Consider the following 57,671-nt stretch of genomic DNA (forward strand, 5'->3'; position numbering starts at 1 on the left):
GCCATGAGTGTCGCCCTTCACACTGGCAGAACAGACTACTTCATTGCCAATTCTTGCCATGGTAATCCTGCTCTCCGACGACCCCACGGTGTCTTCGCCGGGATGGCAGTCGGGCATGCAGGACGACCCCTCTCAGCGCTCAACAACTCCAGACTTCTACGGCCTCTCAAATGACACGATGCTATTTCGACAGCCCGCTTCACACGCTTTACCCGATGACACGGACACTCGCGCGAGCTGCTTCGTACCTCATCCTCCTGATCGCACTTACCATCCCGTCGCGGGCTCAGACCGGTGACATAAGTGTTCGCGGAACGGTGACCGAGTCCTCGTCGAGTAGCCCGCTCGCTCGTACAAGCGTCACGATCACACGTCTTGTCAACGGGACTCCGAGATCGACGCTAGTACTTACCAACGACCTTGGCCAGTACGTCCTGAATGCGACGACGCCCGTCGCGATTGAGGACGCTGAGGCAACGCTGCGGGACGAGTATTGGGTCGAGCCAGCATACCCAAACCCGTTTCCAGCTGGAAGTGGCACGCTCCGGCTTCGGTACGGGACTCCGGGTGGTGACAGGTCAGACGCGAGATTCGAGATGTTCGACGTCCTGGGTCGTCGCGTGGACTCCGACGCCGGATTGTCAGCAGGCATATACTTCTACCGCGTCCGAGTCGGGAAGGATGTGTCGATGGCCCGCAGTCTCATAGTCGTCGGGTCCGGACCGATCAAGGTCGATCTTGCTCATGAGCTCGGGCCGAATGCGGACGCCGCAGCCCTGGACAGATGGCAGGGGAAGACCGCTGCAGACGCGGAGTTCGTGGTCGCGAAGGATGGGTTTGTCGGCGTTGAGTCGTCAGTGACACTGACGGACGGGCAAACGAACACGGTCGATTTCGAACTCGACGCGGCTCCCATACCGACAGCCAGTTTCGAGTTTTCGGGAACTCTCAAGGCCGGTGAACCGACGCTTTTTGATGCATCCACGTCCGCCGGCGCACCTGGCGAAACACTAACGTATATCTGGGATTTCGGTGACGGAATCCATGGCGGCAATTCCGCAATCGCCCATGTCTACGGAAGGGCAACCAACTACACGGCCACGCTAACGGTCCGGAGCCCCTTCGGCGCGACAGCTTCGGTCTCGAAGACTGTTTCCATCGCGCAGGGAAGTGCAGCGGTCCGGACGGACGGGGTTCTAGAGGCCTTCGTTAGCGAGCCCGACGGTGCGCCGATCCAGGGCGTCACGGTACGGTCCGAAGATCCGGTGCGTACTGCTACGACCGACGCGTTTGGGAAGGCGTCGTTTACAAACCTCGCCGTGGGTATTCCTGTTCGTCTGAGTTTTGCGAAGGCCGGTTTCACGGATCAGTTCGCGCGCGTGGACATCCCGGTTACGGCAACGAATCCCACAAGAGTAGAAGCCGTGATGAGGCCGCGACTGTCTGTGTTCGAGATCCCGGACGCCGAAGACGGATTTGACAGATTCGCGCGAGACGGAGTGCGAATCGTGATGCCCGTGGATGGCCTCGTGCGGGCTGACGGAACGCCCGCGACAGGTCCCGTGACCGCCAACCTCACACCACTGAACGTGGTGAGGTCGGGAGAGATCGAAGCGTTTCCAGGAGTGTTCGAAGGACTCCAGCCAGACGGAAACGAAGTCCTTCTCCTGACATACGGTGTAAGCGAGTATGTCTTTGAGCAGAATGGCCAGGAGCTGCAGCTGGCACCTGGCAAGGTTGCCACCATTGAGATTCCGATTTACACCGCGGGCGCAACTGTGGGACAGACGATCCCACTCTGGTCGATGGACGAGAAGCTGGGCCGCTGGGTGCAGGAGGGCGAAGGCACGGTCGTAGAGTCTGTGAGCTCGCCTACCGGACATGCGCTTCGTGCCGTAGTGTCCCACTTTTCATGGTGGAACTGCGACGACTTTGTGGACGAGGGTACGATCCTCCGAACTATCCGATGCGAAGCCGACGACCCCCTACGCCCGATCGATTGTTGGGTTGCCAGCAACGACAGAGTCGATCAGGTTGATCCGAATGACGGAACGCTGTACGAGGTCCGTGAATTTGTCGAAGCCGCCGGCTGGGACCTCATCTTCCCGGCGGACCGGACGACCCCTGTCTCCGGCATCGCACTGCTGGACAATGGCGAAATCTGGCGGGGGGTGTCGGTGGTTGATCCGTCGGACAACGTGTCCGAGACCGTGATTCGGTTGACCCGAACCGAGGGTGGCGGAGACAGTCAGCAGATCGCCATTCCCGCCGACATCGATGCCGAGATTTCGGTACCCGACGAAATCGACGAGTACACGTTCGATGCAACGGCCGGACAGCGAATCTTCATCTCGGCAATCGGAATACTAGACGCGTCCTTCACGCTTCTTGACCCGTCGGGAACCACGCTGGTGGGAAGTGGCTTTGGCCGGAGCAACCGGCAGATGCGGGTCGCCGAGTTGACGGAAGACGGAACGTATACTCTGCGCGTTGCCGGCGCCAGCTTCGCGGTTGGACGATACATCATTTCTGTCAAGCCGCTTGGAGACCCGCTGAGCCTACCCTTCAGGGACCCCAGCGAGTCACTGGATCGTGACGCAGCCGACGCCTTCCCAATTCGGGTCGCTGCAGGAAGTGTGCTGGGAGTGTATCACGAGTCCCCGACCGGGGCACGTATGCAAATCGATATCTGCACATTTGACGGTCAGTGCATCCTGGAACGGAGAGAGACGATTGCTCTTACCGTCATTCCGACGGACGAGGAGTATCTGGTCGTCATTCGGAGCGTCGGGTCAGGACCCTACGCCATTCGAATTACTCAGCCAACGACACACTGGGACAGGGGTGCCAATCACTCTGTCACGATCGGTTCGCGGGATATGATGCTGGTGTCTATAGACGCAAATCCCCAGGACATAGTTACCGTCGAGGAGTCACCAGAGGTACCGTCCGGGCTGAGTGCAAGCCCGTACGGACTGTATCCAGCGAACAGTCGACTGATTCAGGCCAGTCCGGATATCCTGGGATGGAAATACTCTCAACTGAATCTCGAACCGCCCTATTTCATCGCCATCACCGCGTCGCGCAGCGCGCCCATATCGGGCACCTATGAATTTGGGTACTCCGAGCCGGAGATCATTCCACTTACGCTCGATCCAAATGGTAGTGTGAGTACGGTGGGTCAGTTCGACGTATATGGTCAACGGCTGCTCTACTCGTTTCCCGCGGTGACGGGCGACGGACTAGAAATCGTGAGCCGTTCATCTGACCCCGACTTTGTATCGAATCTTTCACTTGGTCTTGTCGACCTGGCGGCGTTCGAGGTTTCGGAAGATGGCAACTACGACTTCTTTGGTGGTGAATTCGGTCCAAGTATGGCCATTCGTGTTGACGCGAGCGCTCAGGTGGCCGCCGGACTCTGGAGTAACTCCAACCAACTCGGCTCCTTTGAGGTGGAGGTCACGCGAGTCACCGGATCCGCATCCATCAAGGTGGAGGGCGATCAAGCGTGTGCAGGATCGAACGCCACCTCACTGCCAGCAGCGCTAGCGGCGGTAAGCGACGGCGGTACGGTCACGCTGTGCTCTGGTAATCATCAGCCCCGTGCAAGGGCACCGATGACGAGCTCGGGGGTCACTGTCGAGGGTGAATCGGGAGGTCAGGCCACGATCGTGGCCGACACGGATCGGGGCGTGATCATGACCATCGGTGGGGACGCAACCATAAGGTCGCTCTCGGTTCGCACGTCAGGTGCGTTCGCGTTCATCGATCCTGTATCGTTCCAAGATCCAGTTCCATCGGTCACACTGGAAGACCTTGACTTTGCATTCGGAGCACCGAGGCCTGGTTCAACCGGGGGCTTTGTTGTTGGAGGCACCGTTCGAGACGCGACGGTCCGTCGGATAACGGTGACTGGGGGAGGGAAGCTGGACTTTAGTCTCTCCGGGTCCGGAGCCTCCGCGCTGATTGAGGACGTTGAAACCGCGGGCTTGGTCGACACGGACGGCCACGTAGAGGTGCAGTGTCGGAGTGACTCACAGTCCATGACCGTCCGGTCTAGCACGTTCCACGGACTGACGACGAAGGGGTGCGAGACTGTCGTGATCGAGGACAACGAGATAGTCATGGACGCTGGTGTCAGGATCGAGCGATACGGGAATCTAAGTCTGGCGCGCAATACTCTCGCCGGCGTAGAAAACCCTCGAAGCATCATTATGTCCAGCAGTGGCGACGCGACGATTACGGAGAATACAATCAGCGGCGCATTTTTTCTGGGAATATCCGACGGCACGTTCCTCGTCGCTCGTAACCGCATCGATCTGGCACAGCCGAACAGGGATCTTCTCTTGCGGATCAATCACTTGACCACGGGGGCACCTGCCAGCATCACAGTCCAGAACAACATTATGGAGAACGCTGGTGTCGGAAGCGGCGACGCCATCATCGATGTGCAGAATGCGGATCTGTTTGAGTCGGTGGAGTTCTACAATAACTCCGTTAGAACGAGTGCTCTCACGACGGCGGGAAAACCGGCGCTTCGGTTTACTCTCAGAAACACCGGATTCACGGGACCGCTACCGGTCACATTCGTGAACAACATCTTGCAGGGAGTCGGTGGCACGGCGATGTCACTTCCGGCAGGAACGACCGTGGATAGTGACTACAACCTCTTCTTCGGATACGACACCGAATACGAGGGCGGACTAACGTCGACCGGTACCAACGACTTGTTCGAACCGTCGGATCCGGAGAATCCGCCGCCGCTGTTCGTGAACAATCTGCTTGAGCTCGAGGCCGGAAGTCCGGCTATCAACGCAGGTGCCGGATCAAACATATATCCGGGCGTGCCGGTGATCGATTTCGACGGAACGTCACGGCCGCAAGGCGGATCGTACGACATGGGAGCTCACGAGCAGTAGTTGAGAAGTTGCCGACCTGGGTGCGCGGTGTTCTGGAGTGTTCGCCACCGGAGACCGCGCACCAGCCTGACGTCAAATCCCATCGCATTTCGGGACCTGCGGCCATATCAAAGTGGTCGCGCCTTGCAGACCGTTCTTCCCCGGTTTCGTGGGACACCGCAAATGAACTCCGCCTCCAGCGCTGTTTAGTCGCTGACGAATACGTGTAGCCCTTGCGCGAGGCTGGCACTCCTGCGAAGACTCACGTTCCGGTCAAGAGTCGTGGTGAGGTGGCGGAAGTGGAGTTGTCAGAGCAAACATGCACTCAACGGCTATGTGGACGTGGCCAAACGCTCGCCCTACCCAATTGCGTGTGATTTCCTCAATCGAGCGAAACATCGGCTCACGAAGGACTTAAGACGCGCGGTTTCAACACTGACACTCACGCCGCATCCGCGATTTTCAATATGAAGCGATTTGCTCCCCTAGCCCGCCTTGCCGGGTTGTTGTGCCTCGTCATCGACTCAATGTCGTACTCCGCCCTCGCACAGACTTCGGAAGGCGACGAACCGGCCTTCGATCGACTGCGCCAGGCGGTGAAGAGCGACTACTTCAACATCGGCGTCGTCGTACAGACCGTCGGCGATCTCGTGTGGGATCGTAACGGACTTCCCGGCAACAACGGCTTCAGCATCGCGACTTCCCGTCTGAAGGTCAGCGGTGACCTCGATTTCGGTCTGGGATATTTTGTGCAGACGGACTTCGCCCGAAGCCCCGCCCTGCTGGACGCTCGCCTTTCATACAAGATCGCCGAGCATCTTTCAGTCGACGCCGGCCTTTTCAAGGCTCCGTTCAGTGCGGAGTTCTTGATCGGCGCCCCGTCCATCGATTTTGTCAACCGATCCCAGACCGTCAGCACGCTTGCGCCCGGCCGTCAGGTGGGTGTCGGGCTCAGGGGCGGCACATCGGACGGCATGTTCGGATACAATGTCGGCGTCTTCAACGGGAACGGCCGAACTCTCTCCGGCAACGACAATAATCGTCTGATGTACACGGCCCGCGTGACAACCCGGCCCAACGTCTCCAACGGATCGCTCGAGATCGGTGCGAACCTCGCCTTCAGCGAGGACAACAGCGGAGGCTTCAGTGGAGATCGGCTGCTTTTCGGCGGCGACTTCCGCTGGACAATGGAGCGCCTGCTCGTCAGCGCCGAGGCCATCTATGCCGATCTCGATCCGGTGGCAGGCATTAGCCGGCAACCGTTCGGCTATCAGGCCACCGTGGGTTACATGCTCGATCCGGATCGTCATCAGATCCTGGGTCGCTTTGACTCATTCGATCTCGATACGATCGGCGGCAGCTCGGACTTCATCGTCCTCGGCTACAACTTCTGGCCGTCGCAGGCTTTCGAGTTTCAGGTCAATTATCTAATCCCGGTGCACGACGGCTCCCAGGTCGGCGACCAGCAGATCCTGCTGAACTTCCAGGTCGCCTTCTAGGCATGACCAGAACCCTCACGAAATCGAGTCGACTCGCTCTCGTGCTCTTCGTACTGGCCGGCTGCGCTCGTACTGCGAGTGCCCAGAGCCTGGACGACGGCGTAGGACTGGAGGTCGTCTATACGGCTGACCTGGCGGCCAATGTGGCGGGCGGAGTGGACCAGGGCGTTCGATACCTCGACAACATCGACCTGGCGCTTACGCTTGAGACGGACCCTCTAGTCGGGTGGCCGGGGGCGACCATCTTCCTGTATGGTCTTGGAAACCAGGGAGGAAGCATCTCCGAGATTGCGGGTGACGCACAGGGCGTCAGTAACATCGAAGCTCCGACGAGCTGGCGGCTGTACGAGGCATGGATCGAGCAGGTGCTGCCGGGAGATCGTGTGTCGATTCTGGCCGGACTTTACGACGTGAATACCGAATTCGACGTCATATGGACCGGCTCCCTGTTCATGAACAGTTCGCACGGCATCGGGCCCGACTTCAGTCAGAGCGGAATGAATGGCCCGTCCATCTTCCCTGTCACGTCGCTGGCGATTCGGGCCAGAGGCTCTATCAGCAACCGGCTGATTTTCAAGGCCGCGATTCTGGATGGCGTTCCGGGAGATCCGGAGAAGCCAACCGGCACTCACATCAAGTTCGGTGATGATGACGGAATACTGATGGCGGGTGAGGTGGTCCTGCTGCTGGGTGGCGACGACGAATGGAAGACGGAACCATCGAGGTTTCGGCTAGTGAGCCGGACCGACGTTGAGTTCTTCGATGCCCGTTTTGCGATTGGGGCCTGGAAATACACGGGCAAATTTGTCGAGCTGCGCGATCCTCGCATCCTCGCCCTTACGGCTCCATCCACGGATAATCGCGGAGTGTATGCGCTGGCCGAATGGAACGTACTGCGTGAGCCCGGTGATGCGGCGCAGGGTCTGTCGGCTTTCGGCCGATACGGAATCGCGAACGACCGGATCAATCGTTTTGCGTCTTACGCGGGACTGGGCCTGGTCTACACAGGTCTGTTGCCGGGGCGCGATCACGACCAGGCAGGATTGGCGGTGGCGAGTGCAAGGAATGGCGATCCGTATCTCGAGTCTCAGGTAGTATTCGGAGAGCTCGATCGAACCGAAACGGTGATCGAGGCCACCTACCTGGCGAGTGTTACGTCATGGCTTTCTGTCCAGGCCGATCTGCAACACGTCATCAATCCGGGCACGAACCCGGCCGTCTCCAACGCGCTGGTGCCCGCAGTGCGGCTGCAGATAATACCGTAGTCACAATCTGACTGCCCTCGCGATCAAGCATTGATGGTAGATGAATCGCAGTGAATGACCCTGACCTTCCGGGCACCTACCGTATCCCAGATCCGTAGACTTGGGACGGCCAAACCCCCACCGTCGCGACGGTCGTGATTGTCAGCCCGCCACCGCTATCACCATATCATACGCGTGCTTCGGATTGTTGCTGCGGTCGAACAGCAGCGGGTAACTGGTGCGACCCTCGACAGGCCAGCTGTTCAGCCAGGAGGCTTGATCGGTAACTCCCCAGAACGTTACACGCGTCACCACGTCCGCATTCTTCTGGAAGACACCAAACAACTCGGCATAACGTGTTGCAAGTACGTGCTGCATGGAGTCCGGAAGTGCCTCGGTGTACGGATTCAACGCATCGTGAAGCTCTACGTCAAGCGACAGATCGGCTCCTCGATGCTCCCATGCCGCCGGTAGCACGTCGATGTCCAGCTCCGTGATCATCACATCCACGCCCATCGCGGCAAAAGCTGCGATCGACGAATCGAGCTGCGCAACACCGGGCGACGTAAGCTTGTAGTGTCCCTGCAATCCGACACCGGCCACGTCAATTCCCCTCTCCTGCAGATTCGTGATCAAGGCGACTGTGCCGTCGCGCTTTGGACGATCCGGCAACGAGTAGTCGTTGTAGTAGAGTTGAACGTCGGGATCTGCTTCGCGGGCATACTCGAACGCCTTCGCGATATAGTCGTCACCGATGATACGCAGCCAGGCCGTCTCTCTTAGCGTGCCGTCGTCGTTGAGCGCCTCGTTGACCACGTCCCAACCGTCGATCCGCCCTTTGTAACGTCCCACGACCGTCAGGATGTGATTTTGCATGGTGTTCAAGAGCGTCTCACGATCGACGTCTTCACCGTTCTCGTCCTGAAAGACCCACTGCGGAGTCTGGTGGTGCCACACGAGCGCATGCCCGACGATGAACATCCCGTTCTCCTCACCGAACGAGACGTACGCGTCTGCCGGACCGAAGTTGAACGAATCGGGCTCCGGATGTACCGACTCCCACTTCAGGGTGTTCTCGGGCGTGATCGTGTTGAAGTGCTTCATGACGATCGCGGCTTCGTCGACGGCCTGTCCAGAGAACTGCGCCTCGTTCAGAGCCGCCCCGACCATAAAACTCTCTGCAAAGGCCGACTTCAGCGTGGCTTCCGGAGACTCCGGAGCCGTGCACGCCGAGAGGGTCAGCCCAATCAGAAGCAGAACGGACAACAGTTGATCTCGATGACATGGCTGACGTTTCATGATGTCGCTTCTTGAGGATTGTTGAACTCGTGCCTGCGTTCCGCCAACTCGTCCGCAATCTTCAACTCAAATGGAAGATCGATCTTATAGAAAAACAGGCAAATGATTCCGATGAGAAACGTGATGGCAGGGTAGACGCTGGCTGTCATCCGGATTCCCCAGAGCGATTCGGCTGTCTGAGCTGCGTTGGGCACGTAGCCGTACAGAGCCAGCAGCCAACCGCCGATCGCACCACCAAAGCCTAGCCCGGCCTTGAGACCGAACACAACGGCCGAAAAGACGATTCCGGTCGCGCGTCTGTGGTTTTTCCACTCCGAGTAGTCGGCAACATCGGCCATCATCGCCCACAACAGCGGGACGGTAACGCCATACGCAAGTTGTCGGATGAACTCGAGGGTGAATATGCCCATGATGGCATCGGCCGGAAAGAAGATCAAAACCGCCGTGAGTACGATGGTCCCGGCCAGGCCGGCGATGAACACGTTCCGCTTGCCGAAGCGTACGGCGAACGCCTTTGAAAACACGATGCCGATCACCGTAGCCGTCAGCCCGCATACGTTGAACAGACTGAACACCTCGTCGACGTTAAGCTGCCGGACCATTCCGAATATGCTGAGATCCAATCCTTGACCCAGATCCAGATAGTATCGGAAGTAATACAGCATCACGCCGCCTCGCAGCGCCAACGTGATGAAAGTGAACAGGGTCAGGAAGAAGATCGCGATCCAGGGCCCGTTCTTTGTCAGGTCCAGCAGATCCTGTTTGATCGAGGTCTTCTGTGCGGGATCAGGAAGGATGCGCTCCTTCGTTGAGAAGAACGTGATGATGAAGAAGATGACCGCAAGGAATGCGAAGATTCCCATCGTGATCTTGTAGCCCTGCGCGTCGTTTCCCTGACCGAAGTAGTTAACCATCGGCAGCGCGAGACCCTGGATGGCGAACGCCGCCAGCATCGCAAAAACGAACCGGTAGGACGACAGGCTTGTGCGTTCACCCATGTCTCCCGTCATCACGCCGCTGAGCGCGGAGTACGGCAGATTGTTGACGGTGTATACGGCCATCAACAGCGTGTATGTGATGTACGCATAGATGAGCTTGCCTGTCGGACCGAAATCGGGAGTCGAGAACGTGAGAAAGGCGAGAACGCCGAACGGCACGGCACTCCAGAGAATCCACGGCCGGAATCTGCCCCACTTCGTCTTCGTGCGGTCCGCAATGATGCCCATCAACGGGTCCGTGAAGGCGTCCGAAATGCGTACGATCAGAAAGAGGGTTCCGGCAGCGGCTGCACTGATGCCGAACGTATCGGTGTAGAAGGCAAGCTGGAATACAAGGATCGTCTGGAAGATGAAGTTGGCCGCGGTATCGCCCAGGCCATAGCCGACCTTCTCCCTGATCGAAAGCTTCTGATGAAAGTGACTCATGTGCTGTTGGTTGTGCGAGAGCGACTAGACGACTTTCAGGGTCACCTTCGTGAGGTCTTCGTTCCGAGACGAGCTACCGACCATGATTTCGAAATCCCCGGGCTCCACGACGTATTTCATGTCGATGTTGTGGAACGCGAGCCGATCCGGCGTGATGTCGAGTGCGACGGTGACGGTTTGACGCGGCTTCACCAACACCCGCTTGAATCCCTTCAATTCCTTGATGGGCCGCGTCACCGAGCTCACCAGATCCCGCACATACATCTGCACGACTTCGCTGCCTTCGCGATCGCCCGTGTTCGTCACATCGGCGTACACCTGCGTTGAGCCGTCGCGTGGTATCGTGCCATCCTTGAGTCTGACGTCCGAGATCGTGAACGTGGTATAGCTCAATCCGTAGCCGAACGCATACAACGGCGACACGTCATCGAACAGATAACCGCGTCGTGCCGACGGCTTGTGATTATAGAACACGGGCAGGTGCCCGACGGATCGAGGGAACGAAATGGGCAATTTGCCTCCCGGGTTGTGGTCTCCGAACAGAACATCCGCAACCGCATGCCCGGTTTCCTGTCCCAGATACCAGCATTCGATGATGGCGGGGGCCTTCTGGCTCAGCTCCGTAATCGAGAGGGGCCGGCCGTTGAACAGGAGCACCACGACCGGTTTCCCTGTTTCGAGCATCGCATCGGCTAGTTCGTCCTGCAGGCCGATCAGATTCAGATTCGTCCTGTCCCCCATGTGGCTGCGCGACCACGCTTCGCGCGACGTCTGCTCGTTGCCCCCGAGGGCAAGCACAATGGCGTCTGCCTTCCGAGCAACGGCGACGGCCTCCGCGATCAAGCGGCGGTCTTCTTCGAGACTGCTGCGAACGACGTCATCTTCATTCCACGTCCCACCGACGGTGATCTTGCAGCCCTCGCTGTGCAACACGTCGATTCCGTCACCGACTTTCGCTTTGATTCCGTCCAGTACGGTTACGTCGTGCTTCGGAACCCCGCTGTAGCCGCCAAGCAGACTCCGGTTTGCATTGGGCCCGATTACCGCGATCGACTGGATGCTGCCGAGTTCGAACGGGAGCACGTTACCGTCGTTCTTCAGCAGTGTAACTGACTCCCGGGCTCCCTGCAGAGCGAGCTTTCGATGGGCATCCGAACCGACGATGCGCTCGGCGACGTCGACATCCACATATGGGTCGTCGAACAGACCCATCCTGAATTTCCACTGGAGCATCGGAGCAACGAGTTCATCCAGTTCGGATTCATCGATCGAGCTCTCATGAACGAGTTCAGCGAGATGAAGATAGCAGTCGGGTTCGGGCAACTCGATGTTCACACCGGCTCTGACGCCAAGTTTGCATGCCTCTTTTTTGTCGCCGGCCACAAAGTGTCCGTGCGTGTCGGGCCGATCGTGCAGCTCCCACAGGGCGTAGTAGTCGGATACGATGAAACCGTCGAAACCCCACTCCTTTCGCAGGACATCTCGCAGGAGCCAGCGGTTGGCGTGCGACGGGACACCGTCAATCTCGTTGTAGGACGCCATCAGGCTGATCGCTCCACCCTCATCGATGGCGGCCCGAAACGGAAACAGAAAGGTCTCGCGAAGCTCGCGCTCCGAAACATTGACCGGTGCACAGTTCATGCCCGATTCAGGTTGACCATGTGCCGCGAAGTGCTTGAGAGTTGCGATGACCCGCTTCTTGTCTTTGAATGTCGCATCGCCCTGAAAGCCGCGCACAGCAGCGATACCCATGCGCGAAATGAGGTAGGGATCTTCGCCGAAGGTCTCCTCTACCCTGCCCCACCGTGGGTCGCGAGCAACATCGACCACCGGTGTCAACGCCTGATGCGCTCCACGTGCGGCCGACTCCTCGGCCGTCATCGTGTACAGCGACTCTACGAGCTCCGGATTGAACGTCGCCCCGAGAGCGATGGGCTGAGGAAAGCTCGTGCCGTCGACCGCCGCCTGGCCGTGCAGGCATTCTTCGTGAAAGATCACCGGGATGCCAAGTCGACTGTTCTCCACGAAGAACTTCTGGATCGCGTTGGTGAGTTCGGCCGTTTCGCGCGCACTGAGGCCGCCACCGGCATCGCTCGGGCGACCCACTTGACCAAGACCGTAGCCAGATCGAAAGGCCTCCTCAGCTTTCTTCCGATCGAAGTGTCCGTCAGTATCGACAAGCATGTCCGCCTTCTCATTCCAGATACCCATCATCTGTGCGGCCTTCTCCTCGAGCGTCATTCGCGAGAGGAGATCCTTGACACGCGCGGCGACTGACAGCTCTGGATTCAGGTAGGGCACGTCGGACGAGTCGTGGGCTCGATTCTCAGGAGGCGACTGTTTCATTCGTTCGCTGTCGATCTTGCAAGGATTACTTGGTTACTGGATCACGAGCTTCGTCGTGGTCTCTGACTCGACTATTCCGTGCGCAACACACTTGCGAGACAGCGCCTCGCAACGGCTACGAGGATACGAACGAGTGTCCGAAAGCCCGACGCTGTTACCGGAATCTTCGACTTCCCCGGTGTCTTTTCGAAGGGAGGTCTCAGGACAATGGATACCGCATGGATCGTCAAGTCTGTGGAAGGCAGATGTGTGAATTCGTGCCGATTGACGCCTGGGCAGCGCAATCTCGCGGCGGGGCAAGTCCGATATCACCATTCCCCGGAGTGATGTTCACCTTGCGACCAGGCGGAGAAGTTTCGGATATTGCCGATAGAGAGCATCGCGGTCGAGACCACCGCCAGCGTGTCGCTGGCGCCAGGGCCTCGCTTCCTGTTACGATGGTTCGGAGACCAACACGGTGGCAGCTGACAATAACGCGCGGATACTCAAAGGCCCCGACGGCGTTTCTCGATGCTGGTGGAGCCAGTCCGCACCGGAGTTCCTTCCCTACCACGACAATGAGTGGGGCTACCCCGTCGCCGATGATATTCGCCTGTTCGAGAAGATGTCGCTAGAGTCGTTCCAGTCGGGGCTGAGCTGGCGAACCATTCTGAATAAACGCGAGTCGTTTCGAGACGCATTCATGGGATTCGATTTTCACCGGGTCGCCGAGTTCGGATCGAAGGATGTCGAACGCCTTCTCGGCAATGCGGGTATCGTTCGCCACGGGGGCAAGATCGAGGCGACCATCAACAACGCCCGCGTCACTCAAGAGATTGTGGCGCGATACGGATCCCTAGCGGCGTACGTGTGGAAGTTCGAGCCTGACCCGTCAGAACGACCTCTGAGAATGACATGGGAGGAGCTCTCCAGGCTTTCGAAGACACGTGCTTCGACTGCCTTGTCGAAAGACCTGAAGAAGCATGGCTGGAAGTTCTTTGGGCCGACGACGGCCTACGCATTCATGCAGGCGATGGGCCTCGTCAACGACCATCAAGACGTGTGTTACTGCCGCGCAAAGGCCGAGGACGCTCGGGCTTTGTTTGTGCGACCGGGCTAAGCGATGGGCGCCGCCAAAAACGAGTGACCCGAGGAAGTCGCGACTGAGCCAGATTTCTTTCTGAATCCAAAGACCGATGTGTCGACGGCTCTCCTGCCGCGGACTGTACGACGGTAGAGACTATCCCGCCGTGATAGACACTCTGCACGACGTATTCGTGTTCTGGCCATCTGCAGCCACTCTTCATGTAACCTGTCAGCCGTACCAACGTCTAGGCTCTGAGTACCAGTGAGGAGGAAGCATATCATGACGAAGTCCACGCCACTGTCGTTGCTGATCGCCGGGATCCTGTTCGCCACCATGGGTTCGCCTGTACTTGCTCAGGGTTACACACTGGGCACGCGTGAGAGTGGGTTGAGCATTGGCAATACGCCGCGTACGAACGGCGTGCGCATCAATTTCCGTGATCGCGGACTCGAGTTTGTCAATGGCGTCAACGTGACCATCTGGAAGCCCCACAAACCCGTGAGCGGAACCGTATCGGGAGCCTCGGTGGGCATCCTGATGTCGGGCGCGAATAGAATCCAGGGACTCTCATTTGGGACTCTCGGCATCGAGGCGGAAGAGTCAATCACCGGGATTGGCATCGGGGGACTTGGAGTGGGCGCCGGTCGCAAGATGACGGGTGTGTTCTTTGGTGGCCTCGGAGCAGGTGCCGGTGAGGATCTTGCCGGGATCGTGTTCGGAGGGCTTGGCGCCGGTGCCGGCCGGAACGCTCGTGGGCTGATGTTCGGCGGTCTGGGAGCAGGTGCCGGAGAAGATCTCGAAGGGCTCGTTGTCGGCGGACTCGGGGCCGGAGCAGGGCGTGACCTTGTCGGCGTGGTGTTCGCCGGACTCGGCGCCGGAGCAGGCCGCGATCTTGTGGGCATCGTATTTGCCGGTCTCGGAGCCGGCGCGGGGCAGGACTTCAAGGGGGTAGCGATTGGAGGTCTTGGCGTCGGCGCGGGCCGCGATGCCACGGGATTGTTCGTCGGTGGAATCGGTGCGGGTGCAGGAAGTACCCTGGCGGGGTTGGCAATTTCCGGCGTGGGAGCGGGAGCGCCGACCGTGCGGGGAGTGCTTATCGCCCCGGCCGTCGGAGGTCAGTTCGTGACGGGAATTCTGCTCGCTCCCGGGTACGCCCGCCTCGAACCGGACGGGGTGATGCGAGGCTTTTCAATCAGCGCGTTCAATCACATGCGCGGCGATGTTCACGGCCTTACGATCGGGATCCTCAACTATGCGCGTTCCCTTCACGGCGTACAGATCGGCCTGCTCAACTTCGCCGGAAACAATCGGCGCGGCCTCAGGTGGCTTCCGGTTGCGAATGTGCATTTCGACTAGCGTTCGCCGATTGCCGGAAGGAGTTTTTCACGCACCCCTTGCGCCCTGTAATCTTGCCTCCAGCGCCGACTGTAGCTGAGCATCCAGACCTTCGCGAAGCGGCTGCCATTCGTCATCCGGTACCTGCAGCGGCAGACTCGGCGCTGCACTCTCAGGAGTCGGTGTCTGTGCTCGAACCGACAACGTCCCGAAGACCACTAACGCAGCAGCAACTACCGCTGCTATTGTGCATCGATTCCCGCACCAGATGAATAGTCTCATATTGACCTCATTCACTCAAGATGACCGCTTCCCCGAACGGCGCATCGAAGTCTGCATCCTAGACGATGTTCCGCTTGGAGGACGTGAGCTGTGCGAATTCACGGGCCTACACGACCCGGGTTAATAGTGGGTGAGTACGAGGATCTCGTCCTGCTTCCTGAGCGTCCAGGTTTCACCAGGTGCCGGGTTCAATAAAACCCCCGCTCCGACACCCTCTTCTTCTATGTCGATTCTTACACCCAACGCGATCTCGCCGTGCTCAAACGCCGACTTACGAATCTCGCGGAAGGAGATCGTGCGTCCGTCAAGCCCGAAATCGGCGGCAGGTCGGAAGAAGATCTCCGCTCCTCCTGGCCCGAACAGCTCATTGAAAACCGAGGTCAGTTCGCGACGGAGTGCTGCGTGAGCCAGCATATGGCTGAGGATCACAGGACTGATGATGACCTCACCCGGGCGTCGAGCAAAAAGATGCGCGTTTTCGGAATCGATGAGTTCGACAAGGATGTCGGTTCGGCCATCGTCTTTGCCGAGCGTCGCACGAACCGCCGAATACCCGAGGATCGTACGCGCATCCGTCTCGACCGACGAATCCAGCCAGTCACTGCCCAGGAATACGACGTTGTCATACGAGTCCCAGTCAATGCGCTGTAGATCAGACGGACGCGTGTAGTCGCCTAAGGTGTGCGTGACCAGTACGCGGTCCGGAGGTATGTCCAGATGATTCAACTCCTGCTCGCGCCGTGCGATATCAACGAGCGAAAAGATCTCCAGTGCAAACCGCTCGTTTGGATAACCGACGAGCTCGTGCAGCAGAGCACTGACCTTGTGACTCCAGCCAAGTACGAGCAGTCGCCGTAGTGGCTGAAGTTCAATCGATGCCGGCGTACGACTCGCATGTTCGGCCGACATCGGTGATGATCTCGAGATCGAATCGGGCAGCGTTCGCTCGTACGAGTCCGCAATGAGTACGATGCTGTCATCCTTCTCGATTGCGAAGTTTGCCGGAGGATTGAGAATCGGCTCGAAGCCTCGTCCTTCGGGTCGAACCACCCCCAGCACCACGGCTTCGGAAAAGCACTCTATGACATCTGCAAAGCACAGACCATCAAACTCCTCGACGTAGCGGACATACACCTCGTTTCCGTGTTCATGCGACAGTAGTTCGCCATAGACGTGTGAGAGGCCGCGGTGGCGAACAGTCTGCGCTATGAGCCTGCTGATGAATGCATCACCCGCGATGATATTGATCGGGCCGTCGTACACCTGCATTGCAATCGGCACCTTCTGTGCGTCGAAGATCTCGGCGACCACGGCGGGCAACGTTTCACCCGGTATCTCGTCGACCCCGTGTCGTGATATCGACATCAGCGTCTTGACAACGCGCGTGTCGGTGGCTTCCGGACCACCAAGCTCGAAGTCAGCTCCGGGAATGATGATGGCACTCGCACGGGCGAAGTCGACTCGTTGAAGATGCTCGATCCGCATCGACGAACCGGATCGCAGGACGAGAGATACCCTCCCGACGCGTCCACCAAGCACGTTCAGAATCTCCTGACGTAGACCACTGCCGACTTCGTCCGCGAGAATCACGATCTTCAGTCGGCGCACGCCTCGCCGTCGAAGATATCGACGAACCCTGCCTTCCGATAATACCAGTTCGCGCAGGATGGACGGCGTGCGATTCGTCCAACCCAGGATGAGGAAATGATCCTGAATCGAGATCGGTGTGAGCCCGCTCTCCAGATTTCGTATCTCCTTGTTCAGCCACGCCGTCATGATCGCGATCAGGGACCCCATGAAAAGCACGTAGCCGGCGACCGTGACGGCCGTCGAAATCGACCTGAGTACCGTGCCTTCATCGTCCCCCAGATACCCGGGATCCGTGAGGCGGAGAAAGGCCCACCAGGCTGCTTCGCCAAAGCCGCCGAAGACGTTTGTAGCAATGAACGCCAGAAGCCCGCCCAGAAGGGCCACGAGTACCACCAGCGTCATCATCAGAAGCAACTGGTGAAGTGCGCCCCGCTGGATCCAGTGCTCCAGGAAGAAGCGAAAGCGTCTTCGAATTCGGCCTGACATCGATCTACCTGAAATGTAGAATCATCGTGCGATAGGAAGCGACGGGCTCGTTAGCATGCGAATCCAGCAGCAGGTTCGACCTGCTTTGCATCTCGTCGATGCCAGGCTGCAATTTCGGCCCGGCAGTCGGCAACTCAATAGGACGCCCACACCTTGGTAATGATAACAAGTCCGAGGAACATGCGAGCACTCATACGGCCCATGGATAACGTCGGACCATCGGGCGGCCAAGGGCATTGTGGCCGCGGTTCCGATTGCAGGTCCGCGAGCAATCCGCGGGAATTCCACACCATCCGGCGTTCCTTTGCGTTCCGGATCACAACGTCGGCCGATGGCCTCCTCGTGACGACGAGTTGTAGTGTCTCCGCCTGAATGCAAAGCAGCGCCCAGTTTCGAGACGTCCGTGATGGTTGCTGGCCCGCCCGGCCGGCCGCCTGACACCACATGATGACAAGCTGTGTGTGCGCTTGAGCGCGAAGCAGCTGCGGTAATCCCGAGGTCCTCAGAACGCGACGTCGCCGCCATTTTTCGCTACACCAAGAACGATGGGCACGACCTAAGTCCGAGTCCGCCCGCGAACGGGTCGTGTCGAGATCGACACGTCCTTCTCAGCGTCGAGCAGTGCCTCGTTCATACGACCCCGACCCTCCTCCACCGGAGGTTCGCGCTCAGGATCCAGAACGAATTGCTCAATACTTTCAGTGAGTTTTGCCGCACGGCGAATCTCTTTGCGGTTGACGTTTGCCAGTATTCCTCGCATTACGAGGTAGTACAGGATCAGCCACAGGCCAATCGCGAGCGACACAACACCACCACTCGCCGCCACCGCCTCGATCATCAGGGCCGCAACAATTGCTGTGGACGCGGCAATGCTTGGAAAGAAAAAAGCGAGCCAATTTGAGTAATCCGAGCGCGCGCTGACTTTCGTACGGCCTTTTCTGGACGTAACCGTCACCTGTTTCTCGGGATCCGGAAACCCCGTGTGGCCCCAGCTCAGTTGGTTTCCAACCTGTCCGACGGTGCCGAATTGACCGAACAGCGACCGGATCTCACCCACAACGTCCTCCCACCGATCCGGGTCGATCTCACCTCGCACAAGATGCGTTTCGTCGGACGTGAGAGGCAACAATAAGGACGCCACCGAGTCGTCCCGTTCCGCAACACCGTGCTCAAGATCGAACGAGGCTTTGTCGACATGAGCCGGATCAATGCCTACTTCGCTGGCTATGTGCTTGAGCTCGCGAAGCGTAAGACCTGTCGTCCCGGATGTGTCGGTCTCCGTCTGAAGTTTCGCGCTTCGACGCAGAATGGACGCGATCTCTTCTTCAGAGTAGAGCCTTTCGTCGTCGGAATGGCTGGTCATGCGATCGCTTCAAGAAGTGGGATGCTTGAGGAATCTGTTACGAGAGTGCCCCGGTGAGGTTGCCGACTCCTTGACCTTGTCACCCACCGCCCGTTGATTGCAGCCGCCCGAACGCGGAGTCCGATTCGCTAACGTCGCTATTCGTGTCCCTGCTGAATTGTAAACAGCAAGTATGTCTTCTGTCGTACAAATACGAAACCTCAGTCGTCGATTTGGCCATGTCAAGGCCGTAGACGACCTGACGCTGAACATCGAGCAGGGTGAAGTCTTCGGGCTGCTCGGTCACAATGGCGCGGGCAAAACCACCACCATCAGAATCCTGAATGGCATTCTGGCTCCGACGGAGGGTCATGTAAGCGTGATGGGGCTGGATCCACTTGCGGATGGCTCCGAGTTACGGCGGCGAACCGGCGTCCTTACCGAAACGCATGCGCTCGACGAGCGCCTGACGGGTCGGGAGAACCTGGAAATCTTCGCCGAACTCTATGACGTGCCGAAAGGGACGGCGCCCGAACGAATCGACCAGTTGCTCGAGGCGTTCGGGCTCGCAGACCGGGCCGCGGACCGGGTTCACGGCTACAGCAAGGGCATGAAACAACGGCTGGCCCTCGCCCGGACCATCCTGAACGACCCGCTGCTCTTGTACCTCGACGAGCCGACATCCGGGCTGGACCCCGTGGCTGCTTATGAGGTTCGCGAGATGATCCAACTCTGGGGCGATGCGCCGGACCGGACCGTGTTTCTTTGCACTCACAACCTCGTCGAGGCACAGGAACTGTGCGACCGCGTAGGTGTGCTTGAGGGAGGCCGACTTCGACTCATCGGCACGCCGGAGGAACTCACCAATCAGCACAACGGCTCCGTGCCGGTCGACATCCTGCTCGACCCCCTCGACACAGGTGAAGCGCGTCGACTGCTTCATGGAAAAGCAGAGCTCCTCGAGACAACGGAAGCCGACCGGCTCACGGTGAAGGTCGAGAGCCGCGAGGCGATCCCCGAGCTCGTGAATCTGACACGCGAACTGGGTCTGCGAATCTACGGCATCGTTCCGCACCAACGAACCCTGCGCGACGTTTATCTGTCCATGTATCTGGATGATGTTCATGAATAGCCGCGCCACGCGAGCCATAATCAGGAAGGACCTCATGGTCGTGCTGCGCACAAAATCTGTGGCGCTGCCCATGCTCCTTGTCCCGCTCATGGTGCTGATCGTGCTGCCGATCCTGTTGGCGATCCTTGCACAATATGCATCGGATCCGGCCCTGCGGGCGGATGTGGACATCAGAATGCTGCTTGAAAATCTGCCCGCCCCGGCGCGGTCCGCTCTCGCCGGTCTCACCGTGGAGCAGCAGTTCGTCTACGTGTCGCTGGTCTACATCATGGCGCCGCTGTTCCTGCTGATTCCGTGTGTCGTTGCGGTCGTCGTGGCGGCCGACAGTTTTGCCGGTGAGAAAGAGCGGCGGACACTCGAAGCGTTGCTCTATACGCCGCTGACCGATCTTCACCTGTTCCTGGCGAAGGTGCTGTCCGCGTGCGTACCGGCTATCGTCCTCGGGGTGGGGTCGTTCCTCATCTACTGCGTTGTTGCGAACGCTGCGGCGTGGCCGATCATGCAGCGCCTGTTCTTTCCGACGACCATGTGGCTCGTACTGGTCTTCTGGCTCGCACCCGCCGTAGCAATGCTTGCACTCGGCACAACCGTGCTCGTATCCGCCAGGGCAGGAACGTTTCAGGCGGCATACCAGCTCGGCTCACTCGTCGTGCTTCCGATTGTGTTTCTGATCGTAGGCCAGGCGAAGGGTCTTCTATTCTTCCAGGTATGGGTCGTTTTTCTGCTCGGCCTCGCATTCTGGGCCGTGGGTGGAGGGCTCGTGTATCTCGGGGCACGATCGTTCCGGCGGACGATCGTCGCTACGAGAATGTAGCGGTAGCGGCAGGTGTAGACATCGTCATCGACGACGTTTGACTTGTGACTTGTATCAGATTCCAACCAGGCACATCACATGCGCACGAATCCCTTCGACACCGGGATCGATCTCTCGGCGCTGGATAGCCCCTATTCCATTGCGCCCGATCAGGTAGCATTCTATCGTAAGCACGCCTTCATCAAGCTCAAGGATGTGTTTTCGCCGGAAGTGCTCGACTACTTCGGTGACGCCATCACGAGCACCGTGATGGAACTGAAGAAAGACAAGGGGCCGCTGGAAACGCGAGACACATACGGTCGCGCGTTCATCCAGGTCGCCAACCTGTGGACGAAGAGTGATGTCGTGAGGCAGCTTGTCTTCAGCCGACGACTTGGTCGCATCGCCGCCGAGTTGATGGGCGTAGACGGCGTACGGCTCTATCACGATCAAGCACTTTACAAAGAGCCCGGCGGAGGGATTACGCCGTGGCATGCCGACCAGTACTACTGGCCCCTGGCGACGAACCACTGCACCACCGCGTGGATTCCTCTTCAGGCGACGCCGCTGGAGATGGGACCGCTTGAATTCAGCGTAGGCAGTCATCAGTTGGCGGCCGGCCGAGAGCTGAAGATCAGCGACGAAAGTGAATCGACGTTACAGAAACTGCTATCTGATGAGTCGTTCGACCATGTCGTGGAGCCGTTCGACGCAGGCGAAATCAGCTTCCACGCGGGATGGTTGTACCATAGAGCAGGCCCCAACACAACGGGTGTCCCGAGAAAAGCGATGACCGTGATCTACATGGACAGGGACATGCGGTTGAAGGAGCCCGAGCACGAGCACCAGGTCCTGGACCGCGACGTCTGGTGCCCGGGCGCCGAGGTCGGAAGGATCATCGATTCACCGCTGAACCCTGTGATCTACCAGACGGACTGATCGGCTCGCAGGCTGAAGCAGCCGATTGGTAGCATCCACCATCAATGGACGCCAATGGCCTCGAACCGGTTTTGACTATCTTGAAGTTCATCTCAGTCACATAACCCTGTTGAAGACCGCCATGATTCTTTCGATGCGAACGTCCGCCTGCCTGCTCATCCTCCTCGCAGGCGCGATCGCCTGCACGCAGCCTCCTGCGGAGCGGGCAATCGACCCGGAACTGCTACAACGCGCTACCCTGCTGACGCAGGACGTGATCATTGCTGACGGACACATCGACGTTCCCTACCGAAACTGGAGAACCCGCGAGGACATCAGCCAGACGACCGAAGGTCACTTCGACCATCCCCGGGCAAAGGCAGGCGGCCTCGACGCACCGTTCATGTCGATCTATGTCCCTGCGGAGCGCCAACAACAACCCGGCGCGTCGAAGGCACTGGCGGATTCATTGATCGACATGGTCGAGGGCTTTGTGGCATCAGCCCCGGACAAGTTCGCCCTGGCATACTCTGTTGCCGACGTTCGTGAGAATCACACAAAAGGTCTCGTTTCGCTTCCCATGGGTATGGAGAACGGAGCCGGGTTCGAAGACGATCTGGCGAACGTGAAGCACTTCCACGAGCGCGGAATCCGATACGTAACCCTCGCGCATTCGAAGGTCAACCTGATCAGCGACTCGTCGTACGATTCCGTTCGAACCTGGAACGGGCTCAGTGACTTCGGTATCGATGTGGTCCGAGAGATGAACCAGCTCGGAATCATGGTCGACATATCGCATGTGACAGACAGCGCGTTCTACGATGTGCTGGCCGTCACGACAGCGCCGGTCATCGCCTCTCATTCATCCGCTCGCCACTTCACGCCCGGGTGGGAGCGCAATATGAGTGACGACATGATCCGTGCACTGGGTGACAACGGCGGCGTCATCATGATCAACTTTGGATCGATGTTCATCAGCGAAGATAGCCAGAAGGCCAGCGACAAGATCTGGGCGTACGCGAGTGAGCACGATCTCAGTTTCGATGACGAAGAGATGGTCGCGTACATGGCAGAGAACGCCGTGCTATCGGACATATGGGACGTGGCCGACCACATCGATCATGTGGTCGCACTCGTCGGAATCGACCACGTGGGACTGGGGTCGGACTACGACGGCGTCTCGTGGCTACCTGTCGGGTTGGAAGATGTATCCACCTACCCGAACCTGGTAGCCGTGCTGCTGGAGCGCGGGTACTCGAATCAGGATATTGAGAAGATACTGGGGACCAACCTGTTGCGCGTGTGGAGCCAGGCCGAGAGAGTCGCCCGGGCGTCCTAGTAATCGTCGCGGGCGGACGGCTGCGGCGGAGTCCTAGATTGTGCTCGTCTTCCACTTCCCTCGTCGGAAAGCGATACTTGCAATAACGGCCATCAAGGTTTCGGCAGTCAGTATCGCATAGTACACCCCCTGCGGACCGAACCCGAGCGACTTCGCCAGTACGTACGCCAGCGGGATCTCCACCATCCAGAACGCAACGATGTTAATGATCGTCGGCGTAACGGTGTCGCCCGCCCCGTTGAACGCCTGCACCATCACCATCCCCAGCGCATAGATCACGTAGCCGTAGGAGACGATTCGAAGACAGTCGATCCCATACGCCGCGACCTCTGCATCATTCGTAAACAAACCGATGAAAAACGGTGCCTGGAAAACAAACGTCAGCCCGACCGTCCCGAGGAACGCCATGTTGTACCACGCCGTCATCCACACCGCCTTCTCCGCGCGGGCCGGATTTCCCGCACCCAGATTCTGACCCACCAGCGTTGCCGCTGCATTCGACATTCCCCACGCCGGCATAAAGAAGAAGATCAGTATGCGGATCGCTAACGTGTAGCCCGCAATGGCGGCCTCGCCAAAGCTCGAGACTAGTCGAATGAGGACGACCCAGCTTGCCGTCGAGACGAGGAACTGAAAAATTCCGAATGCCGAGACCCGGAACAGCCGCCGCATGACCGGAAATACAAGCCGCATCTGCTCGGGCAGGATCTTGACGCGCGACCTCCTCCGGGCAAGCACATGGAACTGGTAGAGCACAGCGGTGCCTCTACCGATTGTGGTTGCGACAGCTGCGCCCGTAAGCCCCATCTCCGGAAACGGGCCGAGTCCGAAGATCAGACACGGGTCAAGGATGATATTGATGAGATTTGCGAGCCATAGTGACCGCATGGCCATCGATGCATCACCTGCGCCTCGAAACACCGCATTAATCAGAAACAGGAGGAAGATGACCACGTTGCCTATGAATAGGACACGTGTGTATCCGGTACCGACGGTCCTGATCTCCTCAGTCGCGCCCATCACATCAAGGAGGTCCCCCGCGAAGACACCCCCGAGGACACCTACTACGGCCGCAATTCCGATACCGAGTGCGATGGCCTGAACGGCCGCGACCGAGGCGGCCGGCAGATCTCCCTCCCCGATCCGTCGAGCGACCATCGCCGTCGTTCCCATGCTGAGCCCGATCGCCAGAGCATACAGCAGCGTCAGCAACGCCTCGGTCAGACCGACTGTCGCGGCAGCCGCTGGACCGAGTCGCAACACGAAGAAGACGTCGACGACGGCAAACACCGACTCCATCGACATCTCGAGCATCATCGGGACCGACAGCAGCAGGATCGCTCGCCCGAGCCGGCCTTTCGTGTAGTCGAACTCCACTCCGCGAATCGAATCGCGTAGATCTTTCCAGATGCTCGAATGTGCGTGTGCGTCCGCCATAGCGTCGGATGCCGTCAATCGAATATGAGGTCAACCGGATCTCGTCGGGATCCCGTGAAGCTGCAATATCGGGTTACCGTTGGAATTGAAGAGACGCTTCACCAATTTGTGATTCTTAACCTCACATCACCCGAGCTAGTATGAATGCTATCCAATCAATTCGAGTGACCGGACTGCCGACGTTGGCTGCCCTTGTGTTCCTCGTCTCAGCGTGCGCGCCTCCTCCGCCTGCGGAACTGACAGAAGCTGAAAAATCGGCGATAACCGCTGCGGAAGAAACCTTTCAGGCGGCTTTCAACGAACGGGACTGGGATGCTCTGGCTGCTCAGTACACGGAAGATGCGGTCGTGCTGCCGCCAAACAGCGCTACAGTCACAGGCCGACAGGGGATCAAGGCGCTGTTTTCAAGTTTCCCGCCCGGGACCGTGGTTGAACTGAAGGTGGTGGATATTCAGGGCGTTGGTGACCTGGCGTACGTCCGAGGCACATCCGCACTGACGATCCCCATGGGTGACGTCACCGCGACAGACCTCGGCAAGTACATCGAGATTCGGCGAAAGCAGGCTGATGGATCCTGGCTGATGATCGTCGACATCTTCAATTCGGACACTCCGCTGCCCGTTCCAGAGATGTAAGACAGGCACCAGTCCGGCGTGACGCGCTAGAGATTGACAAGCTCCTCATAGAGAAGACTCGAACCAGGTTCGGCGTATGCCTCAGGAGCCAGGTCACTAATGTGACCGGAGGTCGCTCGATCCAAACCTGGTTGTGGCGGCTGAAGATCAGTACCGTAGGCTCATTGCAACTCACATGCTGTTTTCGCCCAAAGGCCGCACGTGTAGGCAGTGACCGGCGCAATGCCGGAACGTTAGATTCGCGATGTCCTCAGCAGATATATGGGCAACTGGAACAGCTGGTCGCGAACCAGTGAGCATTTCGATTGGATGATGGACCAGGTTTTTTGGCGAGAAACAGAGGCCGGAGCGGCCATTCGCGACGCTCTGGAGACAGGTGGGGCACCTGGCCTTTCTTTAGTCGCGCTTTTTCGTTACCTCCCGGTATTCACTTGAGAGACAACGGTGACGATGCCTGCATCCCTGTTCAAATTCGGATTACTGGTCGTGGCGGCAGGCACAGCGCTGTCGGCGTGTGATTCGACGAATGCGGAGATCGACGAGGCCCCTATCGTTGCGGCGATGGAAGAGATCCCGCTGGAAGAGCAGGTTATCGGACTCTGGGAGAGGGACTTCGGTAGCACGACGATAGGCTGGTTGTTCAAGGAGGGCGGCGGTTATCAGGCGGGTGAGGCGCGTCCATTCTTCCCGGTTGTTGGTAGGTGGTCGCTCAAGGGGGATACTCTTGAGCTCTTTGACGCGCGATGCGTGGATCGAGGATTCTATCGAATCGAAATCGAAGAGCTCGACCTGATCGCCACTATTGTTGATGACAACTGCGGCGGACGCGAGGAGACGCTGGTTGGTACCTGGCGGCGATTCGTGTACGGGCAGTAGGACCCGTTCTCGCGTATCCGCGGACACCATCGCCGCAGCGCTGTAGGTAGAAGCCCGGCCGACGCCCGCTCGTTCACCGGATTGCCTCCGTCCGAACTGCGTCGTACGATACCTGTCCTGGAAAGAACCGATGCGAGGCGGCCATGGCACACAACATTCGAAGCGTTCAGTATTACTATACGACGGTGAACGACGAGCCCGGTGAGGGTTACCGGTTACTCTCACTGCTGTCGGAACTCGGAGTTAACCTTCTTGCCTTCACCGCCGTGCCATTCGGCCCGACGCGCACGCAGTTCACGATTTTCCCGGAGGATGCCGGGAAGCTCGCTGCCGAGGCTCAAAAAGCCAATCTGTCACTCGACGGACCCCACCCCGCCATCCTCGTCCAGGGTGATGACGAACTGGGAGCGCTCGCAAACATCCATCGCAAGTTGCACGGCATCGGCGTGAATGTTTACGCATCTTCAGGCGTCGCCGACGGAAGTGGCAGCTACGGCTACCTCCTGTACGTGAAGCCGGAAGACGTCGACGCAGCAATTCGTACTCTCGGCAGCTGATCTCGACAGCGGCAAGTACTCTTGCTACACGTCTTCGATCGGAAAGCGACCGTACGAGCGCAAGTAATAGAAATGATTCGTGGGCCCGTGTCCGGACCCGATCGGCAGCCCGTGCTGTATCGCCGCAGTAACGTAGCGTTTGGTCCGTTCTACCGACTTGACGAGGCTGTAGCCTTTCGCGAGATTCGCAGCGATCGTAGAAGCAAAGGTGCACCCGGTACCGTGAGTGTGAACCGTATCGACCCTCGGCACGGAGAATGCATGCATAGAGTCCCCGTCAAAAAGAAAGTCGATGGCATCTGCCACGCCTTCAAGATGACCGCCTTTCACGAGCACTGCCCCGGGACCCATGGCGTAAATGGCGCGGGCCGCTTCTCGCGCACTTTCCACATCCCGAATCTCAAGGCCCGACAGGCGAGAGGCCTCGTGCACATTAGGCGTCAGCACGGTGGCCAACGGAAGAAGCTGCGTCTTCAACACATCGATTGCGTCGTCTGCCAGCAGTGAAAAGCCACTCTTCGAAATCATCACCGGGTCGACCACAATCGGAATGTCGGCGGCGTGCTTTGCGAGCAGGCTGGCCACCGTCTCGATGACCGGTGAAGAGGACAGCATACCCGTCTTCACGGCCGAGATCGGTATGTCACTCACGACCGCCTCAAACTGAGCTCGAATCATCTTCAGCGAAAGCTCCTTCGCCATCGTCACGGCCTGCGTGTTTTGCGCCGTGACCGCCGTGATCACTGTTGCCGCATACACGCCGTTCGCCTGAATCGCCTTTATGTCAGCCTGGATTCCCGCTCCCCCACCCGAGTCGCTGCCCGCGATCGATAGTGCTACTCTGATATCCGATTCACGCCGAAGTAGCATGTCAGACCTCTTTCAGTTCGGTTAGGAAAGCGTGTGCTGCTGCCTTGGGATCGTCGGCATTGGCGATCGTCGACGCAGTTGCGATACCTGACGCACCGGCCTGAATGCATCGTTTCACCCGCTCGGGCCGAAGACCTCCGAGCGCATAGACTCGTCTCGGAGCAAGCGCCGTGCACACATCGCGCAAGGCGTCGACTCCCTCACCCGGGTGGTCCGGCTTTGAGTTCGTCGGAAAGATCGGACTGTAGAAGACGTAGTCCGCTCCCGCGTCAAACGCGGCCCGGGCTACGTCCAGACTGTGTGCCGAGTAACCCACAGGCCCGTTGATCCCGTCCATTCCCTTGACCTCCGAGACAGCCGGTCCATGTGCACCGACGTGCACGCCACAGTACCACTCCGCGGCAAAGTCTGCATGGAGATTGATAGAGATCAGAACGTCCTCGTCGGCGCGGCGAAGCCGACCCACCACGACACGACCTATCTCCCAGAACTCCTTCTTTGAGATCGTGTGATCGCGCAGATGCACCCACTTGACTCCCGCCTGCACCGCTCGAACGGCGTTGTACGCCACATCTCGAACACTGAAGCGATCAGCAATCAGTACCATCCGCGGCAGGTCTTTCAGGGCCTCGGGCGTCCAGATCTTGATCTTCAGTTCAGGGACTTCAACGTGAAGGAGCATCGCGGCGGGGCAGGAAAAGTTGAACGTTGTCGGGAAGTCGTGGCTCGGATCAACCTACGACGTATCGGATCGCAACGTTTCCGCATGCAGTCACGACGGCTGACATATGACGTGAACGGCGGCTCTCGATAACGACGGAAGGTACGTAGACCCTCGTAGATGTGTCCAGTCATTAGTGGCACGCGGGGGTTCGCATGAAGACAACATCTTATTTCCGAAACTGTGTACTCCGGAGGCGCCCGTACATCCGACCCGAATGGTGCCTCGAGGCCGTTACGAGTCCATCGTTCATACAGACACAGCCAGACGGACGAATCCGGCACTGGATATTCGGCGCAGAACTTGAACGCTATTTGCGCGTGGTCACCCTGGCGGACAGGGAGACTATATCACAACGCGTTTCCAGATCGAGGTTTCAAACCACGCAGACCATGAAATTCGAATACTACTCGGATACAGACACGTTGTACATCTCCCTCAGAGATGAGCCAGGGACCGATGCCCGCGAAGTAGCACCCGACATCGTCCTGGACGTCAGTGACTCCGGTGATGTTGTTGGGATCGAGATCGAGAGGGCCAGTACGAGGACCGACCTCTCCGAAGTCAAGTTGTCGCACCTGCCGGTACGCGAGCTGGTCTGAGGAAGGATGGCGAAGTCGTCAGGAAGTTTGTGGCAACCGTGTTCTGCGGCGCCGGACCAGCGTCACCGTCCGACCCTCCCCTCCATGGCAGAAGACGCCTGTGCGTAGAATCGACGCGGAATCCGACCGGCGCGATACGCCGTCCGGCCAGCCTCCACAGCCTTCTTCATGGCGACCGCCATTTCGACCGGGTGCTTCGCCCGCGACACGGCTGAGTTGAGCAGGACGCCATCATAGCCCAGCTCCATCGCGCGGGCCGCATCGCTCGCCGTACCGATGCCTGCATCTACAACGAGCGGCGTATCGGGGATAAGCTCCCGAACAAGTTGCAGGTTGTACGGGTTGACGAGTCCCATGCCGCTTCCGATAGGTGAAGCGAGCGGCATTACCGCGGCACAGCCCATATCCGCCAGCTTACGGCACGAAATCGGATCGTCGTTGCAGTATGCAAACACAGTGAAGCCGTCATCAATCAACGTCTTCGCGGCACGCAACAGCTGTTCAACGTCGGGCATCAGCGTCTCGTCATCGCCAATCACTTCAAGCTTGATCAGGTCCGTCTCCAGGGCCTCTCTGGCAAGCTGGGCAACGAGTACGGCCTCCGTCGACGTGTAGCAGCCCGCGGTGTTTGGAAGAAGCGCAAATTCGCGGCTCGAGAGCAAGTCCATGAACCCTCCCTCGGACTGGTCCTTGAGATTTACTCGACGGATCGCGACGGTCACCAATTCCGTGCCGGAGGCGTCCAGCGCTTCCAGCATCGTGCCGGGATTCGGATAGCCGCTGCTGCCCAGGAAGAGCCTCGACGCTAACTCAAGCGACCCCATCTGAAGCACGTCGCCCGCACCGACGGTGGCTGTCACATTATCGTCCATCATTCGTGTTGTTTTGATTTCGACGGAGCAAGCCAGGGCGCCTCGCGGAAGCAAGGAGACTGACGCATTCACATGATACCTGCGCCACCCCAAAATGATACTGGATCATCGTGAAAAATGGATGCTGGCGCACGGTTCGAATGAAGCACAGCGGCACTCAATACCGCGATAATCCACAGAAGCATCTTGAAGATGCGCCGCCGTGTTGCCGATCTTTCGGCCATCGATCTCTACCTACCTGTGGCCATGATTAAGAAGCAACCCATCAAGAAGTCGAAAAAGATCAAGGTGACGTTCGTTCTGCCAGGCGATCACCCGTACGGAAAGATCTCCGTAGTGGGCGATTTCAACGGCTGGGACGCGTCGGCGAATAAGTTCGGCAAGCGCAACAACGGCACCTACAGCACGTCGGTCAAGCTCGATGCGGGCCAGCGCCTCGGCTTCCGGTACTTCGCAGACGATGGCCGCTGGGTCGACGAAGACGATGCGGACGGCCATGAGCCGACCCCGTTCGGGTCGGTCAACTGCATCCTCGAGACCTGAGACCCGCAGGATCTGCGATACCCGGTCCTGCCACGACCCACAGCGTCGCTGCCTCACGCAGGCAAGACGCTAGGCTGAATTCCCGCAGAGCGTTGGGCTGCAATTATTTGCATTTGAGAATGAGGGACCGTGGCGAGGGGCACAAATCGTTGTGCGGATGACCCTCGACCTCCTTGGAAGCAGGCCGGCATGACCCCCGTCCCGCGATAGCCTAGCCCCCCTGTTGGGCCGTTACGATCTCAATTCGATCGCCGGCGGCAACACGTGTGTCGGTCCAGGCTTCACGACGAACCACCTCGTCGTTCATAGCAACCGCAACACCGCGCACAGCATCGGGATTCAGCCCGACCGCGCGGACTACATCCGTCAACAGGGCTCCGTCCTTCACCTGAATGGCGTCACCGTTGACGGTGACGGTGTACGTGCTGTTCTGGTTCATCTGGCTTGATTCAGTGCGTTGAGACGGCATTCGACGGTGCGAAAGGCGCGATCCACGGGCCGTGCTCTCCCGTGAGGACGAGGCGGGCGATTTCCTCCGACGTGATCGGCGCCAGCATGATGCCGTGACGGTAGTGGCCCGTCGCATAGATGATGCCTTCACCGGCCTCTCCCAGCAGCGGCCGGTGGTCCTGGCTCGCGGGTCGCAGTCCGGCCCACACATCCACAAGCGGCAGATCGTAAATGCCCGGTACCGTCTCCCAGGCGCCCTCAAGAATTTGATAAATGCCACCGGCTGTGACATCCGTGTCGAACCCCATTTCCTCACTCGTCGCCCCGACGAGCAATCGGCCGTCCGACTTCGGAGCGAGGTAGGCATGGGGCCCGCGGATGACGTGCGTCAGGTTGAACGGAGGGATCACTCGCAGCTCGGCCATCTGTCCCTTGACCGGACGAACCTTCGGGCGAAGCTCCGACGGTATTCCGCCGATTTGCCGGGACCATGCGCCGGCCGCAAGAATCACGCAGCCTGCCTCTATAGTGTCGCCCTCTGACGTCAGGACTTTTGCAGGCGCTCCGGCGTGGATCTCCGCGACTTCGCAGTGCTCCTTCAACTCGCCTCCTGCCTTCCTGAATACGTCAACAAGCGCCTCTACCACCGCACGATTGTCTACCTGATGGTCGTGCGGGGAAACAACTGCAGCGGTAATACGGGGCCCCAGAAACGGCTCGATCTCCAGTGCTTCCGGCCTGGTCAGCCACCTCATGTCGAGTCCATGCTGCATCTGAAAATCGTACACCCGCTTGAGGGCCTCGGCGCTGTCGGGGTCATCGGCGACGATCAGTGTCTCTTCGGACCGGAAGTCAAGATCGCGCCCTGAGGCGGACGAAAGTCGGTCTGCAAACGCAGGCCAGCGCAGCATGCTTTCCCTACTGAGTTTGTAGACTTCGAGTTCTTCAAACCCGATCTCGGCGCTGGCTGCAAGCATACCGGCAGCCTGCCACGAAGCGGCACGTCCCGCCCGGTCGCGTTCGAGAATTGTTACCTTTCGACCGGCGTCTGCGAGCAGCCACCCGATTGAAAGTCCAATTATTCCACCTCCGACAATGACGATCGGATCAGAAGGGGTTCCGTTGGTCAACAGACGTCCTCACAGCAGACTGTTAGATATGGTTTTCGCATTGTGCCGAAGGACTACGACATAGTCATTGCCGGAGCGGGCCTTGCCGGCACGTGCTCCGCGTTACACCTTGCAAACCGGGAAAGGATTCTACTGGTTGATTCCGGAAACCCGCCCGGCGGTGCGACAGCGGCGGCGGCCGGACTGGTCAATCCGTTCATGGCCCGCAAGGCGCGGCCGGCGTGGCGCCACAGAGAAGCCCTTGATGCACTCAAAGCTACGCTGCAAATGACGAATTCGGCCCACCTGTTCCGGGCGAATGGCGTGCTGCGACCAGCCCGGGACCTCGAGCAGGCGGCGCACTTCAAGGCGACGGCGGCATCGCACTCCGAGTGCCGCTGGCTGACTCCGCCAGAAGCGCACGAGCAATATCCGGAAGTACGCAGTCCTCACGGCTGCCTTATGGTTGCGTCCGGCGGCGCGGTCGGAATCTCGGCCTTCATCGAGGGCGCCCACACACGTCTTCGCCAGCAGGGCGTATCCATCCGGCTGGGCGCCACGGTGAGCGGCTTCATAGAATCGTCCGATGGAGTGGTCGTTGAGTTTCGGGATTCACCCCACGATAGCGTGCGATGTACGACGCTTCTGCTCGCGTGCGGAGCCGGCTTCCGGTCGTTCCCGTGCCTCGAATCCCTCGGCCTGCACGCCGTGAAGGGGCAAACCGCCGACGTGCGACCGCGACGGCCGCTCGTTCATCTTCCGCATATTGCCGGGGCCGGCTACGCGGTCGTCGACGACTTTCGTGTGACGATCGGCAGCAGCTTCGAGCACGATTTCACGGATCAAGCGCCTGATCCCGAGGTCGGCCACGAACTCATCGCGCGGGCCGCCGAAATGCTTCCGTCGATTGCGAACGCAGACGTTATCGGCCATCATGCCGGACTCCGGGTATCGGTTGCAGGACATCGCCTTCCGATTCTTGGTCCCGTGCCGGGTCACGATCGAGTCTGGACGTTCACCGGCCTCGGTTCGAAGGGCCTCTTGATGGCGCCCCTCATTGCTAAAGACCTGCCCGCATACCTTGATGCGCCCGGGAGTATACCGCCTGAGATTCGGATTTCGGGTTGAAACGACCTGAGCCCCGATTTTCGACCGGCACGTGACGCCAAGTGCGTGAATCACGCGTGGATCCCGACCTGCGGCTGTTCTGTGCGTTGTCGTCCGCAACATGCATTCGTACCTTGAAATCTTGCGCAATCGACGTCGCAAATGTCCGAAATTGAAGCATAAACCAGATCGATACCGCCGAGGATTACCATGGCAGAAGTGACAACCTCCGCATTGGCCGACATACTTGGAGAGAAGGCCGGCTACCTGCTGGACCACCAGTGCAAGACCATCTCAAAGGAAGACCTGATCCTCCCGGGACCAGACTTTGTCGACCGTGTCTTCGCCGCATCGGACCGCTCTCCACGAGTACTTCGGTCGATCCAGGACCTTCTCGGCCATGGTCGCCTGGCGAACACCGGCTACGTGTCGATTCTTCCCGTGGACCAGGGCATCGAGCACTCGGCAGGAGCCTCCTTTGCCAAGAACCCGATCTATTTTGATCCGGAAAACATTGTCAAGCTCGCCATCGAAGGCGGCTGCAACGCAGTGGCTTCGACGTTCGGCGTGCTGGGTATTGTGGCCCGCAAATACGCCCACAAGATTCCGTTTGTGCTCAAGATCAATCACAATGAACTGCTGACGTACCCCAACACGTACGACCAGATCATGTTTGCCAGCATCGATGATGCGTATGACATGGGATGTGTCGCAGTAGGTGCCACGATCTACTTCGGATCGGAGGAATCAGGCCGCCAGCTTCAGGATGTCTCAGAAGCCTTCTCGTATGCGCACGACCTCGGGATGGCGACCATCCTCTGGTGCTATATGAGAAACAGTGGCTTCAAGGTGAACGGTGTGAACCACGAAGGAAGCGCCGACCTTACAGGCCAGGCGGATCATCTCGGCGCCACCATCGAGGCCGACATCGTAAAACAGAAGCAGCCGACGCAGACGGGCGGCTACAAGGCGTTGAACACGGGAGACTCGAGCTACGGCAAGCTGGACGAGCGCATCTACACGGAGCTCAGTACGGATCACCCGATTGACCTCACCCGATATCAGGTTGCGAACGGCTACATGGGCCGCGTCGGACTCATCAACTCCGGCGGCGCATCGGGATCGAACGACCTCCAGCAGGCCGTCCAGACCGCCGTGATCAACAAGCGTGCCGGTGGCATGGGACTCATCTCCGGCCGCAAAGCGTTCCAGCGTCCGATGAAGGACGGAGTTGGCATCCTGAACGCCATCCAGGATGTATACCTCAACGACGAGGTGACGATTGCCTGACGACGGCAGCGGACAGAAATTCAAGGCGCTCGCGGTTGAACTGCGGGCGCCTTTTTTTCTTGAAATCGCCAGCTTCGTTCATCAACACGTGTCGGCTCAAACGAACGCACCGGGCACTGAGGTTGACTTGTCGATCCGCTCGAACGAAACTCTCTCCATCCAACACTTCCTCGATCCGAAACAGGCATCATGAAACGATCATCCTTCGTGTTTCTCGCTGTTGCTCTCGCTGTGGCTGCTTCCGTCCCTGGTGCCTCCGCTCAGGACGGCCTCAAGATCTACATCTCGGCAGATATGGAGGGTGTGGCAGGAGCCGTGACGGGCGAACAACTCGGTCCCTCAGGCTTCGAGTATCAGCGCTTTCGGCAGTTCATGACCGATGAAGTCAACGCGGCCATCGAGGCGGCTTTCGCGGCGGGCGCAACCGAAATCCTAGTGAGCGACTCCCACGGCAACGGACAGAACCTCCTCATCGATCAACTGCCCGAGAACGTCAGAGTGATTCGATCGTGGCCGCGGCCGCTGGGCATGATGGCTGGAATCGACGCGTCGTTCGACGGCGTTATCTACATCGGCTATCATACGAGTACGACCAATACAGAGGGCGTGCGCGCGCACACCATGTCCAGCGCCCGTCTGACGGCAGTCAAACTGAACGGCGTGCCCGTTTCCGAGGCGGCGTTCAACGCAGCCATCGCCGGACACTTCGGCGTTCCAGTCATCATGGTCTCCGGTGACGACGCCATAATCGAGGAGACCCGACAGATCGTGGGCGACGTGGAGGGTGCGATCGTCAAGCGAGCCCTCGGCTTCCACTCGGCCGAGACGATGACCCCGGTCGCGGCCAACCACGTCATTCGTGACGGGGTAACAGCGGCAGTCAGGCGCATCGATGACTTCCGGCCGTACCAATTGAAAGGCCCCGTCGAACTCGAGGTAAGCATGAAGAACTATCGGCCTGTTGAACTGCTTGGCTATCTGCCGAATGTGGATCGCGTGGACTCACACACCATTCGCTTCGTGGCAAAGGACATGACGGAAGCGTCCGGTTTCATGACGTTCATTCTCAGCTACAACGCCGACCTCGCGCCCTGAAGCATCTGATCAGACATTCATCCGCTCGAACCCTTTCTCGACGTCGGAGCGTACCACAACGGGCGACCGAAGACCGCAACAGGCAGTTCGCTCGCCGGCATTTCACCGGCGTATATTTATCGGATATCACAAAGAGAAGAAGACAGAAATGACGGAGATCACGAAGGCGGAACAAGACATCAAGACGCCCGACCCGGACGGGGTCGCGATCATCGACGAGGACCTGCTCGACCGCTATACCGCCCACTATCCCGAGTGGGCGAAAGAATTTGCGCGCAAGTACTTCACGAAGACGTTCACGCAGTTCATCCTGTACGGCAACGTTCGTGATCTCGTGCCGACGGAGGACAAAGATGGCAAGACCATCTACGAGCCGTTGCGACGATTCCTGATGAACGATCTGTTCGCCGCACGCGACTACGTCATCTTCTTCGACCGCTCCTCCGGTATCCACTTTGCCGACAAGGCCTCGCAGGCAGACTTCAATCGCGCGCTGTCGGGATATGACACCATTTTCGGCACCGACTTCGCCAAGAAACTGCCGAAAGATCCGGTGCGCGTGCTGTCCGTCCTGGAGAATTATTTCCGACTGCGCCTGGCCGACGGCAAACGCGTCGCGTGCGTGATCGACTATGCCGAGACCATCGTGCCCATGGCCGAGGCGTCGATGTATTCTTCGGAAGACCGGAATGCTCTCGTCTTTCTACAGAAGTGGTCGCACGATCCCACGTTTCTCCGAAGTGACTTCACGGTATGTCTCGTAACCGAGAACCTCCGCGACCTGAATCAGCAGCTCGTTCAGAGCCCGTACACGGCGGAGATTCAGATCGTCATGCCGAATGAGAGCGAACGTCTCAAGTACGTGCGCTCTTATCTCGCGGATAAGGAGAAGATCTGGCAGGATCGGTCCGAGGTCACGGTGGAGGCCCTGGCGCAGAACACGGCCGGGCTGAACCACGTCCAGCTCCGAACGATACTCGCGGACGTTCTTGAGAATCGGACAGAGCTCACGTACGACACGCTCTCAGAACTCAAGAAAGCGTTCATCGAGGCGGAGGCGTACGGACTGCTTGAATTTATCGAGACCGACTTCACGCTCGAGATGGTAGCGGGTCACGAGCATGCGATCAAGCATCTGCGTCAGGCGGCTTCAGCACTGAAGGAGGGGCGTCGCGACGTCATGCCGATGGGCTATCTCGTGAGCGGACCGGTCGGCACCGGCAAGACCTTCACTATCACGTGCTTCGCGGGTGAGATAGGCATCCCGATGGTGAAATTGAAGAACTTCCGCTCGCAATGGCAGGGCGTCACGGAGGGCAATCTGGAAAAGATTCTTCACCTGCTTGAGGCGATGACGCCGGTCGCCGTCATGATTGACGAGGCGGATGCGCAACTCGGTCAGCGCGACGTTCAGGGTGACTCCGGCGTGTCGAAACGTGTGTTCGGGCAGATCGCTTCGTTTATGAGCGATACGAAACACCGGGGCAATATCATTTTCTTCCTCGTGACGGCCCGGCCTGATCTCATGCCGATCGACCTCAAGCGGCAGGGCCGCGCCGAGGAACACATCGCGTTGTTTTACCCGTCGTCGCGCGAGGAGCGCGAAGAGCTGCTGACCGTCATGATGAAGCGAACAAATGTCTCGCTACCGATGGAGGAGGTTGCGGATTCGTTGCTGAACGGCGAGGTCACTCTGAGCGGAGCAGACATGGAGGCGCTAATGACGCGCGCGAAGTTTCGGGCGGCGCCGAAGGGCACGGTGACCGGCCAGATCCTGAAGGAGACCGTCGAGGATTTCATTCCGCCAACGTATCCGTTGGAAGTCGAGTTGCAGACGCTTTCGGCCGTGTTGGAATGCACAAGCCGCGCTCTGCTGCCGGAGAAATACCGCAACATGAATCGGGAATCCATCGTGCGACGCGTCGAAGAGTTGAATCGCCTTATCCGTTAGTTCGCATGTTCATCTGCAAAGTCACGGGCACTGTCGTTGCTACGCGCAAGCCCGAGGTCTTTGAGACCTCAAAGCTTCTGATCGTGCACCCCGTCGATCTCGATGGCGAGTGCGAGGGCGACGAGGACATGCTTGCGCTCGACCCTCGTTACAATGCGGGTGAGGGCGACTACGTGCTTGTGGTACGTGAAGGAGCAGCCGTGAGGCAGTTGGTCGGCGAAGACGACGTCCCGACCAACGTCGTGATCGTAGGAGTTGTGGACGAGTGGTCGGTGGATACCGACGCGTAGCCGCCAATCAACCTGAAAGCGACGACAACCGGTTGCGGTTCTTCTTCGCGAAGATCGTTCATGCTCGAGGCCAGCCGCCGGACCGGACGTCCCGTGCAACCGCTTGGCGCCAGGCCGCACAAGAACCCGCTATGCTTCCCGCAGCAAACACCCCTCGAGCGTCAACCCGGGTCCGAATGCCATCGCGACGGCGGTCTTCGGGCCATGCCCCGAAACCGCCTCTGCCCTCCTCCGAAGTAACCGGTCCAACACGAACAGGATCGTCGGCGAGCTCATGTTGCCGTTCATTCGGAGTACGTCCAGGCTATCCGCCACCTGGTCGTCGCTCAGTTCCAGCGCCTGCTGCGCCCGTTCGACGATAGCCCTGCCGCCCGGATGAATTCCCCAGAAATCAACATCCTCCCTGGAGAGATCGCTGCGACTCAACATCCCGTCGAGGAATGGTCCCACGTGTGATGCAATCACAGCCGGCACCCGCGGCGAAAGACCCATGCTGAACCCGGTATTTCCGATGTCCCACGTCATGTAATCCTCCGAGTCGTCGTCGATGAGCGAGGCGTTGTCGGTATAGACGAGTTTGCCCGCCGCATCGCTCTCCTCACATGACGACAGCACGGCGGCAGCCGCGCCGTCCGAGAACAGCGAGTTGATCACCGCGTCCTCCATCGAGTCCGTTACCTGGAAGTGCAGCGTGCACAGCTCCGCGCACACAAGCAGAACGCGGGCACCCGGATGCGACTTGCAGAAACCGTCGGCTACCCGCAGACCATTGAACGCGGCATAGCATCCCATGAAGCCGATAAGTGCGCGCCGCGTCGACGCGGGAAGTCCGAGCTTCTTGACCAACATGATATCCAGTCCCGGCGCAAAGAAGCCCGTGCAACTGACGGCAACCACGTGCGTGATTTCATCGGCCGTGAGTCCGGCGGCGTGGATCGCATCCCGGGCGACCTGCTCCGCCATCGGAAGGACCGCCTGGCGGTACATGGTATTGCGTTGTTCGGTCGTCGGCGCGGGCTTGAGATCCCAGTTGGGCGGGTAGAACTCGAATCGGGCAGGATCGTCGTGCAGATAATCCGGAATGCATGAGTATCTGTATTCGATTGCTGACTTCTGGTACAGCTCCGGTACGCGACTGCGGATGCGATCTGGCAGGGACGTGATCCTGCTGATGAACTCTGCCGCCTCAGACTGCGGCCGACCGTACGGCGGATGCCCCGTGGCTATCGAGTCAAGGACGGTTACCATAGACGGCTTCCAGATTAGTTGACGACCGACACTTCGAGGGACCGGCGTGAGTGTGATTCAGTCTTCTGCTCGCTTGGCCTCGTCCCAGAGGGCATCCATCTCCTCCAGGCCGGCGTCGACGACCGAACTGCCGCGTGCATCAAGTTCCGACTCGATGTACTGAAACCGATCCGCGAACTTCCCGATTGTGTGGCGGAGGGCGTTCTCCGCGTTCAAGCCAGTGAGGCGGGCATAGTTGACGAGAGAGAACAACAGATCGCCGAACTCCCTGTCACGCTCGGCGTCGGCGGACCCGGTCCGATCCAGTCGCTCGAACTCTTCCAGCTCCTCGCGCACCTTGTCCCACGCATCGGCAGGTGTAGGAAAGTCAAACCCTACGCCGGCCGCCTTCTCCTGCATGCGGTGGGCACGCAGAAGCGCCGGAAGCTGGGCCGGAATGCCTCCGATTACAGACTTCCGCTCACCTTCGCTCAGCTTGATCTCCTCCCAGTTGGCGAGGACCTCGCCCACGTTTTCCACATCCACATCGCCAAACACATGCGGGTGCCTTCGGACAAGTTTTTCCGTCTCCGTCTGGATCACATCTTCCAACGTGAAATAGCCATTCTGATTCGCTATAACACTATGAAATACAACATGAAGCAGCAGATCGCCAAGTTCGCGCTTTAACTCCGACCAGTCGCCTGCGTCGATGGCCTCGACGGTCTCGTAGGCCTCTTCGATCAGGAGATGTTTGACGGAATCGTGCGTCTGCTCGCGGTCCCAGGGGCAGTCCCGCCGGAGCTGTCGAACAATTGCGACGAAATCGGCATAGGCGTCGATCCCGGCGCTACCTTCTTCGAACTGAGAATCGTAAATTTTCGACATCAGGAAACTGATTGACGCTTCATAATACAACCGGCCTCAGTGTCTCCCCGCCGATTTGCCATTCCGCACACGCTTCTTGTGTGAAGAGCGGCAAGAGATCACGAATGGCTGCGTGTTTCGAGGTTATTCCGGGGCACCGGAATGTGTCTTAACAGTTAACTGTACCCCGCGGTGAGTCGCCGGGGGGAAGTTACATCTCCTGGTGGATTCGTGCTGAAGAGTGAACAGCCGGAATGTCCGGTGGACTCGTAAGGAATCGCCAGGGGCTCGTGTTATAGTTAATTAGTCAGGAGGTGTAATAATGGCACGTGGACTGAACAAGGTTATGCTGATCGGCAATCTCGGCCAGGACCCGGAGTTGCGTTATACGGGCTCGGGGACGGCCGTCTGCAACATCAGGCTGGCGACGAATGAGTCGTACAAGGATGCCAGCGGTCAGCTCGTCGATCGAACGGAATGGCACACGGTGGTGGCATGGAGTCGTCTAGCGGAGATCTGCGCCGAGTACTTGAAGAAGGGCTCGCAGGTCTACTTCGAAGGCTCCCTGCAAACGCGTTCGTACGAGGATCGTGATGGAAACACGAAGTACGTCACCGAGGTGAAGGCCCGTGAGATGATGATGCTTGGTGGGCGTGGCGCCGAGAACGGCATGGGCGGCAGCGGCGCATCGTATCAAGAGCGAGCGCAGGAGCCGGCAGCGGTTTCGGACTCGAGCAGCGCAACGTTCGAGCCGGACGACGAATTGCCGTTCTAACGACGATCGTCAATCCAGATTTGAATCCCCTTCGCTCGCTGCGGAGGGGATTTTTTTCTTGAACGGAGCGCTCAACCCGACGGCACATCAACGTGCGGCGGTGAATAATGAACTCTCCATCACGGACGATCGTGTCTGCCCGACGCCTCCGTGATGTCACGTTTTTTGTGGACTGTGTTATCTTCCGACTTCGCTCGACGTACGGCCACCCCAAGCAAATCCGGAATAACTCATGGCGATCGCGCCCTCCGACCGAGGATTATGGACCTCGAAGACCGGCTTCATCCTCGCCGCAGCGGGATCAGCGATCGGTCTTGGCAACATCTGGCGTTTCCCGTTTACGGCGGGTGAGAACGGTGGCGGAGCCTTCGTGCTCATCTACCTCATGTTCGTTGCGTTGATCGGAATACCGGTCCTCCTCGCGGAGCTTTCGATCGGCCGTCAGACCGAACGGAATCCCGTCGGCGCATTCAAGGCACTTGTTCCGGGCTCCTGGTGGCCTGTCGTAGGCGGACTCGGCGTTGCCACCGGATTCGGCATCCTTTCCTTTTACAGTGTCATCGCAGGGTGGACGCTCGCGTATCTCTACAAGGCGATTGTCGGCGGCTTCGGCATGAATCTCACGGCGGCAGATAGCGAAGCGATATTCGGAGAGATTGTCGGTGATCCTCTGCTCGCGATCGTACTCACTGTCGCCTTTCTCCTGCTTACTATCCTCGTTGTGCGTGGCGGCGTCTCCGGAGGAATCGAACGGGCGACGAAGGTCCTGATGCCACTTCTCTTCATCCTCCTTGTCATTCTTGCTATTCGGGCCGTGACGTTGCCCGGCGCGATGGAGGGCGTGTCGTACCTGTTCAAGCCTGATTTCTCCGAGATCACGACGAGCGTGGCCATGAACGCGCTGGGGCAGGCACTATTCAGCCTGAGCCTCGGGATGGGTGCGATGATCACCTATGGATCCTACTTCCCGAAATCGGAGAACCTGCCTATCGCCGGCGTCTCGGTGGCCGTCTTCGACACCCTGATCGCTGTATTGGCCGGATTGATCATCTTCCCGGCCCTCTTCGCCGTGGGCGTTGAGCCGGGTGCAGGTCCGAGCCTGGTCTTTGTCGTGCTGCCAACCATATTCGACAGCCTCCCGGCCGGGGGCTTCTTCGCCATCGCGTTTTATTTCCTGCTCACGATCGCCGCTCTTACGTCAACAATAAGCTTGCTTGAGGTCGTCGTCTCATATTTCGTGGACGAGCGTGGCTGGTCGCGCAACAAAGCCGCATGGGTGCTCGGAAGCACGTGTATGGTGCTGGCTGTGCCGTCGGCGCTGTCGCAGGGCGCGAATGCTACCTTGACGAACATGGCCGGTGGCGGCTTCCTGAATCTGCAGAACATCATCTGGGGAAATTTCTCCCTGAGTATCGGTGCGCTGCTGATATGTGTGTTCGTCGGCTGGAAATGGGGCGTGCCTGCTGCGCGCGCGTCACTGGAGGGCGGCGGTTTCGCCTTGCCGGCCGCAGGGCTGTGGAGCTTCCTGATCCGCTTTGTATGCCCGGTAGCAGTCGCGATTGTGCTGATCTTTATCATCGTGACGGGCAACTACTTCTAGGCGCGCGGACCGCCACTGGAATCAGGGTGCGTGCGGCAGCCACGGATGAGTTATATTTGACCGACCGCCACTGTTTGCGCCGTTGAACTAATCGAGGCCGTTACCCTCGCCTGCCTTGGACCCCGCCCCTGCGTCTGAGACGCTAGCCGTTCTCCTCTTACAGACCGCCGCAGTCCCTACCCTGGACGTGATGACGCTTGCGGTGGAATTCCTCATCTTCTGCCTGCTCCTGGGAGCGTCTGCCATGTTCTCCGGTAGCGAGGTCGCTCTGTTCTCCCTCGACTGGAGCGCTCGCGACCTCCTCGCCGAATCGACCGACAAGGCCAGCAAGCGGGTACTGAAGCTGCTCGAGCATCCCCGCGAGCTGCTCGTTTCGATTCTCATCCTCAACACGATCGTCAACGTAGCCGCGGCCATGATCGCGGCAGTCGCTACCGCTCAAGTTGCTCTTGCGTTTCAGTGGAACCCGGTCCTCACCGTAATCCTCGAGGTCATCGTTCTTGCGTTCGTCATTCTGGTCGTGAGCGAGATCACACCAAAGCTGCTCGCACGGCGCAACTCGATTCGTTTCAGCCGCCATGTGTCTACCGTCCTTCTTCCATTCCACAAGATCCTGCATCCGCTGTCACGCTCAATTTCGGGCCTCACAAAATCTCTCCACGGTCGCTTTAGTCCACTGCGACCGCTCTCCGGCGACGACGTCAAGGTGATGGCGGAAATCGGTGAAGCCCATGGAACGCTGGAAGAGGCGGAGCGGGAGCTAATCCACTCCATCGTCGAGTTCGGAGAAACGACGGTCAAAGAAGTGATGGTGAGCCGTCTGGATATTATCGCGATCGAGGTCTCCACCGGAATCGACGATGCGCTTGAGATCATCCGATCAAGTAGCCATTCGCGCCTTCCGCTCTACGTCGAGCACCTGGACAACATACTCGGCATCATCCACGCAAAGGACCTTCTCCCCAATCTGACCCACAACGGTGAGCCGAACCGCGCCGTCAACTGGCAGTCCATAGCGCGCAAAGCCATCTTTGTCCCCACGGGAAAGAAGCTTGATGATCTCCTGAAGGAATTTCAAGCGACGAAGACACATGTAGCGATTGCAGTCGACGAGTACGGAGGAACGGCCGGACTCGTGACGCTTGAGGACATCCTCGAAGAGATCGTGGGAGACATTCGTGACGAGTACGACGATGCTGAGGAAGCGCTGTACGAGAAGATCGGGAAGAACGCATATCGCTGCGATGCCCGCCTGGATCTCGACGACCTGAATGACATTCTCGGACTGGCGATAGATACCGACGTGTTCGACTTCGAAACACTCGGCGGACTCATACTGCACCTTTCAGGGGCCATACCGCCCGTCAACGATGTCTTCACCTATCATGGCCTCAAGATCACGGTGAAAGAGGTCGACGATCGGCGAATCAAGTCGGCTGATGTCGTGTTGATCGACCGCGACGTCACATCATCGGGTGGGTGAATCGGTGAATAATCTGATTAGCACCAGGACGTGTCCGTCGAGAGGCCCCGCCGTTTTGATCGCGCTCGTGCTCTTGACGTGCGGCACCGGATACGCACAATTGCCGCACTCCAATTTCACGACGGATTCCGGATCATACGTACGAGCGCGGATGTTGCACGCCGCACCACTCGTACAGCCACACGATACGGCGTTGCTGAGCAGCCCAAACGACCCCTGGCTGGGATTCGACAAGGTGCAGCACGCAACGTTTGGCTTTCTGTTCACGCTCGGTAGCCAGTATGTTTTCGTCAACAAGGCCGGACTCACAGAGCACGAAGCGCTTCCGCTGTCAATCGGTATCGCGGCCTCGGCAGGGCTCGCCAAGGAGTTGAGAGATCGGCGAAGCGGCTCGGGTGTTTTCAGCAAGCGCGATCTTGCGGCCGACCTATTTGGTATCTTAGTGGCGACGACGCTTATCCTGATTTGAGAACAAGACGAAGAACCACAAACAAGGCCAGATGACAGAAGTCAAGGAATACTGCGGCGTCTTCGGCATTCTCAACTCGTCCGATACGTCACGCTCGATTTACTACGGACTGCACGCCCTGCAGCACAGAGGACAGGAATCGTGCGGAATCGTGACCTCAACTTTTGACGAACACAAGAAGCGCAAGGTGATGCCCACGCATCGCGACTTCGGCCTGGTGCTGGACGTGTTCGACGATCCCGACATATTCGATACGAAACTGCTGGGAGCAGCAGGAATCGGCCACAATCGTTATTCCACGAGCGGGTCCGCGGGCAACCGATCCAATATCCAGCCCTTCGTGGTGAGCTATCGGAACGGAAACCTGGCGCTTGCTCACAACGGCAATCTCTCGAACGCCCGCGAACTTCGCCGAACATTCAGCGAGCGCGGTACCCTGTTTCAGTCGACCAGTGACAGCGAGCTGATCCTGCACCTGATCGCGCAGAGCAGGCGCCGGAAACGCATCGATCAGATTCTCGACGCGCTGTCGCAGCTCGAGGGCGCGTTCTCTCTCGTGATCCTGACGGATGAGGAGCTCATCGCCGTTCGCGATCCGAATGGCTTTCGACCTCTCGCCCTGGGTCGCGTGCCTGGAGGGGGCACAGATGGCAGCGATAGCTACTGCGTCGCAAGCGAGACCTGCGCGTTCGACCTGATCGGCGCCGAGTACGTTCGTGATGTGCTTCCGGGAGAGGTTGTCGTCATCGATCGCAATGGATGTGAGAATGGAGACTTCCGATCGTATTCACTTCCAAGCAGGTACGGCGTAAGTCAGTGTGTTTTCGAATACGTCTATTTCTCGCGACCCGACTCCAAGGTTTTCGGCGAGATGGTAGACAAGGTCCGGCGAAAGATCGGAAAGCAGCTGGCGCACGATGCACCCGTACCCGTCGTATCGCCGGAGGAAAAACAGCCGATCGTGATATCCGTGCCTGACTCCTCGAACACGGCCGCCCTGGGGTATGTCTCTGAATGTCAGAAGATGGGGCACCGCTGTCGATTTGAGATTGGCCTCATCCGCAATCACTACGTGGGACGGACGTTCATCTCTCCAGGCCAGGACATGCGTGAGCAGCGGGTCCGGTGCAAGTTCAACACAGTGGAAGGCGTGCTGAAGGACAGAATTGTCGTAGTGGTTGACGATTCAATCGTGCGAGGAACGACAGCCAAATTGCTGGTCCGGATGCTTCGGGAGGCGGGTGCCCGCGAAGTCCACTTCCGGGTCTCGTCACCGCCGGTGATCAGTCCATGCTATTATGGGATGGACTTCCCGAGCTACGAGGAATTGTTTGCCAATCAGTTCGACAACGAGCTGGCGAGAATGCAGTCGTGGCTGGAGGTGGACTCCCTCGGCTATCTCTCCGTCGAAGGCCTGATGGACGCGGTGAAATCGTCCAGCCGATCCGAGCACGGATTCTGCAATGCGTGCTTCAGCGCCAACTATCCGGTGCCGGTGGAGATAGGCGTAGCGAAAGAAGAGAACGATTGGTAGGCGAACCGCTTGCCGTTTATCGTCCCCGATCTCGCTGGTAAGATCTCATCGCCGGGGCATCTCGTCAGCGTCATCCCGATCCGCAGACGGAGGCAGCTTAGAGCCACGCGCGCTCACTGTTGTCAGTGCTAACGCAACGTGCGTTTCTCGCTTCGCATGCCACTACGAGCAACTCCGCGAGTGAGTACGAAGGTCGCCGACAGGGCACGCTTGTCGAGACGGATGCGGGGTAGAATCTCCGGATGACGATGTCATTTCCGCCCGGCAGCGGACGATGCCTAATCTGTTGCAAGCCTTTGCGATGACCGCGGGCATTCAAGCGACGAAGGAGAAATCGATTCGATGAACACGTTTAAATATGTAGATTTCGTGAACTTTCTGTGATGGTTCGTTCTGGAGCACCTAAACCGTGAAAAAATATGTTGCAATAGACGATAACTTTTTTAAGTTCATCCCTTGTTCACTGTTCTTATCAACCCCCCCGACTGACATGCGCAATCATGTAGACCTGGCAATCAGGAACACATCCGTATGGGCAGGGATAGTGGGGCTGCTTGCCTTCGTGGTGCTACAGCTGCTCTAGAAGAACTTGCCTCTCATCTCAGATCCATCCTGGATCACATCATCAAGCACGGTCGCTGATACAGCGAACGTGCTTTTTTCATTTCGAGTTCGACCCACCTTGCCTCACATTTGCGTAGTGTTGAATTCAACCAACTTCTCGACAAACGCCTCCAATCCGTTCGGCCATCATGCCCCCCTCCCTTCGATTACTCGTCGTGGTCAATGTCTATTCGCCTGACCTGGGCGGAGGCATTCTGTTCAGCGACCTGCTCGAAGGACTTGTCGAGCGAGGGGTCGACGTCACCGTAAGATGTGCATACCCGTACTACCCTGAGTGGACGGACAAGACGGGGCGCAACGGCCTGGCAATCCACCGCTACGAAGACCGCGGTGTTCACGTGGAGCGACTCGGGATCTATATCCCGGGCAATCCCAACTCTCTCGTGCAACGCATGGTGTACGAGTCCTCGTTCTTCTTTTCTCTTCTCCGGACGCTGCCGGGCAGCCGCCGGTTCGATCTCGTGATGGCGTACTGCCCCCTGGTCGGAGGCGTAGCATTTGGAGCGGTACTTAAACTGCTGTATCGCAAGAGACTGTGGCTCAATGTTCAGGACCTCTCAGCCGCAGCGGCGGCCGCCGGTGGAATAGCTTCGGGTGGCATCATCGGAAAAGTGCTGGAGTCTATCCAGTCTGTACTGTTCAACCGCGCAGAAGTGTGGAGTACCATCTCTCCTGTCATGCGCGAAAAGCTTAGCCCCATCGCCCGTCACGACCAGCCCGTGCTGCTTTTCCCGAACTGGATGCATCGATCGCTGGAAGAGGCTGTGCAGCAGTTTCCAAGGGACCCCAATCACCGCCCCGCTTCACCTGTCCGCCTGCTGTATTCAGGAAATCTCGGCACGAAGCAGGACCTTCAGCGCCTGTGCGAAAGCCTTCGGTCGAGCGATGTGGATTTCATCTTCGACATCCGCGCGGCGGGGAGCACCGCCAGGGCCCTGCGCGAGTGGGCCGCCAGAGGACAGGACGATCGGTTTCAACTGTCGGGTCTGTCCGACGAAGATGACTTCGCAAAGGCCCTCCAACAGGCTGACCTGTTTGTGATTACGGAAAAAAGTGGATCCGGAGGCTCATTCATTCCGAGCAAACTCGTGCCGGCCGCAGCCGCGGGTACACCCGTCCTCGCCATCAGTGACCGCGACAGCCCGCTCGGCGCCGAAGTGATCGAGAATCAAATTGGAATCCACCACACGTGGGACGATGTTCACAGAGTCGCCGATACGCTCGCCGGCCTGGCCTCCAATCCGAATTATGCATCGTGGCAAAAGAACAGCCGGAAGCGGGCGTCTTACTACGCACGCGACGCGGTCATCGATCGTTATTATCGACACATCGTCGAGGTCGCAGCGGACAGGTCGCCGTCTGCTGACGACGACGAGTGAGCCCGCCGCGGTCAGGCAAAGCCGCGATCTCCGCGTACATTCATCGGGTTGATGTCTTCCGGTGGAAGGTCTGAGTCACCCTCCTCGAGTCCGAGGTACCGGCGGACGTCCGCAAGCGGCAGATCCTCCCACGTCCCGTTGGAATAAAGCAGCCACACGATATCCTTGAAGATATCCAGCTTCTTGATCCGCCCTTCCCCCGCCGGCGTATTCACGACGGTATCGACTCGGGGGAATCGTCGTAGCGTGCTCATGTACTGTTCGAGCTCGTAGTTCAGGCAACACTTCAGCCGTCCACACTGGCCGCTGAGTCGAACCGGATTGAGAGGCAGGTTCTGGGTCTTCGCAGCCTGCGTCGTGACCGGCTTGAATTCCTGCAGCCATGTCGAGCAGCAAAGCTCACGCCCGCAGGATCCGATCCCACCGATTCGCGCGGCCTCATCTCGGGCACCGATCTGCCTCAACTCAACACGAGCGTGAAAACGCCGGGCGAGATCCCGAACGAGCTCCCTGAAGTCCACGCGGTTCTCTGCGGTGAAGTAAAAAGTCACTTTCTTATGATCGAACTGCCACTCCACATCGACGAGTTTCATGGGCAGATTGCGCCGCTCGATCGACTTCCTCCCCACCAGAAATGAATCCGTCTCCTTGCTCTTGTTCTCTTCGTAGCGATCGACGTCTGACGGAGTCGCCTTGCGCACGATGGTCGGAAGATCATTTTCCTCGTGGCCACCTTTAGACTTGAACCGCAGCCGAACCAGGTCGCCCGACATGTGGACGGTCCCGAAGTCGAGACCCCGGTCGGCCTGCACCAGGACAAAGTCGCCTGTACGTACCTGCAGGTCTCTCTGATTTCGGAAGAAGTTGCGTCGGCCCCCCTTGAACGAAACCTCGAAGACGTCGTAGTCGGTGGACTCGCCCGACGTATTGACTTCATTCAGCCAGTCGAAGACGTGCATCGTTGAGCAACCGGATCCGGACGCGCAGCCGCCGCCGCGGCACGCTCCGCCCGCCTGGCTCCCTCCGCCGGCCGAACAAGATCCGCAACCCATGTATGCCCTCTCGTATCGTTCTTGCCACAAGATGCGCACCGCCTCATGGAGCAGGCACCGGCGCCTCCGTCTGAGTCCACTCGACGAGCGGTACGTACAACCGGTCGACGTCCTCTCCTCGCATGGCGCGCCGCAACTCATTATACAATCGCGAAACCAGCAGAGTGAGGTGAACGTTGCGCTGGATCAGTTCGAACGCCTCCTCAACCAGCCCGATCATGCCCGGCACGTTGGCCTCTGACAGGTTGTCCGCAAATTTCTGCACTTGCTCCGCCTGGTCAACATTAACGAGGAGGTCTACGTGACCGGTTGCGCGATACGTCACGATGTCTCCCAGCCAGCCCAGCATCAGCCGCAGGAGGTTTTTCAGGCGCTCGCGTCCGAGTCCGGCATGCTCGGCCACCATGTCGATGAAGCGATCCACGTCGTCGGGCTTCCGGCTCCCGTCAACAAGCCATATCACGCGGAACAGCTTTACTACGCTCGCGCGCATCGCCATCAGGCCGGTGTCACCTGCGAGGTCGAGTGCCCGGCTGAACGACCCGTCCGACATCTGGGCAATTACGTCCGCGTCTTCTCTCGTAAGATCGGTCTCGTCGACCAGGCGCGAAGCGATCTCGGCTGGCGGCAGCGGGGCAAAGACGACTCTCTGACAGCGCGAGAGGATTGTAGGAAGAATGTGGTCGATGCGGCTGGTCGTCAGCACAAAGACCGTTCGGGGTGACGGCTCCTCAAGCAGCTTGAGAAACGCGTTCGCCGATTGCCTACCTAAAAGGTGGGCGTCCGTGAGGATGCCGATCTTGTACGCCCCTTCGACGGGCTTGAAGCTGAAGGCCCTGTGCAACTCCGCATGCACCCTGTCGATGAGATAACCTGCCTGCTTGCTTGATACACGTTCGGGATCATCCAGCACGGGCCTGCGCGCGAAATCGACTGTGGCGTACGGGTTCTGGAAAAGCCTGGACAGTCGTTTCGCTACATCGGCCGCATCAGCATCCTTTGGCTGCGGGATCAGAACGTGCAGGTCGGGGTGGACACCGCGCGACACTTTCTGGCAGGGAATGCAACTTCCGCACGCCACGCCCGATGCCTTCTCACACAGAAGGGCCTTCGCAAATTCGAGAGCGACGGCACGTTTTCCGACCCCGTCCGGTCCGTGGAAGAGGTAGGCGTGGGCCACACGCTCGCTGGCGATGGCGCTGCGGAGCGCCTCCCGGGCCCGGGTCTGATTGATGGGGATGAAGGTCGACATGCTCCAAGATCGTCCGCGGCGACAAGAAAGTCTAAAGGTGCTGTTTTCCGCGCGGGTGTGCCCTGGTCGTGACCGCGGCGGTCCGCGGAACTTTGGAGCGGCGTACCGTATTTTAGGGCTGCCTCGTACGTGCGAGGTGAACGCGGCGCGGTAGCTCAGGTGGTCAGAGCGACGGATTCATAACCCGTAGGTCGGCGGTTCAAGTCCGCCTCGCGCCACACGTCTCGGCACTATTGAACCCGGTTTCGTCTAAAGGATGACCGCACCTGACAACAATCGGACATACCGGACGGCCGTCCACTTTGAACTGTGCGTTGGCTTGCTGTTCACATTCATTCCGATGATCCCGGCGGGCACTGAGCGACATGCATCGGCGCATTTACTCCAACAGCGAGATCTCCTCCGTCCTCAGAGGCCATTCCCATCCCCAACGGACCAGGCGTGACACCGCGGGTAGGCAGGCCCATGCTCGATAGTGACCGGTTAATCCACGGCCGACCCCGATGCAGCACGAAGACCTACACCTTCACCCCATTGAGCCAGCTGAGCGGAACGGGTTCGCGCTTCTTGCTCATCCGATACGCACCGATCTTCTCGATCCGGTCAGGAAGGCGAGCGAGGTACTCCTGCTCTCGACCCGACTCTCCATTGATACGAAGATCAGCTACACCGAGCCGGTCGTTAAAGTCCCTCAGAATGTCGGCATAGTCCATTGGCGTGTAGACTCCGACCTCCTGTGCTATGCTCGCAAAATTGTTGTACAGGTTCGGCGCCGGAGTCTCTCCGTCCGTCATGTAGAGCGCCGGCATGATGATGCCGTCCTTCATCAGTGCATGCCACGACTTCAAAGCGCCTTCCGGGTCTATCTCGAACAGAGCCTTCCCCGCCGCGAAGTAGAACCTCGCGTGGCGCGCTTCGTCGCCGGCAATGCTCCGGCACATCGTCGCCATCGTGTCGGCGTTTTCCGATTTCGCAATCTTGCCTGTATTGACGTGTGAGACCATCGTGGCGACCTCCTGAAACATCGGATAGAGTACACCCTTGTACAGATCCGCATCCTGCTCGAAGCCTCCCTTCAACAGACCGAAGATCGTCTTGTCGACGGCTTCCATGTTGACGCGCCCTGTTAACATCAGATAGTCGTTGAGGACTCGCCCGTGCATGTCCTCCTCGGCGGTCCACCCCCGCGACCACTGGTTCCATGGCCGCTCCACGATACCGGTGGGATCCGGGAAAAGCGTCGCGAGTCTCGCACCATAATTCGGGAGGGCTTCCTCGGTAATGGTGTTACCGACAATGCTCGCCAGAATGCCCGGGCCGAGCCCCTCCGCCTCCCTTCTCAATTCGGCAAGGGGTTCGTGATAATCCGGCGTCTCCATCCATGAGAAGAAATCGGACGGCCACCATTTCTTCGCGTTCATGTCTACGAGCAGGTCGAGGTTGGCTTCGACAATCGGCTCGATGGCGTTCAGAACTTCTCGTTTCGCGGGCTCAAATGTTTCCACGTTGATTGAAGAGACTGGACTCCCTCAAGATTACTGTGATACGATCGTCCTCGGAGTACGTCGGACGTAATCCTGCAACCACTTCGCGCGACCTTTCGTGAGAATGCGCTCTGGCATATCTCACCATCGGTCCCGCAATCCACCTTCATCGGTTCAGCGATGACCGTTCCGTATGGTCCTGCGCAACAAGGTGAAGGGACCACGCTCGGAACCGGCGCTGTGTCCTACGAACAAGCCGAAAATAATGGACTCGTGCCGGGAACGCCAGTCGAACGAGCCCCAAGTGCCTGTGGGCTGGGAAAATCAAATTCGCGCCGGGTTCGGGAACCCGTGTCAGGTCGATACAACGACGAACGGTGAGTGGGCCAGTGTCTCGTGACCGCGGGCACTGCGACGGTCCACCAGGCGGAGTTGCGGAGTGCCGGAAAACAAAGTGATTGACCTCTGCTCGTCTGGCTCTATCCGGCGCTGCTCGCTCATCGGCAGCCAGGACGCCGGAAGTGAAAAAACCGCAAACAGAAAAAGGCCCGGCCGTTGGGCCGAGCCTTTTCCGACAGAAAGCCTGCGGAGTCTAGTAGCGACCCTGCGAGCGCTGCTCGCGTGCTCTGGCCTCATTGACCTTCAGCGTACGACCGCCAAGATCCTGACCATTGAGCCCCTGGAGAGCATTCTGTGCCTCGGCGTCATTGGGCATTTCGACGAAGCCGAAACCACGAGAATCTCCCGTGAACTTGTCCTTGATGACCGCGGCCGAACTAACGGACCCGTATTCCTCAAATGCTTCTCTGAGTTCGGATTCCGTGGTTGCGTGCGGCAGATTGCCTACGTAGATATTCATTAACCTAAACCTGATAAGATCGCATCAGCTTACCGCCAAATGAAAAAGCTTCCAACCTACTTCGTGGACGCGTATACATCCTGTGGGCTGAAAGCTTGAGTCGGCCGCCGATACGAATAACGTGAGGTAGTTGCACGTAGTACTGAATGAAAGGTTCCCTCGCTGTACGCGAATCTCCAGATCGGAGTCTAGCGGCCTGTTCCCCCGCCATTCGTGCAGGGTCAGCCGACCATCCAAAACCCCAGACAGGGCTCTTGGGGCAGCAGTTTCGGGCCACGGCGCGGCAATGGACCGAGCCGAATCGCTGCTCCAGGCTATGTTCAAGAATTCTGGGCCGATGCGCCGGCACCTTCAATCCGTCCTGAAAGGATATCGCTTCGGACCTCGACAAGCGAAACACGGCAACTTTGAGCCGCCAACGGCATTGTTTCCATGATCGTCGTGCTCGTGACGGTTCCTGCTACGTTCCGGGCCCGTACCGACTGTGGATCAAAGCTGATAGAATGATGATTCGCAACCATATGCGTCATTTCCGGAACTACCTAGACTTCCGGGGAGCTCCCGCCACTGGCATCAGCACACTGATCCTTTTATTGCTGACTCCGTACCTGGCGACCGGCCAGGCCCTCGTCATTAACGAGTTCATGGCGGCGAATGACGCGACCGTCGCCGACCCGGACTTCGGCGAGTACGCGGACTGGCTGGAGATCCACAATCCAGGCTCGGCATCTGTCGACCTCAGTGACCTGTTCCTTTCGGACGACCTTGCCGCTCCGCTGAAGTGGCGCTTCCCCGCTACTCTGACCATCAAATCAAAAGGCTACGCCGTCATCTGGGCCGATGGCATGGACACCGGCCTCCACACCAGCTTCCGCCTCGCTGCCGCCGGTGAAGCCATTGGATTGTTTGATGCGGCCGGCAATGCCATCGACGTCATCACGTTCGGTCCCCAGACTGCCGACGTCTCGTTCGGCCGAAGTCCGGACGCCTCCACAGAAATGCGCTTCTTTGATCAGCCGACGCCGGGTGCACCGAACCCCGAATCCGGCTTCCTGGGAATCGCCGATGCTCCTGCCTTCAGCCCGACGGCAGGAATCTACACGGCGGCGACATCCGTCAGCATTTCAAGCAGCCTGCAGGGAGCTACCGTTCGCTTCACGACGGACGGATCGCCACCCACGCCTACTTCCGAGGTCTACGAGTCTTCTGTTTCGGTCTTTGCGACAACGGTTATCCGCGCCGCGGTGTTCAAGGACGGATATCTTCCAGGCACGGTCGCGACGCACTCGTACCTGATCGGGGAATCGAGGTCCCTGCCGGTCGTGTCGCTATCTACGGATCCTGCCAACTTCTTCGATGATCAGATCGGCATCTACGTGGAGGGAACGAACGGGATTCCAGGTTACTGCCGATCCGTTCCGCTGAACTGGAATCAAGATTGGGAACGCCCGATACACGTGGAGTTTTTCGAGCCCGACGGCTCTATGGGATTCAGTATCGATGCAGGCGTCAAGATCCACGGGGGGTGCACCCGTCTCTATCCCCAGAAGTCGCTGGCGATTTACGCCCGGAGCAGCTACGGTGCATCCCGAATCGATTATCCGGTTTTCGAAACCACTGGCCTCTCGTCGTACAACAATCTGGTCCTGCGATCGTCCGCGCAGGACTGGTGGCGGTCCATGTTTCGGGACGGCATGATTCAGACCGTGATCGGCCAGGGCATGCAGATTGAGACTCAGGCGTACCGGCCCGCCGTAGTATTCCTCAATGGCGAGTACTGGGGCATTCACAACCTGCGAGAAAAACAGAACGAACACTACCTCGAGGATCACTACGGTGTAGATCCAGAGGCGGTAGAAATACTCGAAGGCAATAAGGCAGATCTCCTCGGGCAGTCGGCGCACTACGATGAGATGATGGCGTTCATGTTCTCGACGGACATGACCGACCCCGCTGCACTTGACGTAATCGACAGCTACATGGATGTCGACGCTTACATCGACTACCTGGTCGCAGAAATTTACTCGGCGAATGCGGACTGGCCGGGCAACAACCTCAAACAGTGGAGACCGGGCACTCCCGACGGTCGTTGGCGCTGGATGATTTTTGATATGGACTTCGGGTTTGGCGGCAACGGGAACGGCCTCTTTACGAGCAATACGCTCGCTCTCGCGACCGACCCGAACGGGTCTGAATGGCCAAACCCACCGTGGTCGACGCTGCTGCTCCGAACACTTCTACAGAATCCGACCTTCCGCGGCGAGTTCATCCAGCGCTTCGCGGCGCACATGAACACGACCTTCGCCCCCGACCGAGTCCTTCACACCATTGACAGTCTGCGGGCCGTCATCGCCGGTGAGATTCCAGCTCACAAAGAGCGCTGGCCAAAATCGATTTCCTTCACCTCGACATGGGAGGACGCAATCGATATCATGAGGGAGTTCGCGGTAAAGCGCCCATTGTTTGTTCGACCGCACTTCTATAACCACTTCGGACTCTCCGGATCATCGCGATTGACACTGCGCGTTGAGGAGCCGCAAGCCGGACACATCGACGCCGATGGCGTGCGAATGCCCGGTCCAACTTTTGAAGCCGTGTTCTTCACGGATGTCCCGGTGCGGCTGCGCGCGATTCCAGAACCGGGCTACCGCTTTGAAAGATGGGAGGGAGCCTCTGCGTCGGCGACCGACACGACGTCTTTCGTTCTCACAGGGGATGCCACGCTGACCGCTATCTTCTCGAAGGATGGATCCTCTACCAATATCACGGCAGAGGTACCGGGGACAGATCGCCTGCATCAGAACTATCCAAATCCGTTTGCCGAACGAACACAAATCGACTTCGAGCTGACGCATCCTACTCCAGTCAGCATCCGGGTGTACGACGTCCTGGGTCGATGCGTAGCGACGCTTGTGGACGCCAGCCGTTCGACCGGAGAACACTCCGTCACTTTCGATGGAAGCCGCTTCACCACAGGTGTCTACTACTACGTGCTGCGGACGGACTATATCGCCGTCACGAAGCGAATGCTGCTGGTCCGGTGAACGCGTCAAGCCGGTGAGTATGTGGTCCGCACGAACGACCCGCGGGCCACACGTCCGGACAGCGCACGTCAGAGCTCGGTCCCCTGCCCGGTCCACGAGAAGCCGAAAACCCGGCATCCGAGGATGCCGGGCTTGACCGATCGTTCAGCTCTAAGCCATGGCGAGGCAGATCACGCACCGTTGGCGTGGTATTTCTCCCAGTATTCGGGCATCAGCTCGTGCACCTTCTGCTCGAGCTCCTCGTCGCTGATAGCCGTGATTCGCCCGTCGACCTCATACTGATCCATCACCCATCGGGCGACCTTGTGGATCTTGATCTTGCTGATCCGATCCTTCCCCTTCAACCCGAAGAACTCATTCACCCAGAGCGCAATACCATCCGCACCGCTCTTGTCCGTGATGGCCACGCGAGGTGGAAGACCCAGAAGCTTGCCGGTGTCGAAGATGTTATAGATCCGCTCGTCACTTCGGAGTCCGCCGGCATGGATTCCGGCACGTGTCGTATTGAAGTACTTCCCGACGAACGGATAGTTATCCGCGATCGGAAGACCTATTGACTTCATATACTCGGCCGCTTCCGTGATGGCCTCGGTATTGATTCCACAAAGATCTTCCTTCAGCGCGATGTACTCCATGAGTGCACCTTCAACCGGCGGATTGCCCGTTCGCTCTCCGTATCCGAACAGGGTCCCGTTGTTCGCGTCGCAGCCATACAGCCACGCCGTCGTACCATTGATGTGAACCTTGTGGAAGTCGTTGTGCCCGTGCCATTCCAGTCTGTCGCTCGGAACGCCGCATTCCTGGTTCAGCTTGTACACCATCTTGGGAATGCTGCGTGGTAGCTGAGCACCTGGATAGCTGATCCCGAATCCCATCGTGTCACAGATTCGGATCTTGACCGACAGCTCATCCGGAACCTGTTCGCTCATCTTCATCAGCCTGTCGACGAACGGCAATACGAAGCCATCCCAGTCCGCCCTGGTGATATCCTCCAAGTGACAGCGCGGTCGCACTCCTGCCTCGAACGCCGCTTCGACCACCTCGCAGTAGCTGTCCATGCACTCCTTGCGGCTCTTGAATTTCAGCTTGTTGAAGATGTGAAAGTCGGAGCTGCTAGTGAGCATCCCGGTCTCCTTCAGACCCGCTTCTTTCACCAGTCGAAAATCCCCCTTCACGGCACGGATCCATCCCGTGCATTCGGGATAGCGATGGCCGAGCGCTCGACATTTGTCCAACGTCTCGCGGTCGTTCTTTGTGTACAGAAAGAACTCGGTCTGCCGGATAACGCCGTTCGGCCCGCCCATCTTTGCGAGAAGATCGTACAGGTGAACCATCTGCTCTACGGAGTACGGAGGCCGCGCCTGCTGCCCATCCCGAAACGTCGTGTCGGTAATGAATATGTCCCGCTTCTTCGTGTCCTCCGGATCGAAGATCACCTGCTTCCCGTCGATGTACTCGACAATCGGACCATCGAACTTGATCAGCGGCGGCAGATCGTAGTTGAATGTGTCGTCCAGTAAATTTGGTTCGGTCGTGTTGACCAGGGGATGCGGCCTGCGCGCAGCAGCCTTGTGCATCTCTTCTACTTGCATGGGATTACTCCTCGCGCGACCGCAACGTCGATTACCTCGATCGACGAATCGGGACGTGCGATATTTGCTATGCTCTCAAACATCCTGGGTGGATACCGTAGCAGCCAGGCGCTCCGATAACTTTTGTGCGCTACCGCCAGGTCGTGTGGCAGGTACTATCGAACCGTCAGACTTCCACGCCCTGTTCCACGCAGACGCGTGTTATGAATTCGACGGCCCCGCCAACCGTATCGACGGATAGAGCGGCATCCTCGTCCATCTCAATACCGAACGCCTCCTCGAAGTTGGCAACCAGCTCGATGGACTGCACACTCTCGGCCCCGAGATCCAGCGCGAAGTTAGAATCCGACTTGATTTCGCTCGGATCCAACCGCAAGACCCGGGCCGTGACGGCCATAACTTTCTCTTCGACATTCGCCATATGGTTTTCCTAGTTGTGTTTGTTCGTAAGGACGCGACGCCCCTTCTTGATAGCATCATTTCTTGCAGGAGCCGTGAGATCGAAAACGGCTTCCCACATCGCCTCCTGCCCTTCCGTCCACTCTCGCCCCCGGCGGCCCATCGCGATCCGCGCCGTGTCGTAGAGTTTTCGTTTTCCAAATCCCTTTGTTACGACGCCCTCCAGAAACCAGGCAAACGAAGGAATGAACTTCGGCAGTGGCTTGCCCGTCCCTGCGATCAGCGCCATCGAGCCGACATAGGCACCCGTGTTGAAAAGCGTTCCAATGGATGTCTTCGTATGGTCGCCGATGAGCGACCCGACTTTGCGTGATCCCGTCGGAATGGCCCTGCGTCCATCCAGAACCACCGACACATCGGAGTAGTCGTTCTTCAGGTCGCTGTTGGTCGTAAGTGCGCCCAGGTTCACCCACTCGCCCACGTACGCGTGACCGAGAAATCCGTCGTGGTACTTGTTCGAATACCCGTGGACGATCGACTCTTCCACCTCGCCTCCGATCCTGCACATCGGCCCAATGGAGTTTCCTTCACGACACTTGGCGCCCAGCAAGATCGAGTTCTTGCCAACGTAGC

At 58.7% G+C, this 57,671-nt stretch carries 47 protein-coding genes, 1 tRNA gene and 1 pseudogene (1 of these 49 running past the window's edge); 28 read left to right on the forward strand and 21 right to left on the reverse strand.

Translation table 11 applies throughout. The annotated features are described in order from the left end of the window. Window positions 1–170 precede the first annotated feature (170 nt). From HKN37_04880 to HKN37_04890, 3 genes are all read left to right on the forward strand, one after another. Window positions 171–4,919 (forward strand): PKD domain-containing protein, encoded by a 4,749-nt coding sequence (locus HKN37_04880; GenBank protein ID NNE45978.1) that lies wholly within the window; start codon window positions 171–173, stop codon window positions 4,917–4,919. Window positions 4,920–5,365: 446 nt separating this feature from the next. Continuing rightward, window positions 5,366–6,397 carry a hypothetical protein gene (locus HKN37_04885; protein NNE45979.1) on the forward strand — a complete coding sequence of 344 codons (1,032 nt, stop codon included), beginning with the start codon at window positions 5,366–5,368 and terminating at the stop codon, window positions 6,395–6,397. Window positions 6,398–6,399: 2 nt separating this feature from the next. Beyond that, the gene (locus HKN37_04890) at window positions 6,400–7,662 is read left to right on the forward strand and encodes a carbohydrate porin (GenBank protein NNE45980.1); all 1,263 of its coding nucleotides are present in this window, start codon (window positions 6,400–6,402) and stop codon (window positions 7,660–7,662) included. A gap of 141 nt (window positions 7,663–7,803) precedes the next feature. Here HKN37_04890 and HKN37_04895 read toward each other — a convergent pair whose 3' ends face one another. Genes HKN37_04895 through HKN37_04905 form a run of 3 tightly spaced genes read right to left on the reverse strand, consistent with a single transcriptional unit; the run spans window position 7,804 to window position 12,710 of the window. Further along, window positions 7,804–8,940 carry an endo-1,4-beta-xylanase gene (locus HKN37_04895; protein NNE45981.1) on the reverse strand — a complete coding sequence of 379 codons (1,137 nt, stop codon included), beginning with the start codon at window positions 8,938–8,940 and terminating at the stop codon, window positions 7,804–7,806. Then, window positions 8,937–10,364 carry an MFS transporter gene (locus tag HKN37_04900; GenBank protein ID NNE45982.1) on the reverse strand — a complete coding sequence of 476 codons (1,428 nt, stop codon included), beginning with the start codon at window positions 10,362–10,364 and terminating at the stop codon, window positions 8,937–8,939. The genes HKN37_04895 and HKN37_04900 overlap by 4 nt, the downstream gene beginning before the upstream one ends. A 24-nt stretch (window positions 10,365–10,388) precedes the next feature. Beyond that, window positions 10,389–12,710, reverse strand: coding sequence for a beta-glucosidase (locus HKN37_04905; GenBank protein NNE45983.1), 2,322 nt, complete (start codon window positions 12,708–12,710; stop codon window positions 10,389–10,391). Between the two features lie 457 nt (window positions 12,711–13,167). Between HKN37_04905 and HKN37_04910 the strand changes: the two genes are divergently transcribed. Both HKN37_04910 and HKN37_04915 read left to right on the forward strand, forming a co-directional pair. Continuing rightward, window positions 13,168–13,809, forward strand: coding sequence for a DNA-3-methyladenine glycosylase I (locus tag HKN37_04910; protein NNE45984.1), 642 nt, complete (start codon window positions 13,168–13,170; stop codon window positions 13,807–13,809). Between the two features lie 246 nt (window positions 13,810–14,055). Continuing rightward, window positions 14,056–15,132, forward strand: a complete 1,077-nt coding sequence (locus HKN37_04915; protein NNE45985.1) for a hypothetical protein — start codon at window positions 14,056–14,058, stop codon at window positions 15,130–15,132. 27 nt (window positions 15,133–15,159) lie between these two features. On the opposite strand, the gene HKN37_04920 is transcribed toward HKN37_04915, so the two are convergent. The 3 genes from HKN37_04920 to HKN37_04930 form a co-directional block, all read right to left on the reverse strand. Further along, a complete protein-coding gene (locus tag HKN37_04920; GenBank protein ID NNE45986.1) occupies window positions 15,160–15,393 on the reverse strand; it encodes a hypothetical protein in 234 nt (77 codons plus the stop codon). A gap of 120 nt (window positions 15,394–15,513) precedes the next feature. Beyond that, on the reverse strand, window positions 15,514–17,469 hold the full coding sequence (locus tag HKN37_04925) for a hypothetical protein (protein ID NNE45987.1): 1,956 nt from the start codon (window positions 17,467–17,469) through the stop codon (window positions 15,514–15,516). A gap of 556 nt (window positions 17,470–18,025) precedes the next feature. Next, window positions 18,026–18,832 (reverse strand): hypothetical protein, encoded by an 807-nt coding sequence (locus tag HKN37_04930; GenBank protein ID NNE45988.1) that lies wholly within the window; start codon window positions 18,830–18,832, stop codon window positions 18,026–18,028. A 172-nt stretch (window positions 18,833–19,004) separates the two neighbouring features. Between HKN37_04930 and HKN37_04935 the strand changes: the two genes are divergently transcribed. The 4 genes from HKN37_04935 to HKN37_04950 all read left to right on the forward strand — a co-directional run bounded on the left by HKN37_04935 (window position 19,005) and on the right by HKN37_04950 (window position 22,993). Then, entirely contained in the window at window positions 19,005–19,943 is a 939-nt protein-coding gene (locus HKN37_04935; GenBank protein NNE45989.1) for an ABC transporter ATP-binding protein, read from the forward strand. Next, window positions 19,936–20,757: an ABC transporter permease subunit gene (locus HKN37_04940; protein NNE45990.1), complete on the forward strand. Its 822-nt coding sequence runs from the start codon at window positions 19,936–19,938 to the stop codon at window positions 20,755–20,757. Before HKN37_04935 ends, HKN37_04940 begins: the two co-directional genes overlap by 8 nt. Before the next feature lie 78 nt (window positions 20,758–20,835). Beyond that, window positions 20,836–21,675, forward strand: a complete 840-nt coding sequence (locus HKN37_04945; protein NNE45991.1) for a phytanoyl-CoA dioxygenase — start codon at window positions 20,836–20,838, stop codon at window positions 21,673–21,675. 133 nt (window positions 21,676–21,808) lie between these two features. Then, window positions 21,809–22,993: a membrane dipeptidase gene (locus HKN37_04950; protein ID NNE45992.1), complete on the forward strand. Its 1,185-nt coding sequence runs from the start codon at window positions 21,809–21,811 to the stop codon at window positions 22,991–22,993. Window positions 22,994–23,026: 33 nt separating this feature from the next. Here the strand turns inward: HKN37_04950 and HKN37_04955 are convergent, their stop codons facing one another. Next, window positions 23,027–24,430: an MATE family efflux transporter gene (locus HKN37_04955; protein NNE45993.1), complete on the reverse strand. Its 1,404-nt coding sequence runs from the start codon at window positions 24,428–24,430 to the stop codon at window positions 23,027–23,029. 140 nt (window positions 24,431–24,570) lie between these two features. Here HKN37_04955 and HKN37_04960 point away from each other — a divergent pair, with 140 nt between their 5' ends. The 3 genes from HKN37_04960 (at window position 24,571) to HKN37_04970 (ending at window position 26,498) form a co-directional block, all read left to right on the forward strand. Further along, window positions 24,571–25,065, forward strand: a complete 495-nt coding sequence (locus HKN37_04960; protein NNE45994.1) for an SgcJ/EcaC family oxidoreductase — start codon at window positions 24,571–24,573, stop codon at window positions 25,063–25,065. 450 nt (window positions 25,066–25,515) lie between these two features. Further along, entirely contained in the window at window positions 25,516–25,941 is a 426-nt protein-coding gene (locus HKN37_04965) for a hypothetical protein (GenBank protein NNE45995.1), read from the forward strand. A 143-nt stretch (window positions 25,942–26,084) separates the two neighbouring features. Continuing rightward, window positions 26,085–26,498, forward strand: coding sequence for a hypothetical protein (locus tag HKN37_04970; protein NNE45996.1), 414 nt, complete (start codon window positions 26,085–26,087; stop codon window positions 26,496–26,498). Window positions 26,499–26,522: 24 nt separating this feature from the next. Here the strand turns inward: HKN37_04970 and thiD are convergent, their stop codons facing one another. Both thiD and HKN37_04980 read right to left on the reverse strand, forming a co-directional pair. After that, a complete protein-coding gene (gene thiD, locus HKN37_04975) occupies window positions 26,523–27,368 on the reverse strand; it encodes a bifunctional hydroxymethylpyrimidine kinase/phosphomethylpyrimidine kinase (protein ID NNE45997.1) in 846 nt (281 codons plus the stop codon). A 1-nt stretch (window position 27,369) separates the two neighbouring features. Beyond that, window positions 27,370–28,050, reverse strand: coding sequence for a thiamine phosphate synthase (locus HKN37_04980; GenBank protein ID NNE45998.1), 681 nt, complete (start codon window positions 28,048–28,050; stop codon window positions 27,370–27,372). Between the two features lie 194 nt (window positions 28,051–28,244). On the opposite strand from HKN37_04980, the pseudogene HKN37_04985 reads away from it, so the two are divergent. Both HKN37_04985 and HKN37_04990 read left to right on the forward strand, forming a co-directional pair. Next, window positions 28,245–28,485: pseudogene (locus tag HKN37_04985) on the forward strand (hypothetical protein). Next, the gene (locus HKN37_04990; protein NNE45999.1) at window positions 28,482–28,691 is read left to right on the forward strand and encodes a DUF2283 domain-containing protein; all 210 of its coding nucleotides are present in this window, start codon (window positions 28,482–28,484) and stop codon (window positions 28,689–28,691) included. The pseudogene HKN37_04985 and the gene HKN37_04990 overlap by 4 nt, the downstream one beginning before the upstream one ends. A 62-nt stretch (window positions 28,692–28,753) precedes the next feature. On the opposite strand, the gene HKN37_04995 is transcribed toward HKN37_04990, so the two are convergent. Then, entirely contained in the window at window positions 28,754–29,515 is a 762-nt protein-coding gene (locus HKN37_04995) for a thiazole synthase (protein ID NNE46000.1), read from the reverse strand. Window positions 29,516–29,809: 294 nt separating this feature from the next. On the opposite strand from HKN37_04995, the gene HKN37_05000 reads away from it, so the two are divergent. Beyond that, window positions 29,810–30,106, forward strand: a complete 297-nt coding sequence (locus HKN37_05000; protein NNE46001.1) for a hypothetical protein — start codon at window positions 29,810–29,812, stop codon at window positions 30,104–30,106. 211 nt (window positions 30,107–30,317) lie between these two features. Here HKN37_05000 and thiS read toward each other — a convergent pair whose 3' ends face one another. Beyond that, complete coding sequence (gene thiS / locus HKN37_05005; GenBank protein NNE46002.1) at window positions 30,318–30,545, reverse strand: sulfur carrier protein ThiS; 228 nt, start codon at window positions 30,543–30,545, stop codon at window positions 30,318–30,320. A gap of 10 nt (window positions 30,546–30,555) precedes the next feature. Beyond that, a complete protein-coding gene (gene thiO, locus HKN37_05010) occupies window positions 30,556–31,686 on the reverse strand; it encodes a glycine oxidase ThiO (GenBank protein ID NNE46003.1) in 1,131 nt (376 codons plus the stop codon). 42 nt (window positions 31,687–31,728) lie between these two features. Between thiO and HKN37_05015 the strand changes: the two genes are divergently transcribed. From HKN37_05015 to HKN37_05035, 5 genes are all read left to right on the forward strand, one after another. Next, window positions 31,729–32,793, forward strand: a complete 1,065-nt coding sequence (locus HKN37_05015; GenBank protein ID NNE46004.1) for an FAD-binding oxidoreductase — start codon at window positions 31,729–31,731, stop codon at window positions 32,791–32,793. 189 nt (window positions 32,794–32,982) lie between these two features. Then, window positions 32,983–34,062: a class I fructose-bisphosphate aldolase gene (locus tag HKN37_05020; protein NNE46005.1), complete on the forward strand. Its 1,080-nt coding sequence runs from the start codon at window positions 32,983–32,985 to the stop codon at window positions 34,060–34,062. Between the two features lie 189 nt (window positions 34,063–34,251). Further along, window positions 34,252–35,157, forward strand: coding sequence for a M55 family metallopeptidase (locus tag HKN37_05025; GenBank protein ID NNE46006.1), 906 nt, complete (start codon window positions 34,252–34,254; stop codon window positions 35,155–35,157). 148 nt (window positions 35,158–35,305) lie between these two features. Next, on the forward strand, window positions 35,306–37,108 hold the full coding sequence (locus HKN37_05030) for an ATP-binding protein (GenBank protein ID NNE46007.1): 1,803 nt from the start codon (window positions 35,306–35,308) through the stop codon (window positions 37,106–37,108). Between the two features lie 5 nt (window positions 37,109–37,113). Then, complete coding sequence (locus tag HKN37_05035) at window positions 37,114–37,398, forward strand: EutN/CcmL family microcompartment protein (protein NNE46008.1); 285 nt, start codon at window positions 37,114–37,116, stop codon at window positions 37,396–37,398. Between the two features lie 129 nt (window positions 37,399–37,527). On the opposite strand, the gene HKN37_05040 is transcribed toward HKN37_05035, so the two are convergent. After that, window positions 37,528–38,646: a type III polyketide synthase gene (locus HKN37_05040; GenBank protein NNE46009.1), complete on the reverse strand. Its 1,119-nt coding sequence runs from the start codon at window positions 38,644–38,646 to the stop codon at window positions 37,528–37,530. 57 nt (window positions 38,647–38,703) lie between these two features. Next, on the reverse strand, window positions 38,704–39,513 hold the full coding sequence (gene mazG, locus HKN37_05045) for a nucleoside triphosphate pyrophosphohydrolase (GenBank protein ID NNE46010.1): 810 nt from the start codon (window positions 39,511–39,513) through the stop codon (window positions 38,704–38,706). Between the two features lie 301 nt (window positions 39,514–39,814). On the opposite strand from mazG, the gene HKN37_05050 reads away from it, so the two are divergent. The 6 genes from HKN37_05050 (at window position 39,815) to HKN37_05075 (ending at window position 47,356) form a co-directional block, all read left to right on the forward strand. Further along, window positions 39,815–40,267 (forward strand): single-stranded DNA-binding protein, encoded by a 453-nt coding sequence (locus HKN37_05050; GenBank protein ID NNE46011.1) that lies wholly within the window; start codon window positions 39,815–39,817, stop codon window positions 40,265–40,267. 232 nt (window positions 40,268–40,499) lie between these two features. Beyond that, window positions 40,500–41,867 (forward strand): sodium-dependent transporter, encoded by a 1,368-nt coding sequence (locus HKN37_05055; protein ID NNE46012.1) that lies wholly within the window; start codon window positions 40,500–40,502, stop codon window positions 41,865–41,867. A gap of 187 nt (window positions 41,868–42,054) precedes the next feature. Then, window positions 42,055–43,350 (forward strand): HlyC/CorC family transporter, encoded by a 1,296-nt coding sequence (locus HKN37_05060; protein NNE46013.1) that lies wholly within the window; start codon window positions 42,055–42,057, stop codon window positions 43,348–43,350. Window positions 43,351–43,354: 4 nt separating this feature from the next. Next, the gene (locus HKN37_05065; GenBank protein ID NNE46014.1) at window positions 43,355–43,819 is read left to right on the forward strand and encodes a hypothetical protein; all 465 of its coding nucleotides are present in this window, start codon (window positions 43,355–43,357) and stop codon (window positions 43,817–43,819) included. 31 nt (window positions 43,820–43,850) lie between these two features. Next, a complete protein-coding gene (locus HKN37_05070; protein ID NNE46015.1) occupies window positions 43,851–45,353 on the forward strand; it encodes an amidophosphoribosyltransferase in 1,503 nt (500 codons plus the stop codon). A gap of 752 nt (window positions 45,354–46,105) precedes the next feature. Next, complete coding sequence (locus tag HKN37_05075) at window positions 46,106–47,356, forward strand: glycosyltransferase family 4 protein (protein NNE46016.1); 1,251 nt, start codon at window positions 46,106–46,108, stop codon at window positions 47,354–47,356. Window positions 47,357–47,367: 11 nt separating this feature from the next. Here HKN37_05075 and HKN37_05080 read toward each other — a convergent pair whose 3' ends face one another. Continuing rightward, window positions 47,368–48,408, reverse strand: coding sequence for a Signal peptidase-like protein (locus HKN37_05080; protein NNE46017.1), 1,041 nt, complete (start codon window positions 48,406–48,408; stop codon window positions 47,368–47,370). 43 nt (window positions 48,409–48,451) lie between these two features. Then, complete coding sequence (locus tag HKN37_05085) at window positions 48,452–49,660, reverse strand: DNA polymerase III subunit delta' (GenBank protein ID NNE46018.1); 1,209 nt, start codon at window positions 49,658–49,660, stop codon at window positions 48,452–48,454. Between the two features lie 144 nt (window positions 49,661–49,804). Between HKN37_05085 and HKN37_05090 the strand changes: the two genes are divergently transcribed. Next, a tRNA-Met gene (locus tag HKN37_05090) sits at window positions 49,805–49,878 on the forward strand. 300 nt (window positions 49,879–50,178) lie between these two features. Here the strand turns inward: HKN37_05090 and HKN37_05095 are convergent. Both HKN37_05095 and HKN37_05100 read right to left on the reverse strand, forming a co-directional pair. Next, window positions 50,179–51,165 carry an acyl-ACP desaturase gene (locus HKN37_05095; protein ID NNE46019.1) on the reverse strand — a complete coding sequence of 329 codons (987 nt, stop codon included), beginning with the start codon at window positions 51,163–51,165 and terminating at the stop codon, window positions 50,179–50,181. 571 nt (window positions 51,166–51,736) lie between these two features. Next, complete coding sequence (locus HKN37_05100) at window positions 51,737–52,003, reverse strand: RNA-binding protein (GenBank protein ID NNE46020.1); 267 nt, start codon at window positions 52,001–52,003, stop codon at window positions 51,737–51,739. 503 nt (window positions 52,004–52,506) lie between these two features. On the opposite strand from HKN37_05100, the gene HKN37_05105 reads away from it, so the two are divergent. Next, window positions 52,507–55,047, forward strand: coding sequence for a T9SS type A sorting domain-containing protein (locus tag HKN37_05105; GenBank protein NNE46021.1), 2,541 nt, complete (start codon window positions 52,507–52,509; stop codon window positions 55,045–55,047). 170 nt (window positions 55,048–55,217) lie between these two features. Here the strand turns inward: HKN37_05105 and HKN37_05110 are convergent, their stop codons facing one another. The 3 genes from HKN37_05110 to HKN37_05120 all read right to left on the reverse strand — a co-directional run. Beyond that, window positions 55,218–56,639, reverse strand: a complete 1,422-nt coding sequence (locus tag HKN37_05110) for a 2-isopropylmalate synthase (GenBank protein ID NNE46022.1) — start codon at window positions 56,637–56,639, stop codon at window positions 55,218–55,220. 166 nt (window positions 56,640–56,805) lie between these two features. Beyond that, window positions 56,806–57,060, reverse strand: a complete 255-nt coding sequence (locus HKN37_05115; GenBank protein ID NNE46023.1) for an acyl carrier protein — start codon at window positions 57,058–57,060, stop codon at window positions 56,806–56,808. 9 nt (window positions 57,061–57,069) lie between these two features. Then, window positions 57,070–57,671: the final stretch of a hypothetical protein gene (locus tag HKN37_05120; GenBank protein ID NNE46024.1), read on the reverse strand. It continues 688 nt past the right edge of the window; 602 of the gene's 1,290 nt are visible here — the last part of the coding sequence; its start codon lies off the right edge, out of view; it ends in the stop codon at window positions 57,070–57,072.

It is taken from the genome of Rhodothermales bacterium (assembly GCA_013002345.1).
Taxonomy (GTDB): Bacteria; Bacteroidota; Rhodothermia; order Rhodothermales; family JABDKH01; genus JABDKH01.

Bases quoted from the DNA above. Each gene is read 5' to 3' on its own strand.
- HKN37_04880 (NNE45978.1), top strand. From the start codon at position 171: ATGACACGATGCTATTTCGACAGCCCGCTTCACACGCTTTACCCGATG.
- HKN37_04885 (NNE45979.1), top strand. From the start codon at position 5,366: ATGAAGCGATTTGCTCCCCTAGCCCGCCTTGCCGGGTTGTTGTGCCTC.
- HKN37_04890 (NNE45980.1), top strand. From the start codon at position 6,400: ATGACCAGAACCCTCACGAAATCGAGTCGACTCGCTCTCGTGCTCTTC.
- HKN37_04895 (NNE45981.1), bottom strand. From the start codon at position 8,940: ATGAAACGTCAGCCATGTCATCGAGATCAACTGTTGTCCGTTCTGCTT.
- HKN37_04900 (NNE45982.1), bottom strand. From the start codon at position 10,364: ATGAGTCACTTTCATCAGAAGCTTTCGATCAGGGAGAAGGTCGGCTAT.
- HKN37_04905 (NNE45983.1), bottom strand. From the start codon at position 12,710: ATGAAACAGTCGCCTCCTGAGAATCGAGCCCACGACTCGTCCGACGTG.
- HKN37_04915 (NNE45985.1), top strand. From the start codon at position 14,056: ATGACGAAGTCCACGCCACTGTCGTTGCTGATCGCCGGGATCCTGTTC.
- HKN37_04920 (NNE45986.1), bottom strand. From the start codon at position 15,393: ATGAGACTATTCATCTGGTGCGGGAATCGATGCACAATAGCAGCGGTA.
- HKN37_04925 (NNE45987.1), bottom strand. From the start codon at position 17,469: ATGTCAGGCCGAATTCGAAGACGCTTTCGCTTCTTCCTGGAGCACTGG.
- HKN37_04930 (NNE45988.1), bottom strand. From the start codon at position 18,832: ATGACCAGCCATTCCGACGACGAAAGGCTCTACTCTGAAGAAGAGATC.
- HKN37_04935 (NNE45989.1), top strand. From the start codon at position 19,005: ATGTCTTCTGTCGTACAAATACGAAACCTCAGTCGTCGATTTGGCCAT.
- HKN37_04940 (NNE45990.1), top strand. From the start codon at position 19,936: ATGAATAGCCGCGCCACGCGAGCCATAATCAGGAAGGACCTCATGGTC.
- HKN37_04945 (NNE45991.1), top strand. From the start codon at position 20,836: ATGCGCACGAATCCCTTCGACACCGGGATCGATCTCTCGGCGCTGGAT.
- HKN37_04950 (NNE45992.1), top strand. From the start codon at position 21,809: ATGCGAACGTCCGCCTGCCTGCTCATCCTCCTCGCAGGCGCGATCGCC.
- HKN37_04955 (NNE45993.1), bottom strand. From the start codon at position 24,430: ATGGCGGACGCACACGCACATTCGAGCATCTGGAAAGATCTACGCGAT.
- HKN37_04960 (NNE45994.1), top strand. From the start codon at position 24,571: ATGAATGCTATCCAATCAATTCGAGTGACCGGACTGCCGACGTTGGCT.
- HKN37_04965 (NNE45995.1), top strand. From the start codon at position 25,516: ATGCCTGCATCCCTGTTCAAATTCGGATTACTGGTCGTGGCGGCAGGC.
- HKN37_04970 (NNE45996.1), top strand. From the start codon at position 26,085: ATGGCACACAACATTCGAAGCGTTCAGTATTACTATACGACGGTGAAC.
- thiD (NNE45997.1), bottom strand. From the start codon at position 27,368: ATGCTACTTCGGCGTGAATCGGATATCAGAGTAGCACTATCGATCGCG.
- HKN37_04980 (NNE45998.1), bottom strand. From the start codon at position 28,050: ATGCTCCTTCACGTTGAAGTCCCTGAACTGAAGATCAAGATCTGGACG.
- HKN37_04990 (NNE45999.1), top strand. From the start codon at position 28,482: ATGAAATTCGAATACTACTCGGATACAGACACGTTGTACATCTCCCTC.
- HKN37_04995 (NNE46000.1), bottom strand. From the start codon at position 29,515: ATGGGGTCGCTTGAGTTAGCGTCGAGGCTCTTCCTGGGCAGCAGCGGC.
- HKN37_05000 (NNE46001.1), top strand. From the start codon at position 29,810: ATGATTAAGAAGCAACCCATCAAGAAGTCGAAAAAGATCAAGGTGACG.
- thiS (NNE46002.1), bottom strand. From the start codon at position 30,545: ATGAACCAGAACAGCACGTACACCGTCACCGTCAACGGTGACGCCATT.
- HKN37_05020 (NNE46005.1), top strand. From the start codon at position 32,983: ATGGCAGAAGTGACAACCTCCGCATTGGCCGACATACTTGGAGAGAAG.
- HKN37_05025 (NNE46006.1), top strand. From the start codon at position 34,252: ATGAAACGATCATCCTTCGTGTTTCTCGCTGTTGCTCTCGCTGTGGCT.
- HKN37_05030 (NNE46007.1), top strand. From the start codon at position 35,306: ATGACGGAGATCACGAAGGCGGAACAAGACATCAAGACGCCCGACCCG.
- HKN37_05035 (NNE46008.1), top strand. From the start codon at position 37,114: ATGTTCATCTGCAAAGTCACGGGCACTGTCGTTGCTACGCGCAAGCCC.
- HKN37_05040 (NNE46009.1), bottom strand. From the start codon at position 38,646: ATGGTAACCGTCCTTGACTCGATAGCCACGGGGCATCCGCCGTACGGT.
- mazG (NNE46010.1), bottom strand. From the start codon at position 39,513: ATGTCGAAAATTTACGATTCTCAGTTCGAAGAAGGTAGCGCCGGGATC.
- HKN37_05050 (NNE46011.1), top strand. From the start codon at position 39,815: ATGGCACGTGGACTGAACAAGGTTATGCTGATCGGCAATCTCGGCCAG.
- HKN37_05055 (NNE46012.1), top strand. From the start codon at position 40,500: ATGGCGATCGCGCCCTCCGACCGAGGATTATGGACCTCGAAGACCGGC.
- HKN37_05070 (NNE46015.1), top strand. From the start codon at position 43,851: ATGACAGAAGTCAAGGAATACTGCGGCGTCTTCGGCATTCTCAACTCG.
- HKN37_05075 (NNE46016.1), top strand. From the start codon at position 46,106: ATGCCCCCCTCCCTTCGATTACTCGTCGTGGTCAATGTCTATTCGCCT.
- HKN37_05080 (NNE46017.1), bottom strand. From the start codon at position 48,408: ATGGGTTGCGGATCTTGTTCGGCCGGCGGAGGGAGCCAGGCGGGCGGA.
- HKN37_05085 (NNE46018.1), bottom strand. From the start codon at position 49,660: ATGTCGACCTTCATCCCCATCAATCAGACCCGGGCCCGGGAGGCGCTC.
- HKN37_05100 (NNE46020.1), bottom strand. From the start codon at position 52,003: ATGAATATCTACGTAGGCAATCTGCCGCACGCAACCACGGAATCCGAA.
- HKN37_05105 (NNE46021.1), top strand. From the start codon at position 52,507: ATGATGATTCGCAACCATATGCGTCATTTCCGGAACTACCTAGACTTC.
- HKN37_05110 (NNE46022.1), bottom strand. From the start codon at position 56,639: ATGCAAGTAGAAGAGATGCACAAGGCTGCTGCGCGCAGGCCGCATCCC.
- HKN37_05115 (NNE46023.1), bottom strand. From the start codon at position 57,060: ATGGCGAATGTCGAAGAGAAAGTTATGGCCGTCACGGCCCGGGTCTTG.